The organism is Caballeronia sp. LZ033 (assembly GCF_031451265.1).
GTDB lineage: Bacteria > Pseudomonadota > Gammaproteobacteria > Burkholderiales > Burkholderiaceae > Caballeronia.
The window spans coordinates 891,616-946,772 of the sequence record NZ_JARUXQ010000004.1 but is presented as its reverse complement, the minus strand read 5'-3'; the positions used below and the strand labels follow the sequence as shown (position 1 = coordinate 946,772).

General features: G+C 64.4%; 58 protein-coding genes (1 of these 58 running past the window's edge). 31 read left to right on the top strand and 27 right to left on the bottom strand.

From position 1 onward, the window contains the following. Positions 1-491: the 5' portion of a DMT family transporter gene (locus QCE62_RS31600; RefSeq protein WP_309926679.1), read on the bottom strand. It extends 451 nt beyond the left edge of the window; only the first 491 of its 942 coding nucleotides appear in the window; its start codon is at positions 489-491; its stop codon lies beyond the left edge, outside the window. Positions 492-917: 426 nt separating this feature from the next. Between QCE62_RS31600 and QCE62_RS31595 the strand changes: the two genes are divergently transcribed. The 7 genes from QCE62_RS31595 (at position 918) to QCE62_RS31565 (ending at position 7,371) form a co-directional block, all read left to right on the top strand. Then, positions 918-1,487, top strand: a complete 570-nt coding sequence (locus tag QCE62_RS31595; RefSeq protein ID WP_309926675.1) for a fimbrial protein — start codon at positions 918-920, stop codon at positions 1,485-1,487. Between the two features lie 89 nt (positions 1,488-1,576). Then, complete coding sequence (locus tag QCE62_RS31590) at positions 1,577-2,326, top strand: fimbria/pilus periplasmic chaperone (protein WP_309926672.1); 750 nt, start codon at positions 1,577-1,579, stop codon at positions 2,324-2,326. Between the two features lie 166 nt (positions 2,327-2,492). Further along, positions 2,493-5,078 carry a fimbria/pilus outer membrane usher protein gene (locus QCE62_RS31585; protein WP_309926670.1) on the top strand — a complete coding sequence of 862 codons (2,586 nt, stop codon included), beginning with the start codon at positions 2,493-2,495 and terminating at the stop codon, positions 5,076-5,078. Next, a complete protein-coding gene (locus QCE62_RS31580) occupies positions 5,075-6,055 on the top strand; it encodes a fimbrial protein (protein ID WP_309926666.1) in 981 nt (326 codons plus the stop codon). The genes QCE62_RS31585 and QCE62_RS31580 overlap by 4 nt, the downstream gene beginning before the upstream one ends. Before the next feature lie 74 nt (positions 6,056-6,129). Beyond that, positions 6,130-6,726 carry a hypothetical protein gene (locus tag QCE62_RS31575; RefSeq protein ID WP_309926664.1) on the top strand — a complete coding sequence of 199 codons (597 nt, stop codon included), beginning with the start codon at positions 6,130-6,132 and terminating at the stop codon, positions 6,724-6,726. Continuing rightward, on the top strand, positions 6,716-7,129 hold the full coding sequence (locus tag QCE62_RS31570; RefSeq protein ID WP_309926662.1) for a hypothetical protein: 414 nt from the start codon (positions 6,716-6,718) through the stop codon (positions 7,127-7,129). Before QCE62_RS31575 ends, QCE62_RS31570 begins: the two co-directional genes overlap by 11 nt. Positions 7,130-7,170: 41 nt before the next feature. Then, positions 7,171-7,371 (top strand): hypothetical protein, encoded by a 201-nt coding sequence (locus tag QCE62_RS31565; protein WP_309926660.1) that lies wholly within the window; start codon positions 7,171-7,173, stop codon positions 7,369-7,371. A 5-nt stretch (positions 7,372-7,376) separates the two neighbouring features. Here QCE62_RS31565 and QCE62_RS31560 read toward each other — a convergent pair whose 3' ends face one another. Continuing rightward, positions 7,377-7,811: a hypothetical protein gene (locus tag QCE62_RS31560; protein ID WP_309926659.1), complete on the bottom strand. Its 435-nt coding sequence runs from the start codon at positions 7,809-7,811 to the stop codon at positions 7,377-7,379. Between the two features lie 274 nt (positions 7,812-8,085). Here QCE62_RS31560 and QCE62_RS31555 point away from each other — a divergent pair, with 274 nt between their 5' ends. Beyond that, positions 8,086-8,463 (top strand): hypothetical protein, encoded by a 378-nt coding sequence (locus tag QCE62_RS31555; RefSeq protein ID WP_309926656.1) that lies wholly within the window; start codon positions 8,086-8,088, stop codon positions 8,461-8,463. A 40-nt stretch (positions 8,464-8,503) separates the two neighbouring features. Here QCE62_RS31555 and QCE62_RS31550 read toward each other — a convergent pair whose 3' ends face one another. Beyond that, positions 8,504-8,725, bottom strand: coding sequence for a hypothetical protein (locus QCE62_RS31550; RefSeq protein WP_309926653.1), 222 nt, complete (start codon positions 8,723-8,725; stop codon positions 8,504-8,506). A gap of 205 nt (positions 8,726-8,930) precedes the next feature. Between QCE62_RS31550 and QCE62_RS31545 the strand changes: the two genes are divergently transcribed. Then, positions 8,931-9,227, top strand: a complete 297-nt coding sequence (locus QCE62_RS31545; RefSeq protein ID WP_309926651.1) for a hypothetical protein — start codon at positions 8,931-8,933, stop codon at positions 9,225-9,227. A 52-nt stretch (positions 9,228-9,279) separates the two neighbouring features. Here the strand turns inward: QCE62_RS31545 and QCE62_RS31540 are convergent, their stop codons facing one another. Together QCE62_RS31540 and QCE62_RS31535 are read right to left on the bottom strand one after the other, a co-directional pair. Then, the gene (locus QCE62_RS31540; protein WP_309926648.1) at positions 9,280-10,326 is read right to left on the bottom strand and encodes a trypsin-like peptidase domain-containing protein; all 1,047 of its coding nucleotides are present in this window, start codon (positions 10,324-10,326) and stop codon (positions 9,280-9,282) included. A gap of 54 nt (positions 10,327-10,380) precedes the next feature. Then, positions 10,381-11,265 (bottom strand): phosphorylase, encoded by an 885-nt coding sequence (locus tag QCE62_RS31535; protein WP_309926646.1) that lies wholly within the window; start codon positions 11,263-11,265, stop codon positions 10,381-10,383. A gap of 157 nt (positions 11,266-11,422) precedes the next feature. Here QCE62_RS31535 and QCE62_RS31530 point away from each other — a divergent pair, with 157 nt between their 5' ends. Next, entirely contained in the window at positions 11,423-12,187 is a 765-nt protein-coding gene (locus QCE62_RS31530) for a ParA family protein (RefSeq protein ID WP_309926644.1), read from the top strand. A 178-nt stretch (positions 12,188-12,365) separates the two neighbouring features. Beyond that, the gene (locus QCE62_RS31525; protein ID WP_309927535.1) at positions 12,366-13,268 is read left to right on the top strand and encodes a LysR family transcriptional regulator; all 903 of its coding nucleotides are present in this window, start codon (positions 12,366-12,368) and stop codon (positions 13,266-13,268) included. Positions 13,269-13,286: 18 nt separating this feature from the next. Here the strand turns inward: QCE62_RS31525 and QCE62_RS31520 are convergent, their stop codons facing one another. Both QCE62_RS31520 and QCE62_RS31515 read right to left on the bottom strand, forming a co-directional pair. Continuing rightward, complete coding sequence (locus QCE62_RS31520) at positions 13,287-14,099, bottom strand: mechanosensitive ion channel family protein (protein ID WP_309926641.1); 813 nt, start codon at positions 14,097-14,099, stop codon at positions 13,287-13,289. Positions 14,100-14,252: 153 nt separating this feature from the next. Beyond that, positions 14,253-14,783, bottom strand: a complete 531-nt coding sequence (locus tag QCE62_RS31515) for an Lrp/AsnC family transcriptional regulator (RefSeq protein ID WP_309926639.1) — start codon at positions 14,781-14,783, stop codon at positions 14,253-14,255. 158 nt (positions 14,784-14,941) lie between these two features. On the opposite strand from QCE62_RS31515, the gene mdeB reads away from it, so the two are divergent. After that, positions 14,942-17,656: an alpha-ketoglutarate dehydrogenase gene (mdeB, locus tag QCE62_RS31510; protein WP_309926637.1), complete on the top strand. Its 2,715-nt coding sequence runs from the start codon at positions 14,942-14,944 to the stop codon at positions 17,654-17,656. Here the strand turns inward: mdeB and QCE62_RS31505 are convergent. Continuing rightward, entirely contained in the window at positions 17,653-18,303 is a 651-nt protein-coding gene (locus QCE62_RS31505; protein WP_309926635.1) for a phosphoribosyltransferase, read from the bottom strand. The two genes, mdeB and QCE62_RS31505, sit on opposite strands and share 4 nt — an antisense overlap. A gap of 314 nt (positions 18,304-18,617) precedes the next feature. Between QCE62_RS31505 and QCE62_RS31500 the strand changes: the two genes are divergently transcribed. Continuing rightward, a complete protein-coding gene (locus QCE62_RS31500) occupies positions 18,618-19,820 on the top strand; it encodes an ammonium transporter (RefSeq protein WP_309926634.1) in 1,203 nt (400 codons plus the stop codon). Positions 19,821-19,998: 178 nt separating this feature from the next. Continuing rightward, positions 19,999-22,212 carry an ATP-binding protein gene (locus tag QCE62_RS31495; RefSeq protein WP_309926632.1) on the top strand — a complete coding sequence of 738 codons (2,214 nt, stop codon included), beginning with the start codon at positions 19,999-20,001 and terminating at the stop codon, positions 22,210-22,212. Positions 22,213-22,218: 6 nt separating this feature from the next. Here the strand turns inward: QCE62_RS31495 and QCE62_RS31490 are convergent, their stop codons facing one another. From QCE62_RS31490 to QCE62_RS31480, 3 genes are all read right to left on the bottom strand, one after another. Continuing rightward, on the bottom strand, positions 22,219-22,689 hold the full coding sequence (locus QCE62_RS31490; RefSeq protein WP_309926630.1) for a hypothetical protein: 471 nt from the start codon (positions 22,687-22,689) through the stop codon (positions 22,219-22,221). Then, positions 22,690-23,967, bottom strand: coding sequence for a sorbosone dehydrogenase family protein (locus QCE62_RS31485; protein ID WP_309927534.1), 1,278 nt, complete (start codon positions 23,965-23,967; stop codon positions 22,690-22,692). It abuts the gene before it with no gap. A gap of 92 nt (positions 23,968-24,059) precedes the next feature. Next, positions 24,060-24,227: a hypothetical protein gene (locus tag QCE62_RS31480; RefSeq protein WP_309820549.1), complete on the bottom strand. Its 168-nt coding sequence runs from the start codon at positions 24,225-24,227 to the stop codon at positions 24,060-24,062. 159 nt (positions 24,228-24,386) lie between these two features. On the opposite strand from QCE62_RS31480, the gene QCE62_RS31475 reads away from it, so the two are divergent. After that, complete coding sequence (locus tag QCE62_RS31475) at positions 24,387-24,554, top strand: hypothetical protein (protein ID WP_309926628.1); 168 nt, start codon at positions 24,387-24,389, stop codon at positions 24,552-24,554. 42 nt (positions 24,555-24,596) lie between these two features. Here the strand turns inward: QCE62_RS31475 and QCE62_RS31470 are convergent, their stop codons facing one another. From QCE62_RS31470 to ehuB, 6 genes are all read right to left on the bottom strand, one after another. Next, the gene (locus tag QCE62_RS31470) at positions 24,597-24,989 is read right to left on the bottom strand and encodes a DUF3175 domain-containing protein (RefSeq protein WP_309926626.1); all 393 of its coding nucleotides are present in this window, start codon (positions 24,987-24,989) and stop codon (positions 24,597-24,599) included. Positions 24,990-25,012: 23 nt separating this feature from the next. Next, positions 25,013-26,575: an FAD-dependent oxidoreductase gene (locus QCE62_RS31465; RefSeq protein WP_309926625.1), complete on the bottom strand. Its 1,563-nt coding sequence runs from the start codon at positions 26,573-26,575 to the stop codon at positions 25,013-25,015. Between the two features lie 81 nt (positions 26,576-26,656). Further along, complete coding sequence (gene ehuA / locus QCE62_RS31460) at positions 26,657-27,511, bottom strand: ectoine/hydroxyectoine ABC transporter ATP-binding protein EhuA (RefSeq protein ID WP_409017949.1); 855 nt, start codon at positions 27,509-27,511, stop codon at positions 26,657-26,659. Next, positions 27,508-28,176: an ectoine/hydroxyectoine ABC transporter permease subunit EhuD gene (ehuD, locus tag QCE62_RS31455; protein WP_309926624.1), complete on the bottom strand. Its 669-nt coding sequence runs from the start codon at positions 28,174-28,176 to the stop codon at positions 27,508-27,510. Before ehuD ends, ehuA begins: the two co-directional genes overlap by 4 nt. Beyond that, entirely contained in the window at positions 28,173-28,865 is a 693-nt protein-coding gene (ehuC, locus tag QCE62_RS31450; RefSeq protein ID WP_309926623.1) for an ectoine/hydroxyectoine ABC transporter permease subunit EhuC, read from the bottom strand. The genes ehuD and ehuC overlap by 4 nt, the downstream gene beginning before the upstream one ends. Positions 28,866-28,926: 61 nt before the next feature. Then, positions 28,927-29,781: an ectoine/hydroxyectoine ABC transporter substrate-binding protein EhuB gene (gene ehuB, locus QCE62_RS31445; protein ID WP_309926621.1), complete on the bottom strand. Its 855-nt coding sequence runs from the start codon at positions 29,779-29,781 to the stop codon at positions 28,927-28,929. A gap of 232 nt (positions 29,782-30,013) precedes the next feature. Between ehuB and QCE62_RS31440 the strand changes: the two genes are divergently transcribed. The 9 genes from QCE62_RS31440 to QCE62_RS31400 all read left to right on the top strand — a co-directional run bounded on the left by QCE62_RS31440 (position 30,014) and on the right by QCE62_RS31400 (position 39,629). After that, positions 30,014-31,411, top strand: coding sequence for a PLP-dependent aminotransferase family protein (locus tag QCE62_RS31440; RefSeq protein ID WP_309926620.1), 1,398 nt, complete (start codon positions 30,014-30,016; stop codon positions 31,409-31,411). A gap of 80 nt (positions 31,412-31,491) precedes the next feature. Beyond that, complete coding sequence (gene eutB / locus QCE62_RS31435; RefSeq protein WP_309926619.1) at positions 31,492-32,457, top strand: hydroxyectoine utilization dehydratase EutB; 966 nt, start codon at positions 31,492-31,494, stop codon at positions 32,455-32,457. Positions 32,458-32,469: 12 nt separating this feature from the next. After that, positions 32,470-33,465, top strand: a complete 996-nt coding sequence (locus QCE62_RS31430) for a cyclodeaminase (protein WP_409017960.1) — start codon at positions 32,470-32,472, stop codon at positions 33,463-33,465. Positions 33,466-33,476: 11 nt separating this feature from the next. Further along, positions 33,477-34,694, top strand: a complete 1,218-nt coding sequence (gene doeA / locus QCE62_RS31425; RefSeq protein ID WP_309926616.1) for an ectoine hydrolase DoeA — start codon at positions 33,477-33,479, stop codon at positions 34,692-34,694. 3 nt (positions 34,695-34,697) lie between these two features. After that, complete coding sequence (gene doeB, locus QCE62_RS31420; RefSeq protein WP_309926614.1) at positions 34,698-35,723, top strand: N(2)-acetyl-L-2,4-diaminobutanoate deacetylase DoeB; 1,026 nt, start codon at positions 34,698-34,700, stop codon at positions 35,721-35,723. A gap of 4 nt (positions 35,724-35,727) precedes the next feature. Further along, positions 35,728-36,207 (top strand): Lrp/AsnC family transcriptional regulator, encoded by a 480-nt coding sequence (locus QCE62_RS31415; RefSeq protein ID WP_309927530.1) that lies wholly within the window; start codon positions 35,728-35,730, stop codon positions 36,205-36,207. A 164-nt stretch (positions 36,208-36,371) separates the two neighbouring features. Then, entirely contained in the window at positions 36,372-37,850 is a 1,479-nt protein-coding gene (locus tag QCE62_RS31410; protein WP_309926613.1) for an NAD-dependent succinate-semialdehyde dehydrogenase, read from the top strand. 37 nt (positions 37,851-37,887) lie between these two features. Continuing rightward, complete coding sequence (locus QCE62_RS31405; protein WP_309926611.1) at positions 37,888-39,306, top strand: aspartate aminotransferase family protein; 1,419 nt, start codon at positions 37,888-37,890, stop codon at positions 39,304-39,306. An 89-nt stretch (positions 39,307-39,395) separates the two neighbouring features. Continuing rightward, positions 39,396-39,629: a hypothetical protein gene (locus QCE62_RS31400; RefSeq protein ID WP_309926608.1), complete on the top strand. Its 234-nt coding sequence runs from the start codon at positions 39,396-39,398 to the stop codon at positions 39,627-39,629. A 69-nt stretch (positions 39,630-39,698) separates the two neighbouring features. Here QCE62_RS31400 and pqqA read toward each other — a convergent pair whose 3' ends face one another. Further along, positions 39,699-39,773, bottom strand: a complete 75-nt coding sequence (gene pqqA / locus QCE62_RS31395; RefSeq protein WP_008353049.1) for a pyrroloquinoline quinone precursor peptide PqqA — start codon at positions 39,771-39,773, stop codon at positions 39,699-39,701. Between the two features lie 376 nt (positions 39,774-40,149). Further along, positions 40,150-40,383, bottom strand: coding sequence for a DUF2795 domain-containing protein (locus QCE62_RS31390; protein WP_309926606.1), 234 nt, complete (start codon positions 40,381-40,383; stop codon positions 40,150-40,152). A 120-nt stretch (positions 40,384-40,503) separates the two neighbouring features. Here QCE62_RS31390 and QCE62_RS31385 point away from each other — a divergent pair, with 120 nt between their 5' ends. Further along, the gene (locus tag QCE62_RS31385) at positions 40,504-40,740 is read left to right on the top strand and encodes a hypothetical protein (protein WP_309926604.1); all 237 of its coding nucleotides are present in this window, start codon (positions 40,504-40,506) and stop codon (positions 40,738-40,740) included. Here the strand turns inward: QCE62_RS31385 and QCE62_RS31380 are convergent. Then, positions 40,737-43,658, bottom strand: coding sequence for an EAL domain-containing protein (locus QCE62_RS31380; RefSeq protein WP_309926602.1), 2,922 nt, complete (start codon positions 43,656-43,658; stop codon positions 40,737-40,739). The genes QCE62_RS31385 and QCE62_RS31380 overlap by 4 nt on opposite strands. A 171-nt stretch (positions 43,659-43,829) precedes the next feature. Next, complete coding sequence (locus QCE62_RS31375) at positions 43,830-44,828, bottom strand: helix-turn-helix domain-containing protein (RefSeq protein WP_309926600.1); 999 nt, start codon at positions 44,826-44,828, stop codon at positions 43,830-43,832. A gap of 132 nt (positions 44,829-44,960) precedes the next feature. Here QCE62_RS31375 and QCE62_RS31370 point away from each other — a divergent pair, with 132 nt between their 5' ends. Next, complete coding sequence (locus QCE62_RS31370) at positions 44,961-45,650, top strand: DJ-1/PfpI family protein (RefSeq protein WP_309926598.1); 690 nt, start codon at positions 44,961-44,963, stop codon at positions 45,648-45,650. Positions 45,651-45,915: 265 nt separating this feature from the next. On the opposite strand, the gene QCE62_RS31365 is transcribed toward QCE62_RS31370, so the two are convergent. Continuing rightward, complete coding sequence (locus tag QCE62_RS31365; RefSeq protein ID WP_309926596.1) at positions 45,916-46,368, bottom strand: GNAT family N-acetyltransferase; 453 nt, start codon at positions 46,366-46,368, stop codon at positions 45,916-45,918. Between the two features lie 23 nt (positions 46,369-46,391). Next, positions 46,392-47,123: an ABC transporter substrate-binding protein gene (locus QCE62_RS31360; RefSeq protein ID WP_309926594.1), complete on the bottom strand. Its 732-nt coding sequence runs from the start codon at positions 47,121-47,123 to the stop codon at positions 46,392-46,394. A 192-nt stretch (positions 47,124-47,315) separates the two neighbouring features. On the opposite strand from QCE62_RS31360, the gene QCE62_RS31355 reads away from it, so the two are divergent. Together QCE62_RS31355 and QCE62_RS31350 are read left to right on the top strand one after the other, a co-directional pair. Then, positions 47,316-47,825: a cupin domain-containing protein gene (locus QCE62_RS31355; protein ID WP_309926592.1), complete on the top strand. Its 510-nt coding sequence runs from the start codon at positions 47,316-47,318 to the stop codon at positions 47,823-47,825. Positions 47,826-47,893: 68 nt separating this feature from the next. Beyond that, positions 47,894-48,676: an IclR family transcriptional regulator gene (locus QCE62_RS31350; protein ID WP_309926591.1), complete on the top strand. Its 783-nt coding sequence runs from the start codon at positions 47,894-47,896 to the stop codon at positions 48,674-48,676. Between the two features lie 31 nt (positions 48,677-48,707). Here the strand turns inward: QCE62_RS31350 and QCE62_RS31345 are convergent, their stop codons facing one another. Beyond that, a complete protein-coding gene (locus QCE62_RS31345) occupies positions 48,708-48,923 on the bottom strand; it encodes a hypothetical protein (protein ID WP_309926589.1) in 216 nt (71 codons plus the stop codon). Positions 48,924-49,207: 284 nt separating this feature from the next. Between QCE62_RS31345 and QCE62_RS31340 the strand changes: the two genes are divergently transcribed. Together QCE62_RS31340 and QCE62_RS31335 are read left to right on the top strand one after the other, a co-directional pair. Continuing rightward, positions 49,208-50,887, top strand: coding sequence for an FAD-dependent oxidoreductase (locus QCE62_RS31340; RefSeq protein ID WP_309926587.1), 1,680 nt, complete (start codon positions 49,208-49,210; stop codon positions 50,885-50,887). Positions 50,888-50,895: 8 nt separating this feature from the next. Continuing rightward, positions 50,896-51,096, top strand: a complete 201-nt coding sequence (locus QCE62_RS31335) for a DUF2783 domain-containing protein (RefSeq protein WP_309926585.1) — start codon at positions 50,896-50,898, stop codon at positions 51,094-51,096. Here QCE62_RS31335 and mobB read toward each other — a convergent pair. Continuing rightward, entirely contained in the window at positions 51,093-51,617 is a 525-nt protein-coding gene (gene mobB / locus QCE62_RS31330; RefSeq protein WP_309927528.1) for a molybdopterin-guanine dinucleotide biosynthesis protein B, read from the bottom strand. The two genes, QCE62_RS31335 and mobB, sit on opposite strands and share 4 nt — an antisense overlap. 162 nt (positions 51,618-51,779) lie before the next feature. Here mobB and QCE62_RS31325 point away from each other — a divergent pair, with 162 nt between their 5' ends. Beyond that, positions 51,780-54,302, top strand: a complete 2,523-nt coding sequence (locus tag QCE62_RS31325) for an adenosylcobalamin-dependent ribonucleoside-diphosphate reductase (RefSeq protein ID WP_309926583.1) — start codon at positions 51,780-51,782, stop codon at positions 54,300-54,302. 52 nt (positions 54,303-54,354) lie between these two features. Here the strand turns inward: QCE62_RS31325 and QCE62_RS31320 are convergent, their stop codons facing one another. Together QCE62_RS31320 and QCE62_RS31315 are read right to left on the bottom strand one after the other, a co-directional pair. After that, entirely contained in the window at positions 54,355-54,504 is a 150-nt protein-coding gene (locus QCE62_RS31320; protein WP_309926581.1) for a hypothetical protein, read from the bottom strand. Positions 54,505-54,535: 31 nt separating this feature from the next. Then, a complete protein-coding gene (locus QCE62_RS31315) occupies positions 54,536-54,886 on the bottom strand; it encodes a DUF4148 domain-containing protein (protein WP_309926579.1) in 351 nt (116 codons plus the stop codon). Positions 54,887-55,157: the final 271 nt, after the last annotated feature.

The following is a 55,157-nucleotide window of genomic DNA, read 5'->3' as shown; positions in this document are numbered from 1 at the left end:
TAGGCGATATTCCAGTTGAACTGGCTGCCGCCCGGACGCACCACCAGCAGCATGCCGATGAAGCCGAGCACGACCATCGCCCATTTGCTGCGCGGGACATGATCCTTCAGCACGAGCGCGGCGAGCAGCGTGGAGATCAGCGGCGCCAGCATGGCGAGCGACGTGGTCACCGGCAGCGGCAGATGCCGCAGGGCCGCGAAGGTACACGCCGAATTGGTCAGCAGCAGCACGGCGCGCACGATCTGCAGCTTCACGCTGCCCGTTCGAAACAGGCCGAACGCGCCACGCCGCACCTGCCAGACGCCCAGCACGACCATCTGGAACAAGTACCGGACCCACAGGAGCGCAAGCAGCGGAACCGCCGTGCCGATCAGCTTCACTGTCGAGTCGCTGGCGGCGAAGGTCGCCGTGGTCAGGATCATGATGGCGATGCCGGCGCCGGTGTTATCGGTATCAATGCGGTAACGCGCCTTGCTCTCCAAGCTTGCCATCGAATGTCCGTGGTTGGTTTGACCGGTTGCCGCGGAACCGCGGATCGTGGAACGGGATTCTGAAGATGAACGGCCTTTCGAGCCTTGCATCATTTTCCAGTCATCGTCAGGTTGCTGCAAGAACGCAGTCATGTCGTGTGCTGTCTTGTTGCGTCACCGTCACGGACTCAAAAAATTAACTAGACGGTTCGGATACAGATGCGATGCGGTTCGATGTCTCATGATGTTTTCGTCATTTTTCAGACTTCGACTAGATCATTCCTAGTGCGCTGTCTCTACGATTCGCTGGATGTCGGATGTCATGCAACCTGTCGACCCTTAACAAAGGTGCTCGGCAAACATCTGGCGTCAGAAGCAGCGATACGGCACGCGGGCCGCGCGTCCCGATCGCACAGGAACTCACCCGTCCCAGTTGTGGAGCACACCATGCAGAAGCGCTTTTCGGTCGCAGCAGCGATCCTGTCCGGAGCGTTCATCGCTCTTTCGTCGACGATCGCACAGGCCGCCGACGGCACCATCACCATCAACGGCGTCATCACCGACACCACTTGCTCGATCAATGGCAAGGCCAGCGGCACGCAGGCCGACATCAGCGTGCTCTTGCCGACCGTGACGGCGGGCTCGCTGGCGTCGGCGGGCACGACGGCCGGCACGTCCAATCTCGGCGACATCAAGCTGACGCTGAGCGGCTGCACGGGCGCTGCGACCAAGGCAGTCGCGCGCTTCGAGAACGGCCCGACGGTGGACCAGGCAAGCGGCAATCTGGTGAACAAGGCCGTGACGACGCCGGCGACCAATGTCCAGGTCCGCCTGCTGAACGTGAACATGCAGCCGATCAACATCCTGACGAACGCGAACAACGACCTGGCCACCAACGGCGCGACGATCGCCAGCGGCGCGGCCACGCTGAACTACTTCGCGCAGTACTACGCGACCGGCAAGGCCGCGGTGGGCAACGTGACGACCTCGGCGCAGTACACGATGACCTATCAGTAACCGCGTCGCGGCAAGCAGGTTCCGGGCGCGCGCGTGGGCGCGCCCGGCATGGGTGAGTCATAGCGTGGTCATTGAAACAGGCACTCGACATGAACAGCAACAGGCGGCTGATCGCAGCGGCCGCATGCCTCGGCATCTGCTTCGCGAGCGTAGCGGGCACGGCGGGCGCGAGCGTGACGATCGGCGGCACGCGGGTCGTCTATCCGCTGGATCAGCGTGAAGTCACGGTCAAGCTGAACAACGACAGCCGCAGCCCTTCGCTGGTCCAGGTGTGGATCGACGACGGCCGGGCCGATGCCGCGCCCGACGACGTCAAGACGCCCTTCGTGATTACTCCGCCGATCTTCCGCATGGACGCGGGCAAGTCGCAGACGCTGCGGGTGATGTACGGCGGCGACGCGCTGCCGCAGGACCACGAATCGGTGTACTGGCTGAACGTGCTCGACGTTCCGCCGAAAGTGCAGCCCAAGGCCGATCAGAACACGCTGCAACTTGCCTACCGGACGCGCATCAAGGTGTTCGTGCGGCCGGTGAAGCTGCCGGGCGTGCCCGAGGATGCGCCGCGCGCGCTGACCTGGAAGATCGTGCCCGCGCCGCAGGGCGGCGGCGACGCGCTCGCCGTCTCGAACCCGACCGCCTACTACGTGTCGTTCAGCGAGATCGGGGTGGAGGCGCAAGGCAAGCACTACAAGAACGAGATGGGCGGCATGGTCGCGCCGCGGGGCACCGAAATCATCGCGGTGCCGAAGATGAGCGGGGTGCATGCCGGCAAGGTCCATTACATGGCGATCAGCGATCTCGGCAGTCCCATCGAGGGCGATGCCGACGCAGCCGATTAGTCATCCTCCGCGCTCCGGCTGAGCGCATCCCCGTCCGTCAACCGGATCGAATCCCGACACACGAGTTCGACGCGCTGCGCCGCGGGCGCGCGGCGGGCGCTCGCGTGCGCGTCGGACTTCGAGCCGACAACCATGGATTTGAAATTCGATGCAGGAGACATGCAGTGTGAAGCGAGGCACCTTGCGCCGGAAGCTTCGTTTGCACGCCCGGTGCGGCGTGTTCACGCTGACGCCGGCGACGGCGCTCGCGCTGTCGTCATTCGCGGCCGCGGCAACGAGTCCGGCGGCGGCGCCGGAGCCGGGCGTCGAGTTCGACACGACTTATCTGCGCGTCGATCCCCAGCGTGTCGATATCGCGCGTCTTGCCCGCAGCAACTATGTGTCGCCGGGCGCGTATCCGGTGGAGGTCTGGATGAACGGCAACCGCGTCCTGCGCGATACGGTGCGCTTCCTCGAGCAGGGCAAGGACGCGAGCGCCGTGCCATGCCTGACGCGCGGCATGCTGGAGCGGGCCGGCGTCGACTTCACGAAGCTGGCCGGCGCACGCGAGACGCAGGCCGACGCGTGTATCGACCTGCGCGCGCTCGTGCCCGAGGCCGCCGTCGATTTCGACTTCGGCGAGCAGAAGCTCACGCTCTCGGTGCCGCAGAAATACATGCGCAACCAGGCGCGCGGCTACGTGCCGCCCGAGCTATGGGACAAGGGCGTGAACGCGGCCTTCGTGAGCTATGGCGCGAACGTCTATCAGACCTCGAACGACGGCGCGCATTCCACCCAGAGCTATCTGGGCCTGAATGCGGGCGTGAATCTCGGCGGCTGGCATCTGCGGCATCAATCGTCGCTGACCTCATCGACCGGTCAGCCGACCCAGTTCGACGACATCGCCACCTACGCCCAGCACGACGTGCCGCGTCTCCAGGCCCAGGTGACGCTGGGCGAGAGCCAGACGACGGGCGACGTGTTCGACAGCGTCGCGTTTCGCGGCGCGCAGATCGCGACCGACGACCGCATGCTGCCGGAGTCGCTGCGCGGCTATGCGCCGGTGGTGCGCGGCATGGCTGCATCGAACGCGCGCGTGACGGTGCGCCAGAACGGCCAGGTGATCTACGAGACGAGCGTGCCGCCCGGACCGTTCGAAGTGCGCGACCTGTACCCGACGGGTTACGGCGGCAATCTGGATGTGACCGTCACGGAAGCCGACGGACGCACCAGGTCGTTCAGCGTGCCTTACGCGGCGGTGGCGCAGTCGCTGCGTCCAGGCACCACGCGCTTCGCGTTCACCGCGGGCCAGTTGCGCGACGACTCGCTGCATTCGCGGCCCACCTTCACGCAGTTCACGCTGCAGCGCGGCCTGACGAATCTCGTCACGGCGTATGGCGGCGCGATTGCGGCGAGCGGCTATATGGCGGCGAACCTCGGCGTCGCGTTGAACACGACGTTGGGCGCGTTCGCCGCCGACGTGACCGCCGCGCGCACGGACATTCCCGGCTCCGGGACGATGAGCGGGCAGAGCATGCACATTGCCTACAGCAAGCTGATCGACTACTCGAACACCAACTTCACGCTCGGTGCGTACCGCTATTCGAGTTCGGGCTATCTGGGGTTCGCCGACGCAGCCCGCGCACGCGACTACGCGATGAACGGCGGCGCCGTGAGCGACCGTCAGCGCGGGCGTCTGCAATTGACGGTCAATCAGCCTCTGAAGAACTACGGCACGGTCTTCGGCACGCTGACCTCGCAGAACTACTGGAATCGTTCGGGACACGACACCTTCTATCAGCTCGGCTACTCGAACAGCTTTCGCTACGGCAGCTACAGCGTGACGGCGGGCCGCACGATTTCGGCGGACGGCGAGGCTTCGGATGAAATCATGGTGAGCGTGACGTTGCCGCTCGGACGCTCGCCACATGCGCCGCTAATGAGCGTCAACCTGAACACCGGCGACGACGTCACGAGTCTCCAGGAAAGCGTGAGCGGCTCGGCGGGCGAGGGCAACGAGATGTCCTACAACCTCTACGCCGCGCAGACACGCGCGAATGGCTCGAGCATCAGCGGCAACGGCGGCGCGAGCGGCGTCTATCGCGCGCCGTATGCGCAGATCACGGCCTCCGCCAGCGGCAGCGCGCACACGTCGCAGTTGTCGGCGGGCGTGAGCGGCTCGATCGTCGCGCATCCGGGCGGCGTGACCTTGTCGCAGACGGTCGGCGAGACCTTCGGGATCGTCGAGGCGCACGGCGCAGAAGGCGCGACGGTGGCGGGCACGTCGGGCACGAAGATCGACGGACGCGGCTATGCGATCGTGCCGTTCCTGACGCCGTACGACATGAACACCATCGACATCGATCCGAAGGGCACGTCGCCGGATGTGGAATTCAAATCGACTTCGGATCAGGCTGCGCCGCATCTCGGCTCCATCGTGATGCTCAAGTACCGCACGATGACGGGCCGCGCGGTGCTGATCCGCGCGCCGCGCATCGACGGCGAGTCGCTGCCGTTCGGCGCGGAAGTATCGGACGGCAAGGGGCAGGTGGTGGGCGTCGTGGCGCAGGACAGCCGCATTTTCGCGCGGGGTGTCGAGGATCAGGGGAGCCTTGTGGTGAGGTGGGGCGAGCAGGCGTCCGAGCAATGCATCGTGAGCTATGCGCTGCCGGCGCGGACGACGCAGAAGAACGCGCTGTATGCGTCGGTGGAGACGCATTGCGTGGATGCGCCTGTGGCGGTGAGCACGGGAACGGATCAGGTGAGCAAATGAAGGATGTGGGAATGGCCCGCGTTCGGTCGAACTGTTTGGCTGGCTTGCTGGCGATCATGTTGCCGATGTTGCACGCGGAAGCCGGGACGCTTACTTATCCCAGCCATGGGATACAGGTACTGAATGTCCCCGCGAGCCTCTCGGTTGGTCGGGACATCCCTGTTGGAACCACGCTGTGGCAGCAGATGAACAACGCAGGTGTCGCGACCAACGATGTGACCTGCCTGGTCCAGAAAGATGTCACGGTAACCGGAACACTCGTGCCAGGCTATACGAACATCTATCAGTCAGGGGTGCAGGGCATTGGCGTACGCTTCTACGTAACCAGTAATTTCTTGGGACAACTCGTGGCGGTGCCGGTGTCCCAATCATTCACGAGTCCTCCCAACAGCTCGATGGAGTACGACGTCCGCGCGGACTACATCGTGACCGGGCCCATCAAGAGCGGGACCACGCTGAACCTGCCCTCCATGCAGATTACGTTTTCCGGCAGCTGTTTCAACACGGTGACCGCCACACAGACGCTGACCGGAAACACGGCCGTAACCGGCAACACCTGCAGCGTCACGACGCCCACGCTGACTTTCCAACTGCCGCGCGCGTTTTCGAAAGACCTCGCGAGCGCCGGGGCGACAACCGGCGACACGGTCGTCCCGCTCGATCTCAATTGCCCGGCGGGCGTCAAGGTCGGCATCACGATCACCGATGCCGTGAATCCCGCGAATCGTTCGTCCACCTTGAGTCTTGCGGCGAATTCTTCGGCGGCGGGCGTCGGCGTGCAGATCCTGAACGGAACAACGGCCGTGTCCTTCGGTCCGGATTCGGCTGCGGCGGGGACGGTCAATCAATGGATTGCGGGGACATCGGCGGGCGGTGCGATGCGCATTCCGCTCACGGCGCGCTATGTCCGCACTTCGAGCACGCTGGTGCCGGGCAGCGTCAACGGCAAGGCCACTTTCACGATGTCGTATCAATGATCCGTTCGAGACATGCAAAGCGTGCAAGGACGTTTCTCCTCATCGCGCTCGCAAGGCGTCTGTGCGCGTCCTGTATGAAGCGCAATCGCAACACGTTCGGTCTGCACGCATTGCTCCTTCCCGCCTGGCAGGCCATCGCGGGCACGCTCACGTTCCCGAACGGGGGCAGCATGCCCTTGCTGAGCTTTCCCGCAAACGTGTCGATCGGACGCGATACCGCAGTCGGCACCAATCTGGCGAGCGTGAGCGGCAATGCGGGCATTGCCACGAGCGGCGTCGACTGCACGATCCAGAAGGACGTCACGGTTAATGGAACGCTCGTGCCCGGTTACACGAACGCGTATCAAAGCGGCGTGCCGGGCCTCGGCGTGCGCTTCTACATCACGAGCAACTTCTCCGGCGGCCTGGCGGAGGCGCCGCTGTCGCAGTCGTTCTCGCGGCCCGATGGCCGCGCCGTTCACGACACCAAGGCCGAGCTCGTAGTCACCGGCCCCCGTCAGCAGCGGCGTCACGAGCAACTTGCCGAGCATGAAGATCAATTTCTCGGGCAGTTGTTTCGCGACGGTCACGGCCACCCAGACCTTGACCGGCTCGACGACGGTCAGCGGCAACCCCTGCCGGCTGCTGACGCTCGCGCTGTACTTCCCGCTGCCCAACGCATTGACGACTGACCTGTGGAGCGAAGGCGACAGCACCGGCGACACGCTGGTCCCGATGGGACCGGACTGCCAGCCGGGCATCAAGGTCTGCATCACGATGACCGACGCCGTCGACCCGGGAAACCGCTCCACCGATATGGCGCTCGCGCCGGGTTCGACGGCAGCGGGCGTGAGCATCGAGATCCTGAACGGCGCGGATCCGATTGCGTTCGGACCGGATTCGCAGGCGGCGGGCACGCTGAATCAGTGGTCGGCGGGGCACGTCGGCGCGCTACGTGCGCACGGCCGGCGCGCTGGTGCCCGGCAGCGTTCGCGCCAGGGCGACCTTCACCCTGTCGTACCAGTAGCGAACGCACCGGTCTTTGCGGGACATTGTTTCACGCTTGCTCCTTGCCATCATCGTCCGGGCGCCTAAACTTAAAGTAGTTTCTGAACATTATCGAGATGGAGACGTCGATGAGAACCAGACCGCGTGAAGTCGTGCGAATGCTCGCCACGCTCAGGCATTCCGCTCATTGCAGACGGTTGCGGGCGGCATCGGCCGCGCAGGCCGCCCGTGATCTCGCGAACGAGGCGGCATCGGCGGACGCGCCCGAAGACGACGACCAGGCCGATGCCGCCACGGATACCGAAGGACCCCGGTCAGGCATCCATTGATGGGTTCAGACGCGGGCGGCGTTCCGGTACGGTGAAAAGCGCCAGTGTCCGCTGGCGTCCTTCACGGCAATCGCGCCATGTTCGTGCATCAATTCGCCAATGGCCGCGGGTTTGATATCGCCGGTGATGCGAATCACGAGCAGCGTGCGCTGCAGCAGAGCGGCATCGGCTTCCGTCGGCGGCGAAGCCGCGGGCTTCGGCAAGGGCTCGTCAGGCACAAAGCGATTGCGCGCGATCACGCCTTGATGCTCGCCGTGTGCAACATATTCGGCTTCGTCTTCGTCGTGCGCGGGTTGCCATGGCATATCGATATCGACTTCGCCGCGGCGTGCCTGGTAAAGATGAGCGTCGTCGCGTCGCAAGCCCGCAAGCTGCAATGCGCGAAGCGCCTCGTGTCCGTCGCGATAGGAGCCGAACACACCTACTATGACCTGATTCATCGTCGCCCCCTCTGTGGAATCGTCTTTACGCGATCCAAGCCTCGGATGTTGTTGCGCGTTGCTCGAGTTACTCAATCCGGGTAAGCAATCAGCGCTGGTGTAATCCTCATATGATCCGCAGCAACGCCCGTTCCCGCATGACAGGTCTGAAAGGTGTCGGCAGTGAAGGGGCCGCGCGCTTTCACCGGGTTGCGACCCCACGGCCGATACCCTAAAGTGACAATGCTTCCTGCCAACATGGCGCGTCTGCCGACGCGTTTTCCGCGAGGTCCGAATGATTGCGAAAGCCTGCGCATTGACGATCTTGCTGGTGGTGGCGCGTGCGGCATCGGCGGCGCCGTGCTACAGCGATGGCGATGTCGTGACGCTCGAAGGCACCGCCACGCGGCAGGCGCCGCATGAGGCGGCAGGATCGGCCAAGCCCGCATGGGTGCTGTCGCTGGCAAGTCCGGTATGCGTCCTGAGTGCAGGCGCGGGACAGAATGCCCGACAGCAATCGAATGTATCGGCGGTGCAGATCATCGACGCCACGCCTACCGAGAACGCCCGCATCCAGTTGACGGGCAAGCTCGTCACCGGCAATGTCAGCGGCTACTACGCGGTGCCTACCGCGATCTGGGTGCTCAAGGAGCGCGTGCTGTCGAATCAGTGATGACAGCGCGCTGCATCACCGCATGACGCATGTCGTTGCTTCAGGCGGCTTTCGCATGCGCATGGAAGCGCCAGAAGGCCTCGACCACCACATGCAGCGGCTGTTGATCGAGCCTGCGCTCCTCGGCGAAGCGCATGATGGCGTCCAGCTGCTGGCCTGTGCAACGGAAAGCTGCGCGTCGCGGCGCAGCCTGATTTTTCTTGTACGTGTTCATGGCAATCCTTTTTCCAGGACCTTCCCCCGACAGGGCAGGATCGTTCAACGGGGCGACCCGTGAGCGCGCTGCCTTCTGCCTTCGCATTGAACCGTAGCGGCGGCGCGCCTACCGGCTGTTGCCGCACATAGCCGCCAGGATGTGTTCGTTAGCGCAATGAGCGGGCCTGACCCGTCCGCGTAATTCCTTTCGGATTGGAATAAATCTTTCGGGTCGTGCGTTCAGCAAGAGGGAAACGCGGAGGACACACGCCGTGAGCGCCGATCACTACGCGCACGAGGAACTCGTGCATATCGGGCGAATGATTGCCGAGCTGGCGCGCGTCGCGACCAGCGGGCGCCGTGCGCCGGCGCACCATGCGGTGCTGCGGCCGGAATACTGGCGGCGGCGTATCGATGCCTTGATCGACGCCACCGCCAACGAGCCCTTGCGGCGCGATGCCGCCGCATTGCGCGAGCGCCTGGCGAAAGTCTTCGCTGTTTCGACAAGACCGGTCACCGGGGACGGGGCTCAAGCCGCGCGTGAGACCAGCCGGGGAAGAATGAAGTGAACAGGCGTACGGCGGCGCGTGCCGTCGTACGCTGCCTATGCGGCTCGAGCCATCAAACGGTCTGCTCGACCGGCGTGAGATCGATCTCGACCTTCTGCGTGCCGCGCAGCACGGCCACCTTCACGGGCTTGTCGATGCGCGACGCATCCAGCGTGCGTTGCAGGCCGTCGACGCTGTCCACGGCGACTCCATCCACTTCGACGATGCGATCGCCCGTCCGCAATCCGCCGATCGCAGCCGGGCTGCCCTTGACGATTTCCATCACATGCACGCCGCTCGCCGACGCCAGCCCGAAGTATCGCTGCACGCGCCGCGAGATGGGCGTGGTCGTGCCCGCCACGCCGATATACGCGCGCCGCACGCGCCCGTGCGTGAAGATCTGCATGATGACCCACTTGGCCGAATCGATCGCCGTGGCGAAGGAAATGGCCTGCGCGCCGGAGATGATCGCCGTATTGACGCCGATCACCTGTCCCGCCGAATTGATGAGCGGTCCGCCTGAATTGCCCGGATTGAGCGCGGCGTCGGTCTGGATCACGTCGTGAATCAGGCGGCCCGAGGTGGAGCGCAACGAGCGCCCGAGCGCGGACACGACACCGGTGGTGACCGTCTGCGCGAGGCCCAGCGGATTGCCCACGGCAATGGCGATCTGCCCGACGCGCAAGCTGCCCGATTCGCCCAGTTGCACATGCGGCAGCGGCTCGGGCGAACCGATGCGCAGCACCGCGAGATCGCTGGCGGGATCGTCGCCGACGAGATCGGCGTCGAAGCGCGTGCCGTCGGCGAGCGTGACGGCGAGTTGCGTGGCGCCGTGTACGACGTGGCTATTGGTCAGCAGATAACCGTCCGGCGTGAAGATGAAACCCGATCCCGTGCCGCCCGCCTGACGGCGCGACCCGCGCGCGTCGGCAAGTTCACGCTCCACCGAGATGAACACAACAGCTTGCTGCACGCGTTCGAGTGCGCCGATCACCGTGCGCGAATAGGCGTCGAGCAGGGCGGTGTCGTCAAGCGGCGCGGCGTGTGTGGATGACGCTGACGACGCGGCGGCGTGCGGCGCGCGCCCGAGGTCATCGATGAATTGTGGCCGGCTTCCCATGTTGGCATGACTCCAGATGTCTGGATGCGGACATGCGGGGCACGCCGGCCGATTTCAAGAGATAGTTGCGTTCGCAAGTAATTGCATCGGACCGAGTGTTTCGACGATGCGCCGCTGGGCGTCGTCGCGTACGAACAGCGAGCCCGCGAAGCCGAGCGCGTTCACCGCCACGCCTTGCACGTCGGGCACGCTGCGCGGCACGGCCAGCATCCAGCGGCGCGTGACCAGCAGGTTGTATGGCGCACTCTGCCGCGCGACGCCTGCAATTTCGACCCGCTCGACGCCGATGGCCTTCAGCAATTGCAGATACACGGTGTGGGCGCGGACGGGATCGTCGTCGGCGAGCCAGGCGGCCGCGTGCCTGAACGCAAGCTGCGGCGCTTGAAAAAGCGCGTCCGTGCGCGCGGCTTCGATGCACGGCTCGATGGGCAGGACGTGGCCGTCGAGCGGCAGCGGCACCAGTTGCAGATGCTTGTGCGGCTGGCTCGAACCGGCGATCGTGCCGCCGTTGTAGAAGCCCAGCGCCTCGACGCGCGCGAGACACGCGAACAAGGCGGCGAAATCGCTTTCGTCGATCAGCGACTCCTGCGTCTCGAAGTCGTTCGTCACGATGAGCAGATGATGCGCGAGCACGTTGAACTTGTTGAGCAACAGGAAGTGCCGCGCGCCGATATCGCCGACACGCAGCGCCGCCTCGCACGGCGAGAACGGATCGCGCCATGCACTGGCCGATCGGGCCGCGAGCGTCGCTGCTTCCTCCTTGCGTCGAAGATTCGCTGCCTGCCGGATCAGGAAGCGCACGCCGCCGTCGTCGATCACGCTCTGCGTGGTGTCGAAGGAGCGCAGTGCGCCGCACGCAAGCGCGCGTTCTGTCTGCGTGACAACGTCCTGCCATGAAGGGGCGTCAGGATGCACCAGGTTGCGTGGGTAGGCGGGCATGCGAAACATCGTCGCACAGGCGCGCGCGGCGTGCAGCGTCGAAGAGCGGTCATTTTGATGCGCTAAGATTTGCCACCGGGCACCGGTCGACCCCGTGAAAAGCCACCGAAAGCAACATGAACAAACGACCGTTCACAAACCGAGGAAGAATAAGCCGATGCGCCGAGTGGTCTTCAATCAAAAGGGTGGGGTGGGCAAGTCCACCATCGTCTGCAATCTGGCGGCCATCAGCGCGTCGCGCGGCCTGCGCACGCTCGTCATCGATCTCGATCCGCAAGGCAACGCCAGCCAGTATCTGCTCGGCGCACAGGCCGCCGAGGCCCAGCCGAATCTCGCGAGCTTCTTCGAGTCCGCGCTGAGCTACAGCTTTCGCGAACCCGCCTTCGAGTCCTTCATTCACCAGACGCCGTTCGAGCATCTCGACATCGTGCCGTCGCACCCGAATCTCGAAGCGCTGCAAGGCAAGCTCGAATCGCGCTACAAGATCTACAAGCTGCGTGACGCGCTCAGGAATCTCGAACACTACGACGCCGTGTACATCGACACGCCGCCCGCGCTCAATTTCTTCACGCGTTCCGCGCTGATCGCGGTGGAGCGCTGCCTGATTCCCTTCGATTGCGACGACTTCTCGCGTCGCGCGCTCTATTCGGTGCTCGATAACGTGCAGGAGATCCGTCACGATCACAACCCGGACCTGAGCGTGGAAGGCATCGTCATCAACCAGTTCCAGCCGCGCGCGAGCCTGCCGCAGCAACTCGTCGATGAACTGCGTGGCGAGGACCTGCCGGTGCTCAACTCACATCTGTCCTCGTCGGTGAAGATTCGCGAGAGCCATCAGCACGCGCGGCCGATGATCTACCTCGAACCGCGTCACAAGCTCGCGCAGGAATATGTGGCCCTGCATGAGGAACTGAACGGCTGAAGCGCCGCCGTCGGTCATGACGGCGCCGGGGAATAAAAGCCGTGCGTGCACGTTCATGCAGAGAACAGGGCGCAATCGTTGCGCCCCTTCTTCTCGCTGGATCACGCACATGACTCAGGTTCCCGCCGCGGCCGCATCCGTCACGCACGGTTCTCTTTCCACCGAAAGCCTGTCCGGCATGGTGGCTTTCGTGCGGGCGGCCGAAACCGGCAGCTTCGTGGCGGCGGGCCGCGCGCTGGGGCTGTCGGCGTCGGCGGTGGGCAAGAGCGTGATGCGGCTGGAGGCGAAGCTCGGCGTGCAACTGCTGAACCGCACGACACGGCGCATCGGCCTCACGCACGAAGGCGCCCGCTTCTTCGCGCGCTGCAAGCACATGCTTGCCGATCTCGAAGACGCCGAGAACGAGTTGTTCCATTCCACTTCCTCGCCGCGCGGACGCCTGCGCATCAGCGCGCCGTCGCTCGGCGGCCGGCTGTTGTTGCCGCTCGTGCCGGAGTTCAGGCGGCGTTATCCGGACATCGAACTGGAGATCGACTTCAGCGACCGTCTGGTCGACGTCACGCAGGAAGGCTATGACGCGGTCATCCGCACCGGGCGTCTCGCCGATTCGCAATTGCTCGCGCGTCCGCTCGCGCAATATGGCCCGGTGATCGTGGCGGCGCCGGCTTATCTTGCGGCACGCGGCGATCCGGCGACACCCGAGGAACTCGCGAGCCACGCCTGCATCCGTTTCCGCTCGCCGGCAAGCGGCCGGCCCGAGCCGTGGCGCTTCGCCCGCGGCGATCACAGCTATGCGCTCGATCCTCACGCCATCCTCGCCTTCAACGACATGGAAGCGGTGCTGGCCGCCTGCGTCGCGGGGCTCGGTCTCGCCTGCGTGCCGGATTTCGTCGCGAAGCATGCGCTGGAGGCGGGTCTGTTGCGGACGGTGCTCGGCGCGCACGTGAGCACGGAGGGGACGTTCCAGATCGTGTGGCCGCAGAGCCGTCATGAAGCGCCGCGGCTGCGTGCCTTCATCGATCACGTTGCGGCGCGCCTCGGGGGCTTGCCGTCGCACGACGCGCGCGTCCGTGCGGCTTGAGCAACGGACGCGGCGCGTCTAGCTGATGACGCGCCGTGCGAGCGGCGTTTCCGGCGTCGGATAGCCGGCTTGCTTGAAGGTCTCGATGATTGCGCGATTGGTGTCGAAGTAGACCTGCCAGTAATCGCTCGTGTTGGTGTAAGGGCGCACGCACAGCAACGGGCCTTCGGGCGTGAACGACAGCACTTCGACGTCCGGCGGCGGCGTCGTCGCGACGTTCGGAATCCGGGCGATGGCTTCCTTCAGCCGCGCAATGGCGTCGAGCGGATCGACGCCGTTCGCGATCTTCGCCGTCAGCTCCACGCGGCGGTGCGGCAGCAGGCTGAAGTTCCAGATCGTGTCGGAGAAGATCTTGTTGTTGCCGATGATGGCCGCGACGTTGTCGGGCGTCGTGATGGTGGTGCCGAACAGCCCGAGTTCGGTGACGGTGCCGGTGACGCCGCCCGCCGTCACGAAATCGCCGACCTTGAAGGGCCGCAGCACCTGCATGAAGATGCCGGCGGCGAAGTGCGCGAGCAGCCCGCCCCACGCCGTGCCGATGGCGAGACCCAGGCCCGCGAGCAGCGCCGCGAAAGAGGTGGTCTGGACGCCGAAGATCTGCAGGATCGCGAGGACCAGCAGCAGGTTGAGAATGACGCCGACGATGGAGCCGAGGTAATGGGCGAGCGTCGGATCGACGCGGCCGTTGCGCGCCAGCAGCTTGCGCATGCCGCCGGTGACGAGACTGATGAGCCAGCGTCCGATGATCCACAGCGCGATGGCGCCGACGACCATGATCGCCAGATCGACGCCACGCGTCATGATGAAAACACGTACCGTCTCGAGGTTCATTTTGTTGTTCTCGCGTGGCGCTTCGTGGTAGGAACGCGGATTCGCGGGTGGCAGGCCGCGTGGCACACGAGTTATAGATGACACTCCGAGTCATGGCAAGAGTTACTCTTGCTGTTGATTTGATCGGAAGAATTGACCTTTTTGGCGAAACAATCAAGTCCATTCCGTTTCGGCGGCATCCGGATCGCGCAGGGTCATACCAGAGGCGGGCAAGGGCAGCGCCGTCTTGTAGCGCACCTGTTTCAGCGCAAAGCTGGAGCGGATGTTCGACACGCCCGGCAGCGTGGTCAGGCGCTCCAGGATGAAGCGCTCCAGCGCGGCGATGTCCGGCAGCACCACGCGCAGCAGATAGTCCGCGTCGCCCGTCATCAGATAGCACTCCATCACCTCGGGACGTTCGCTGATCGCGTGCTCGAAGTGCGCCAGTGCGTCCTTGACCTGCTTCTCCAGGCTCACCTGGATGAACACGTTGATCGACAGGCCGAGTGCCTCCGGATCGAGCAGCGTGACGTGCTGGCGGAACAGGCCGGCCTTCTCCAGCGCGCGCACGCGGTTGAAGCAGGGCGTAGCCGAGAGATTCACCGCCCGCGCCAGCTCGGCATTGGTGATGCGCGCGTTGTGCTGCAACTGGTTGAGGATGCCGATGTCGATGCGGTCGAGGCGTTGCCGGGTCGTCGTGCTCATGGTCGAGAAATTCCGGTTTCGGGCGGTTTGAAAGAATAAATACACTATCGCAAAGCGCAGAAACAGCCAAATGAGACGCACATTTTGCGCAAGCATGGATATGCTTGTGTGATCCATCAGTCACCATCAGCCACCATCAGCCAGCGCGCGGAGTCGCCATGACCGATTTGTCGAGCGGAACCACCCAGCTTCTTTCCATCGCGAAAGGCCGCGAGGACGTCGATCCCGCGGAAACCGCCGAATGGCTGGAGGCGCTCGACGCCGTCGTGGAGCACGTAGGCCGGGAGCGCGCGCAGTATCTGTTCGACCGGCTTGCGGAACACGCGCTGTCCGTCGGCGTGGAATCGGCGCGAGCGCGCGCGACGCCTTACACCAACACCATTCCCGTCGCGCAGCAGCCGCCGTATCCGGGCAAGCTCGACGTCGAAGAGCGGCTCGCCGCCGTGCTGCGCTGGAACGCGCTCGCGATGGTCGTGCGCGCGAACCGCGCCTATGGCGAGCTGGGCGGTCATATCGCCAGCTATGCCTCGGCGGCGGATCTGTTCGAAGTGGGCTTCAATCACTTCTTCCGCGCGGCCGGCGCGAATCATGGCGGCGACCTCGTGTACTTCCAGCCGCATTCGTCGCCGGGCGTGTATGCGCGCGCCTTTCTCGAAGGCTTCCTCGACGAGCAACACCTGAAGCACTATCGGCGCGAGATCGCGGGACCGGGACTCTGCTCCTATCCGCATCCGTGGCTGATGCCCGACTTCTGGCAGTTCCCGACCGGTTCCATGGGCATCGGGCCGATCAACTCGATCTACCAGGCCAGGTTCATGCGTTATCTGCAGAACCGCAACCTGCAGGTCACCGAAGGCCGCAAGGTGTGGGGCTTCTTCGGCGACGGCGAGATGGACGAGCCGGAATCGATCGGCGCGCTGTCGCTCGCGGCGCGCGAGCAGCTGGACAACCTGGTGTTTGTCATCAACTGCAACCTGCAGCGGCTCGACGGTCCCGTGCGCAGCAACGGCCGGATCGTCGATGAACTCGAAGCGCAGTTCACCGGCGCGGGCTGGAACGTCATCAAGGTGCTGTGGGGCTCGGACTGGGACGGGCTGTTCGCGCGCGACCGCAACAACGCGTTGCTGCGCGCCTTTGCGCATACCGTCGACGGCCAGTTCCAGACCTTCTCGGCCAACGACGGCCGCTACAACCGCGAACGCTTCTTCGGCCAGAACGCGGAACTGGCGGCGCTGGCCGCGCATCTGTCGGACGAGGACATCGACCGTCTGCGCCGCGGCGGCCACGACGTGCGCAAGCTGCACGCGGCGTACGCGAAGGCGCTCGCGCACAAGGGCCAACCGACCGTGATCCTCGCCAAGACCATGAAGGGTTTCGGCATGGGCACGGTGGGACAGGGCCGCATGACGACGCATCAGCAGAAGAAGCTCGATCTCGACGACCTCAAGGCGTTTCGCGATCGTTTCCGCCTGCCGCTCTCGGATGAAGACGTCGAGCAGGTGAAGTTCTACAAACCGGCCGACGACGCCCCGGAGATGCGCTATCTGCACGAGCGGCGTGCGGCGCTGGGCGGCTATCTGCCGCGCCGCCGGGCGAAGGCGACACAGGGCGTCACGCCGCCCGCGCTCGCCAGTTGGGGACAATTCGCGCTGACTGCCGCCGGCAAGGAAATGTCCACGACGATGGCCTTCGTGCGGATGCTTGGCAGCCTGCTGAAAGATCCGACGCTCGGACCGCGCGTGGTGCCGGTGGTCGCCGACGAGGCCCGCACCTTCGGCATGGCGAACCTCTTCAGGCAGGTGGGCATCTATTCGCCGCTCGGCCAGTTGTACGAGCCGGAGGACATGGGCTCGATGCTCTATTACCGCGAGGACACGCGCGGCCAGATTCTCGAAGAAGGCATTTCGGAGGCGGGCGCGGTGTCGTCGTGGATCGCGGCGGCGACGTCCTACAGCGTGCACGACCTGCCGATGCTGCCGTTCTACATCTACTACTCGATGTTCGGCTTCCAGCGCATCGGCGACCTGATTTTTGCGGCGGCGGACCAGCGTTCGCGCGGCTTCCTGATCGGCGCGACGGCAGGGCGCACGACGCTCGGCGGCGAGGGTTTGCAGCATCAGGACGGCACGAGCCATCTGAGCGCATCGACGATCCCGAATTGCCGCGCCTACGATCCCGCGTTCGCGTACGAAGTGGCGGCCATCGTCGATGAAGGCATGCAGGAGATGATGGAGCGTCAGAACGACGTGTTCTATTACGTCACGGTGACCAACGAGAACTATGCCCAGCCTTCCGCGCCGGGCGGCACGCTGAGCGATGCCACGCGCGACGGCATCCTGTGCGGCATGCATCGGCTCGGCGACGCTGCGGAGAGCGCGGCGCAGGTGCAGTTGCTGGGATCAGGCGCGATCCTGAATGAAACGCTCGCGGCGCGCACGATGCTCGCGGAAGACTGGAACATCGACGCCGCCGTGTGGAGCGTGACGAGCTACACCGAGCTGCATCGCGACGGCGCGGCCTGCGAACGTCTCGCGCGCCTGAGCGACGATGACGCCCCCGAGCCGTTCGTCACGCGCGCGCTGCAAGGCACGCACGGACCGGTGATCGCGGCGACGGACTATGTGCGCGCGCTGCCCGAACTCATTCGCGCCAGCGTGCCGCGCCGCTATGTGACGCTGGGTGCCGACGGCTTCGGCCGCAGCGATACGCGGCAGGCGCTGCGTGCGTTCTTCGAGGTGGACCGCGTGTCGATCGTGCTGGCCGCGTTGAAGGCGCTCGTGGATGACGGCGTGATCGAGCGCTCTGTGCTGAAGGAGGCGCGCTCGCGTTACGGCCGCAGCAACGAGGAATCCGGCGCACCCTGGACGCGCTAGGCGTCGCGCCGCGCGGCGTCGAGCAGGTCGCGGACTTCGTCGTCGCTGGTCTGGTCGAAATCGGCGTAGAACTGGCCTACGCCGAAGAAGGCACGCGGCCGAAGGACGCACACGAACTCGTCCACGACGTGTTCCACGCGCGCATCCGAATCGAGCGGCGCGACCGGCAGCGCCGCAACGATCCTCGCGGGATGCGCGTGCCGCAGCGACATTGCGGCGGCCTTGAGCGTCGCGCCGGTTGCCATGCCGTCGTCGACGAGAATCGCCACGCGGCCGCTCACGTCGAGCGGCGGACGCGCTCCCCGATACAGCCGGTCGCGCCGTAGCAGCTCCGCACGTTCCCCGGCGATTACGCGTTCGAGTTGATCCTTCGACACGCCTGCGTAATCCACGATGCTCCGGTCCAGAAAGAACGCTTCTCCCGAGGCGATCGCGCCCATGGCGAGTTCGGGCTGCGCCGGGACGCCGAGCTTGCGGACGACGAGGATGTCGAGCGGCGCGTCGAGCGCGCGGGCCACTTCGAACGCAACAGGGACGCCGCCGCGCGGCAGCGCGAGGACGATGACGTCTTCACGATGGGCGTAGTGACCGAGATGAGTCGCGAGGTCGCGGCCTGCGTGCCTTCGGTTGTCGAATGTGGAGTCCATGCCGGATGCCTCCCGAACGTTGCCGCGCGGTTTCAGGATACTCGCGGGTCAAGTCAGGGGGACGCCTTGTTGCAACGCTTGCAATGTCCCTTCATCAGCCTTCACGATGAAAACTAAAGCACGAAATCGGTGCGTTTCATGCGACATGAAAGAGCATTGCACCAAGTTCGATAACACCCGTTGATCGTTCGCGGCGCACGCCGCACCACCTTGTTCGCCTGTGGGCCAAACGTACGCACCGCTTCGATGCCTCATGCGCCAACTTGGCCCGGAACTTGCAAATTGAGCGCCTTTCGTCAATCGACCGCTCGACCATGCAGGCACTTCAGTCCGGAACCAACACACTTTTTCTGCTGCTTGGCGCCGCGATGGTGCTTGCGATGCATGCGGGCTTCGCGTTCCTCGAACTCGGCACGGTCCGCCGCGAGAATCAGGTCAACGCGCTGGTCAAGATCCTGGTGGACTTCGCCGTCTCGACGCTCGCTTACTTCTTCATCGGCTACAACATCGCGTACGGCGTGCAGTTCATGCATGGCGCCGATATCCTCGCCGAGCACAACGGCTATGCGCTCGTGCGCTTCTTCTTCCTGCTGACCTTCGCAGCGGCGATTCCGGCGATCGTCTCCGGCGGCATCGCCGAGCGCTCCAAGTTCAATCCGCAGCTTTTCGCGACCTGCGTGATCGTCGGCTTCCTGTATCCGCTGCTCGAGGGCATGGCGTGGAACGAGCGCTTTGGCATCCAGGCCTGGCTCACGCAGGCCTTCGGCGCACCGTTTCACGACTTCGCGGGTTCCGTGGTCGTGCATGCGTTCGGCGGCTGGGTGGCCTTGCCTGCGGTCGTGCTGCTCGGGCCGCGTCATGGGCGTTATCACAAGGACGGGCGCATCGCCGCGCATCCGCCCTCGTCGATTCCCTTCCTGGCACTGGGCGCATGGGTGCTGGCGGTCGGCTGGTTCGGCTTCAACGTGATGAGCGCGCAGACGGTCGACAAGATCAGCGGCCTCGTCGCGGTCAACTCGCTGATGGCGATGGTCGGCGGCACGCTCGCCGCCTGGTTCGCAGGCCGCAACGATCCGGGCTTCACCTATAACGGACCGCTCGCGGGCCTGGTCGCGGTGTGCGCGGGCTCGGACCTGATGCATCCCCTCGGCGCGCTGATCGTGGGCGCGGTCGCGGGCGTGCTGTTCGTGCAGATGTTCACCTGCGTGCAGAACCGCTGGCGCATCGACGACGTGCTCGGCGTGTGGCCGCTGCATGGCATGTGCGGCGCGTGGGGCGGCATCGCGGCGGGCATTTTCGGGCAGAAGGTGTTCGGCGGCATTGGCGGCGTGTCGATCTTCTCGCAGGTGATCGGCACGGTGGGCGCGGTGGCGCTCGCGCTGGCCGGCGGCACGGCCGTCTATGGGGCGATCAAGCTGACCGTGGGCCTGCGGCTGGATCGCGAGGAAGAGTTCAATGGCGCCGATCTGGCCATCCATCGCATCTCGGCGACGCCGGAGCGGGATCTGGCGGGCTGACTGGCCGTTCCAGCCGTTGCGGTCTTTGCGCCTGTGACGCGACTCAACACAGGCGCGCCGATTGACGGGTCTCGGGCATTGACAGAGAATGCCCCGCCCGGCGTCTTTCAGGATCTTGTGCCGTCCCGAGCGCGCGCCGGTTACGATATACCGGTCGACATCCCCGGAGGCGCAACGCTTGGACTCCACCGAGACCGCGACATACGATCTGCCGCTGCCCGCACGCAATTTCGCTTCGACGCGAAAGATGCTGCTGCGCGTGCTGGCTGCGTCGATCGTCATTCCGCTGGCATGCCTGGCCCTGTATGGTTACTACGACCTGCAGCGCCGCTTTTCCGACGCGGAAGACTTCACCGAGCGCCTGACGCGCGTGGCGGACGAGCATGCGCTGAAGGTCATCGACCTGAACCAGCAACTCGAAACCCGTATCGTCGATCTGCTCGGCGACAGCAACGACGACGCCATTCGCGGCCGCGAGGCCTCGCTTCATCACACGCTCGACGAGATGGACAGCACGCTCGCGCAGATCGCGGCCATCTCCGTGTTCGGCGAGCATGGCAATCTGCTCGCGAACAGCCGCTATTTCCCGGCGCCGCCCGTCTCGATCGCCGAGCGCGACGACTTCCAGTCCGCGCGTTCCGTCGCGCCGGTCACGTACTTCTCCTTGCCCCTGCGCGGCAAGGTGGCGCGTTCGGATGTCTTCACAACCACGATGGGCCGCATTGCCAGCAATGGGCGCTTCCTTGGCGTGGTGTCGATCGCGGTGAAGCGGGGCTACTTCGTCGACTTCTATCACGAGCTGGTCGGCGGCGATCAGGCAGTTGTGGTGGGCCTGTACCGGCGCGACGGCGGCATTCTCGCGCGCTATCCCGCCAAGCCCGACGACGCCGAGCCCGCCGCCAACACGCCCTTTACGAACGCCTTCCGCAATAACGAGCTGTATGGCCGCATGCGCGTGGAGTCGAGCGTCGATCACGTCGAACGGCTGTTGGCCTTCCGGCGCGTGGGCGATTATCCGCTCTATGTCGCGGTGGGCTACGCGGTCTCCGCGATCTACGGGAACTGGCTTCACGGCCTCGCGCTCGCGGCGGCGGCCGCGCTGGGGCCGTGCATCGCCGTCTGGCTGCTGATCCTGTTCTCCATTCGCCGGCTGAACGCCGAACAGGCCGCGTGGGAACGCTGGCGCGCGGAGGTGGCGACGCGACTGTCCATCGAGGCGTCGAGCCGACAGCTGCGGCGCATGGGGGCGCTCGGCAACCTCGTCGCCAATGTCGCGCACGACTTCAATAACCTGCTGATGGTGGTGGCGTCGAACATGGAGCTGGCGCGGCGCAAGCACTTCAACGGCGTCGAGCCGGAGGTGCTGGCGGTGGAGCGCGCGACTTCCGGGGCCGAATCGCTGGCGCGGCGCCTGATGAGCGTTGCGCGCAAGCAGCCGCTCAAGCAGGAACTGATCGAGCCGGCGGCGTGGTTGCGCAATCTGCTCGGGCTTGTGAAGACCTCCGTGCATCCGTCGGTGTCGGTGACGCTGGAACTGTCGCCCGACTTGTGGTGCGTGACGGCCGATCCGGTGGAACTGGAACTGGCGCTCGTGAACGTCGCGGTCAACGCCAGCGAGGCGATGCCGCACGGCGGGCGCGTGCTGATCCGCTGCCAGAACGCGCGCGTGCGGGGTGCCGAAACCGATATCCCCGATGGCGAGTATCTGCTCATCTCGATCACGGACAACGGCGAAGGCATGAACGAGCAGACGCTGCGGCGCGCCTTCGAGCCCCTCTTCACGACGAAAGTCCGCGGCATGGGCACGGGCCTCGGCCTGGTGCAGGTGCTGGCGGCCTGCGAGCAGGCCGGGGGCACCGCGCGCATCACCAGCGTGGCGGGATCGGGGACGACGGTCCGGCTGTATCTGCCGCGGCATCATGGGCCGGCGCCGGTGACGTCGAAGGCCTACATGCCGCCGGAGACCGAGATCGAACCGCTGCTGCCCGCGGCCCGCTCGACCACTGACGCCAACGACGAAGCGCATCCGCTGCGCGGCACGTCGGTGCTGCTGGTCGAGGACAACCAGGATGTGGCGGCGGGCGTGTTGGCCGTACTCGAAGTGTTCGGCTGCGCGGTGCATCACGAGGACAGCGCCGATGGCGCCTTCGCGCTGCTGGGCGAAGGCTACGCTTTCGATCTCGTGCTGACCGACGTGCAGATGCCGGGCCGCATGAACGGCATCGACCTGGCCGAGCAGATCACGAAGCGGCTGCCGGCGCAGAAGCTGATCCTGATGACCGGCTACGCCGACGAACTTGAACGCGCGAAGCATCTCGGCGTGCCGATTCTCGCGAAGCCGTTCGACATGGACGATCTGCTCGAACTGATTGCGCCGGGCGTGGCGCATTGAATGGGCTTACTTGTTATGACTCGGCACCGAGCGCGCGCCGACTAGCGGATTGAAGCCGGCTCGCTTCGGAGAAGGCTCGGTTTTCTTCGCTGCACGGGTTGACGAACGCGTGCCGTCGCCGCCCAATTGGCTCAACAGGTCTTCGTCGTCGGGCGCGTCTTCGGCTGGGTCCGTAGGTGATGACGCGCCCGCGAGATGCTCGACCACCGAGATGAAGTCCTTGCGCGCCGTCTTCAGCGCGCGTCCCGGCATCATCACGATGACCACTGCTTCGTGCACGCCATGGCCGTCCACGGTGCGCAGCGTGCCGTTCTCGTTCCAGTCGATACCGCTCTCCGCGTAAGCCGCGACGAGATGATGCAGCACGGCGGGCGACATCACGCCGGCATCGTAGAGCCCGACGATCTGCCGCTCCGCAAGCGCGAACAGGCTGCCCGGCCCGCGCGCGGGTTTGGTCTTTGGCTTGCGCGCGGCCACTTACTGCGGCTTCCCGGCGGGCGCGACGCGCCACACGGCGTTGCCGACATCGTCGGCGACGAGGAGGCCGCCCGCATGATCCACCGCCACGCCGACGGGCCGTCCGCGCGCATGGCCATCCGACGAAAGAAAGCCGGTGAGGATGTCTTCCGGCGGTCCCGAGGGCTTGCCGTCCTGGAAGGGCACGAAGACGACCTTGTAGCCGCTGCGGGGCTTGCGGTTCCACGAGCCATGCTGGCCGATGAACGCGCCATTGCGATAGCGCTCGGGGAAGGCGCTGCCGTCGTAGAACGTCAGGCCGAGCGACGCGGTGTGCGCGCCGAGCGCGTAGTCGGGGAGGATCGCGGACTGCACGAGGTCCACGCGCTGCGGCTTCACGCGGTCGTCGACATGCTGGCCGTAATAGCTGTAGGGCCAGCCATAGAACGCGCCGTCCTTCACCGAGGTGAGATAGTCGGGCACGAGTTCGTTGCCCAGTTCGTCGCGCTCGTTTACGACCGTCCACAGCGCGCCGCTTTGCGGCTGCCATGACATGCCGTTAGGGTTGCGCAAACCGGTGGCGAACGGCCGCGCCTGCTTCGTCGCGATGTCCACTTCCATGATCTGCGCCCGGCCGTTCTCGGCATCGATGCCGTTTTCCGCCGCGTTGCTGTTCGAGCCGACGGTCACATAGAGCTTCTTGCCGTCGCGGCTTGCAATGATGTTCTTGGTCCAGTGATGATTGATCTCGCCGGCGGGCAGATCCATGAACTTCTCGCCCGGCGTGGTGATCTGCGTCATGCCGGGCTCGTACTTGAAGCGCATGATCGCGTCGGTGTCCGCGACGTACAGTTCGTCGCCGATGAGCGCCATGCCGAACGGCGAATGCAGCTTGTCGATGAACACGGTCCGCGTGTCGGCGATGCCGTCGCCGTTGGTATCGCGCAGCAACACGATGCGGTCCGGGCTCGCGACGCCCGCGCCCGCGCGCTTCTGCACCTTCTTCATCACGAAGCCCTTGATGCCGGCGTTTTCGTCGTGTTGCGCGGGCGCATTGCTTTCCGCGACGAGCACGTCGCCATTGGGCAGCGTGGCGATCCAGCGCGGGTGATCGAGCTTGGTGGCGAACGGCGTCACCTGGAAACCCTGTGCGGCGTCCGGCTGCTCGCCGGCTTGCCACGGCTTCGCCGGAGCGATGTTCACGGTCGGCATCAAGCCCTTGTGCGGTGCGGGCAATTCGGGATCGGGACCGAAGCCGGCGGCGTAGCCTGCCGCGAAGGCGCTGCCGCAAGCGAGCATCGACAGGCTGGCTGCAACGCGCACGAGTTGTTTCGATGTTTTCTTCAAGCTTGACTCCTGTGGTGTGACGAGCGGAGGTTCCGCCGATCCGCTCAGCCGCCGCCGATGCCCTGTGTCACCTTGCCGGTGCCGCCGCAGGTAGCGCACTCCGAACCGTCGAGCTTGCCGGTGCCGTTGCAGTCCGGACACAGATCCTCGCCTGAGCCGGGCGCGCCGGCTTCGGCTTCATCGCCGGGATTGAGAGGAGGTTGCTGGGCCATCGCTGTCTCCTTGGCTGAATGCGTGCAGGCTGGATCGCCCGCGCATGCATGTGCACAGCGAGCAAGCGACGTTCCTCGTCGTGTCGGGTATGCGCGATGCTGACCCGTGGGCGGCCTTCGAGTCGCACCGGTGTTTCAGTTCAAAGCGGAGGAGGGAACATGAGCGACAAGCAGAAGCAAATGGGCAATCAGCCGTCGGACCCGTCACAGCAACAGCACGGCCAGCCTGAGCCGCCGCCCGCACAACCGCAGCAGGACAATCAGAGTGGCCAGCGTCAGCAGAACCAGCCATTGCCTCAGCATCAGGGCGGGCAGCGTCAACCTTGAGCCATTCAAGGCGCGCGGTTCCGTGTCACCCGGAATCGCGCCTCAAGGTTTGCGCCCGAACGCCTCGCGCAGCCGCTTTTTCGCACGTTCCAGCGTGCTCTTGCGCGACTTCGGCAGATTGCGTCCCGCGCGGTTGATATAAAAGTTAAGCATCGACATGGCCGACTGGAACGGCGACCCCTTGCGGCGTGTGCTGTGCGTGGAGGAGCGCTTCAGCGAATCGGCGATTTCCTGTGCATTGCCGGTCTTGAAGATGTCGCGCTGGATATCCATCGCGTCGCTTGTCTCCATGACGTGATGCGACCAGCGGTGTGTCGAGCGCGCGGGCTTCTTGCGGGCGGTGGCAAGGGAATGACGCTGGCGCGTGCTCGGACGCTTGCTGCTGCTGGATTTGCGCTTCGGCGACTTGGTGGATTTCCCGGCTGTAGTGGCCATGTCTCGTTCCTCGATTCCTCAAGTCAGCCGTGCGCGATGCGTCGCGCCTGTTCCAGCGTGAGCGGTTCGCGCATCGCTTCGGCGAGCCGGCAAACGGCGGCATCGTACTCGCAGGCCACCACCGCGCCCACTTGCGAATCCTTCATCAGGAAGGCGATGAAGTGCTGGGCGTCGAGGTCGCCGTCGATCTCGACGCTGTCCGGTTCCGACACGTGTCCGAGATAGTCGAAGGTCTTGTCGTAGTGGAAGGTCCAGAAATACGGCACGCCCGCATAGTCGCGCGGTTGTCCCGCCATGTTGTACGCGGCGACGCGCGCATGCTGCTGCGCGACACGCCAGTGCTCGATACGCACGGACTGCCCCGAGCGCGGCAGCGGAAACTGCGCGATATCGCCTGCGGCATAGAGGTGGGGCGCGGCGAGCATCGTGGTATTGACGGTAAGGCTGCCGTCCTCGTTGCGCGCGACGCCTGTCAGGAACTGCGTCGCGGGCGCGACGCCGGTTCCCGCGATGACGATGTCGGCGGCAATTTTCTCGCCGGAGTCGAGCATCACTTCGCGCACCGCATTGCCGCCCACGAGCGAACTCACGCGCGCGTTCATGTGAAACGCCACGCCGTTCTTCTCATGCAGTTTCCGGAACATGTCGCCGATGCGCTCGCCGAACTGCTTCGCGAAGGGCACCTTGCCGGGCGCGACCACGGTAACGTCCACGCCGCGCTTCCTCAGGCATGAAGCCGCTTCCAGTCCGATGAAGCTCGCTCCCACGATCACTGCACGCTTGTGTCCTTCGAGCGAGGCCAGGATGGCGCGTGCATCGTCACGTGTGCGCAGCAAGTGCACATGTCCGAGATTCGCGCCGGGCATGGTCAGCGGCTTGGGCGTGCCGCCTGTGCAGATGAGCGCGGTGTCGTAGTCGAGCTTCTTGCCGTCGACGAAATCCGCGTGCCGCGCGCGGGCGTCCAGATGCATGACGTCCGACTCGATGCGGTCGATGTCATGTTTCTCGAAGAAATCCGCGTCGAGCAGGGGCGGCACGTCGTCCGGCGGCATGTCGCCGGCGAGCGTGAACTTGCTCAGCGACGTGCGATCGTAGGGCTCGCGCGCGTCGCCGCCTGCCAGAACCACGCGGCCGTCGAAACCGGCTTCGCGAAGCGCGGCGCATGCAGCGGCGCCCGCCGCGCCCGCGCCGACGACCAGCATCGTCCTCGCATTCGTCTGCGCTTTCGATGCGAACTCTTCGCTATCGACGGCGGGCAGTGCAATATAAACGTCGCCGTCGTTGACGGTGGTCTCGTAGCGAGTCAGCGCCTTGAGCGCAGGCGGTTCGACGAGACTGCCGTCGCGTACCTCGAAGGTGCCCTTGTGCCATGGACAGACGATGCGCCCGTTGCAGATCGCGCCTTCATCGAGCGGCCCGCCCGCGTGCGGACATTCGGCCGTATAGGCGCGAATGTCGTCGCCGTCGCGCACGAGCAGAATGGGCGTTTCCTTCGCGTCCGGCTCATTGCCCTTGATGCACACGCGCTTGCCGCGTTCGGCGGAGACCTCTGCGGCACGCGCAACCTTATGCTGAATGGGGGACATCGCACTCTCCAGTAGCTTCGAACATCAAAGCACGTTTTGCGTCTGGAGAGCGCGAAGCAATTCGCGGACCGCGCGGCCTTGTCAAAGCGCTTCGGTCACCGCACGCAGGAACTGCCGTGTGCGCTCATGCTGGGGCGCTGAGAAGAACTGCTGCGGCGGCGCCTGTTCGATGATCTTGCCTTGCGAGAAAAAGCACACGCGATCGGCGAATTCCTTGGCGAAGCCCATCTGGTGCGTGACCATCAGCATGGTCAGGTTGTGCTCCTCGCCGAGGCGGCGGATGACGTTGAGCACTTCGCCGCACAGTTCGGGATCGAGCGCCGACGTCACTTCATCGAACAACATGACTTGCGGGCGCATGGCGAGCGCGCGTGCAATCGCCACGCGCTGTTGCTGACCGCCCGACAACTGCGACGGATAGTGATCGTTCTTGTCCGCGAGTCCGACCAGCGAGAGCAGTTCGCGGGCGCGTTCGGTGGCTTCCTTCTTCGAGAGGCCAAGCACGCTCATCGGCGCTTCGATGGTGTTCGCGAGCGCCGTCATGTGCGGGAACAGGTTGAAGCTCTGGAACACCATGCCGATCTTGCTGCGCACCTGCCGCACATGGCGCGGCGATGCAGCGACGAGCGCGCCGCCGCGCCGTTCATGCGTGAGCGGCTCGCCGTCCACTTCGATGACGCCGTCGGTGAGCGGATCGAGCGTCATCAGCACGCGCAGCAGCGTGGACTTGCCCGAGCCGCTCGGCCCGATGATCGCTACTTTCTCGTTGCGCGCGACATCGAGATCGAGACCGTCCAGCACGGTCAGCGCGCCATAGCGTTTGGTCACGTTGCGAAAGCGCACCATCGGTGCGTTCGCGCGGGCATCGGCGGCGGCGCCGAGCGCGGGATCGAGATCGCGTTTCATCTGCTGCTCCTGAAGGTGGGTTGCGGTCATGGCAGCCTCACGCGCCGTTCCAGATGACGCACGCCCGAGGCGAACGTCACGCTGATGATGAGGAAGAAGATCCCGGTCATCGTGATCGGTTCGAGATAGCGGAACGTTTCGGAGCCAAGGTTCTTGGCCTGCTGCATCAGTTCGACCACCGTGATGGCCGACAGCACCGGCGTGTCCTTGAACATGGCGACCAGGTAGTTGCCGAGCGCGGGAATCACCGGGCGAATCGCCTGCGGCAGGATCACGCCGGTATAGGTGCGCCACGGCGAAAGCGACAGCGCGCACGAGGCTTCCCATTGACCGCGCGCCACGCCGTTGAGACCCGCGCGATAGACCTCGGACACATAGCACGCGTAATGCACCGCGATGCCGATGGTGCCCGCCGTCAGCGCGGACATCGTGAGCCCGTAGAGCGGCGCGACGTAGAACAGCACGTACACCTGGATCAGCAGCGGCGTGCTGCGGATGAATTCGATGAACAGCGCCGTGGGCCGCGACACGGCGGCGATCTCGCTGCGCCGCAGGATCGCGAGCACGAGACCCAGCACGAGGGCGATGGCGAAGCCAACCAGCGTGATGCCGATGGTGTAGGTGGCCGCGCGCGCCAGTTCGGGCAGGATCTGCAGCGCGTACTTGACATCGAAGAGCTGTCCGAGCGCATTCATGATGCCGCTCCCGGAAGCGCACGCGCCGGCTTGCGAACGGCCACATGACTGCTGACGCGGCGCTCGAAGCCGCGCATCACGGAGACGATGATCTGTGCGAGCACGAAGTAGATGAGCAGCGTGAGGCCGAAGATCTCGGCTGTCTTGAAGGTTGCTTCGTCGAGCTGGCGCGCGCGGAACGTCAGGTCCGAGAGCGTGATCAGCGAGACGAGTGAGGTGCCCTTGAGCAATTCGATCATCAGGTTGGTCGCGGGCGGTAGGGCATTGATCATCGCCTGCGGGAGGATGATGCGACGCAGCCGCGCCGTTGCCGGCATGTTCAGCGCGAGCGCCGCTTCATACTGGCCGCCGGGCACCGAGCGCAGCGCGCCGCGCAGGATCTCCGAGCCATACGCGCCGTAGTGCAGCCCCAGCCCGACGATGGCCACCGTGAACGGCGACAGCTTCAGGTCGAAGGGCGGCAGCGGCAACACGAAGAACAGCCAGAACAGCTGCACCAGCAGCGAGGTGCCGCGAAACACTTCCACATAGGCATTGCCGGCCCAGCGCACGAGGCGATAGGGCGCGGCGCGCAACGCAGTAGCGACGCTCGCCATGAAGATGGCCAGGAGGATGCTGATCACGGCAATCTGCATCGTGACGAGCGTGCCCTTCCACAACAGGGGCAGGAGCTCATTGAGGTCACTCATGACGATGGTCCTCGCGAGTGGATGAAACGCTGTGAATTGCCGTAACGAGACGCGAAGCGCTTCAGCCCGCGCACAGCTCCGGTGCTTTCTTCGTCGTCAGGTTGGACTTGTCGAAACCGAACGGCCCCACGGTCTTCAGATGATCGTCCGTGCCGAGCCATTGATGCAGTTCCTTGTTGACCGCATCGCGCAGGTCCGTGTCTTCCGGACGGAACGCGAGCGCGCCATAGCCCGTGTGCTTCGGATCGTCGTTGAACTGGCTCACCGCTTCGACTTGCGGCCCGCCTTTCGATGCCAGGCCTTTCATGGTCAGCGACGTGCCCACGGCGGCATCGGCGCGGCGTGCCCGCACCGCCTGCAATTGCGCGGTGGTGTCCGGAACCTGGAGGATCTGATCGTCCTTGATGCCGGCCTGACGCGCGTAGCCGAGTTCGGCGGTGCCGGCCATGATTGCGAGCTTCGTATCGGGTTGCTTCGCGACATCGGCATAGCTGTGCAGCTTCTTCGGGTTGTCCTTCATCGTCAGCAGCGTGTCGGGGATCTGGTATTGCGGATCGGCGAACGCAACCTGCTTGCAGCGCTCCGGCGTGATGTACATGCCTGCCGCGATGACGTCGAAGCGGCCGGCCTTGAGGCCCGGAATCAAGGCGCCCCATTCGGTCAGGACCGCATCGACCTTGTTCACGCCGAGCTTGGCGAAGACCTTCTTCGCGATCTCCGGCGACTCCCCGGTCACGGTGCCGTCAGCCGTCGTGTAGGCAAAGGGCGTTTCGTTGGCGTAGCCGATGCGCACCTCGCCGGTGCGCTGAATGCGCTGCAAGGTGGTTTCCGCGCTCGCGCTCGTGGCAAAGGAGGCCAGGCATGCCGCTGTGACACACGCCGCTGCCAGCAATCCAGACAGTCGCTTCGTCTTCATATCGTTCCCGTAGTGGTGGTTCTTCAAGCGTGGTCGGAGAAGGGCGTTCATGTGGAAGTTCGTGGAAACCCTTGCTGCAGAGGTCTCAAAGGCATTCGCCGCGCAGCCACGAACGCAGAATACAAAGCCATATATTTGTTCCGATTGCTCTAGGACAATTATTTTCGGGTGCGCTTTTGCGCCACTATTGCGCATGACGATGCTTGGGCAACCTGGATAAAAGGAACAGCGTGTGAACCAACGATGGCGCGACGCCGTGCGTACCGTGCAGGGCGTGCAGTCCAAGTACAAGCGGCTGGTGAAGGCGATGGCCGCGGACATCGAAAGCGGTGCGCTGGCATCGGGCGAACGTCTGCCGCCGCAGCGCGAGGTCGCCGCTGATCTTTCAATCAGCGTGCAGACCGTGACCAACGCCTACAAGGAACTGGAGCGCCAAGGCCTGATCCGCTGCGAAGTGGGGCGCGGCAGCTTCGTCGCGGCGCGCGTGACCGAGACCATGTCCAACTACATGCTCGACACCGCCGAACGCTCGGTCGTCGACTTCTCGATTGCGCGCATCGTGCATACGCCCGAGCACGATGCGATGTGGCGCAAGGTCTGCGCAACGCTCTCGACCATCGAGGACCAGCCGTGGATACGCGCGTTCCGGCCTATCGCGGGCTTCGAGAATCATCGCCAGGCGGGGGTGGAATGGCTTGCCTCGCTCAACATGCCGGCGCACGTGGATACCTTGCTGGTCACGAACGGCGTGGCGCACAGCATCTTTCTGGCGCTGGCGTCGATTGTCGGACCCGGCGACACGGTCCTGTGCGAAAGCCTCACAGATCACGGCGTGATCGGCTCGGCGAACGTGCTGGGATTCACGCTCAAGGGTCTGGAACTCGATGAACACGGCATCCGTCCGGAGCACTTCGAGGAGATGTGCGACAGCGAGCGCGTGAGCGCGCTGGTCTGCACGCCGACGCTCAACAACCCCACCGTCGCGATGATGCCGGACTCGCGCCGCCGCGCCATTGCGCGGATTGCCGAGCGCTATGGCGTGTATGTGATCGAGGACGATGTCTACGGCGCGTTGCCCGCGAAGACGCAAACGCCCATCGCGAGCCTGATTCCGGAGCTGGCGTTCTACTGCACGAGCATGACGAAGTCGGTGCTGAGCGGGCTGCGCACGGGCTTCATGACGGTGCCGCGGCGGCTTGCGTTGCGCGCCGAAAGCGTGTTGCGTGTGAGCTGCTGGATGGCGACTTCGCCGATTGCCGAAGTCACCGCGCGCTGGATCACGGACGGCACCGCGGCGCGGCTCGTGCAGATCCAGCGCGAACGTCTGGCGGCGCGGCAGGGCGTGGTGCGCGAAGTTCTCGGCGACTATGTGCTGGGCAGTCATCCGAATGCGCTGTCCGTGTGGTTGCGCGTGCCCGACGAATGGGAAGCGGAGCGCATTACGCGTGAACTGCGCAATCGCAATATCGCGGTGACTTCGCCCGATCCGTTCCTCGTGCGCGGCGCGGTGCGGCCCAATGCCGTGCGTCTGTGCGTGGGCGCGGAAGTCGGCGAGAGCACGTTCCGCACGGCCATCGAGACGATGCGCGAGGTGTTCGGCCAGTTCCCGCACGTGCATGACTTCAACTAAATGAACTAGGACAATCGAAAAGGATTTTTTAGGACATTAGACTGGTTTGCATCGAAGCTCGCCATGCAAGCCGGATTCACATGTCCTCACTCACGCTCGCCGATATCTACCGCGCCCGTCAGCGCATCGAAGGACGCGCGATCGCTACGCCGCTGGTTCATTCGATCAGCTTGTCGCGTATCGCGGGCGTGCCGGTTCATCTGAAGCTCGAAACGCTGCAACCCACCGGCAGCTTCAAGCTGCGCGGCGCGACCAACGCGCTGGCCCAGGTGGCCGAAGCAGGCGGCACGCGCGTGGTGACGGCATCGACGGGCAATCATGGGCGTGCCGTCGCGCATGCCGCACGCGAACTCGGCATGGAAGCCGCCGTCTGCATGTCATCGCTCGTGCCGAAGAACAAGGTCGAAGCGGTGGCCGCACTCGGTGCGCGCGTCGTGATCTCGGGCAAGAGCCAGGACGATGCGCAACGCGAAGCGCAACGTCTGGTGCGCGAGGAAGGCTATGTGTTCGTGCCGCCTTTCGATGACCCGCGAGTGATTGCCGGGCAAGCCACCATCGGCCTTGAAATTCTCGAAACCTTGCCCGACGCGGCGAGCATCGTCGTGCCGCTGTCAGGCGGCGGGCTGTTCAGCGGCGTGGCCTTCGCGGCAAAGAACATTCGACCTGAAACAAAGCTGATCGGCGTCTCGATGGAACGCGGCGCGGCCATGCATGCGAGCCTCGCGGCGGGCGAACCGGTCTTCGTCGATGAACTCGAAACGCTCGCCGATTCGCTCGGCGGCGGCATCGGCCTCGATAACCGGCATACCTTCGCGATGACGCGCGCATTGATCGATGACGTCGTGCTGCTCGATGAAATGTCGATTGCGCGCGGCATCGTCCATGCATATCGCGAAGAACGGCTCGTCGTGGAGGGCGCGGCGGCGGTCGGCATCGCGGCGTTGCTCGACGGCGTCGTGCCGGTGCGGGGCGGGCCGATTGTCATCGTCGTCAGCGGCAGCAACATCGATATCGAAACGCATCGCCGTCTGATTGGAGCCGCCTGAATCATGTCTGCCATTGATCGATCCACCGTGCTGCTCGGGCAGGCGCAATTGCGAAAGCTCGTGCCGCTCGATCTCGACGCCATCGGGCAGGTCGAAGCCGCGTTCCGTTCGCTTGCGACGGAAGCCGTTGCGATGCCGCCCATCCTGCGCCTCGACATTCCCGAACATGCCGGCGAAGTCGATGTGAAGACTGCTTATCTGCCGCGCTTTTCGAGCTTTGCGATCAAGGTGAGTCCGGGCTTCTTCAACAATCCGTCGCTCGGGCTGGCGAGTCTCAACGGCCTGATGCTGGTGTTGTCGGCGCAGACGGGTCTTACCGAGGCGGTGCTGCTCGACAACGGTTATCTCACTGCCGTGCGCACTGCGGCGGCCGGCGCGGTGGCCGCGCGCTGGCTTGCGCGCCGCGATGCGAAGCGCGTGGCGATCATCGGCGCGGGCGAGCAGGCGCGTCTGCAATTACAGGCCTTGCGGATGGTGCGTGAGATCGAACACGTCACCGTGTGGGCACGCGATACGGAGAACGCCAGGCGTTTCGCACGCGATTGCGCGGACCTGCCGTGCGAGGTCGCGGCCAGCGTGCATGACGCGCTGAAACACGCGGATATCGCTGTCACCACGACGCCGTCGCGCGAGCCACTGATCCATGCGTGCGATCTTCATCCGGGCCTGCATATCACCGCGATGGGCTCGGACGCCGAGCACAAGAACGAACTCGCGCCGGACGTATTCAGGCACGCGCGCTATGTGTGCGACCGCTTGCAGCAGGTGCGCGTGCTGGGCGAACTGCAACACGCGATCCAGGCGGGCGTGATCGGCGCCGATGCAAGCTTCGCGGAACTGGGGCAGGTGATCGCGCAACAGGCGCCCGGCCGCACGAACGACGACGAAGTGACCGTGTGCGACCTGACCGGCACGGGCGCGCAGGACACGGCGATTGCGACGCTTGCGCTGCAGCGTGCGCGTGCATCGCAGGCAGGGACCATTTTCCACAACGATGTGACCGCTTGACAGAGGGGACGATGTCCGAGATCACGCAAGAGAAACAAGGCATGACGCCCGTGGTACGCCTGCCGTTCGAGCGCAGCGAGTATGACGCGCGCATCGCGAAGACGCGGCGCGCCATGGAGCAGGCGGGCATCGATCTGCTGATCGTGACCGATCCGACCAACATGAGCTGGCTCACCGGCTATGACGGCTGGTCGTTCTACGTGCATCAGTGCGTGCTGCTGGCGATGGACGGCGAACCCGTGTGGTATGGGCGCGGCCAGGATGCGAACGGCGCGAAACGCACGGTGTTCATGGCGCATGACAATATCGTCGGCTACCCGGATCACTACGTGCAGTCGACCGTGCGCCATCCGATGGACTACCTGTGCGCCGAAGTCATCGCCGCGCGCGGCTGGGATGGCAAGCGCATCGGCGTGGAGATGGACAACTACTACTTCAGCGCGAAGGCCTATGCGTCGCTGACGCAGCACTTGCCGAAGGCGCGCCTCGTCGATGCCACCGCGCTCGTCAACTGGCAGCGCGCGGTGAAGTCGGCGCGCGAGATCGAATACATGCGGGTGGCGGCGCGCATCGTCGAGAAGATGCATGCGCGCATTCTCGATGCGGTCGAGCCCGGCATGAAGAAGAGCGATCTCGTCGCGCAGATCTATGAAGCGGGCATCACGGGGGTCGAAGGGTATGGCGGCGACTATCCGGCTATCGTGCCGCTGCTGCCCACGGGATCGGACGCAGCGGCGCCGCATCTGACGTGGGACGACTCGGTCTTCACCGCGAACGCCGGCACCTTCTTCGAGATCGCCGGCTGCTTCAGGCGCTATCACTGCCCGCTGTCGCGCACGGTATATCTGGGCCGTCCGCCGCAGCATTTCATCGAAGGCGAGAAGGCGGTGGTCGAAGGGATCGAAGCGGGCCTTGCGATGGCGAAGCCGGGCAACCGCACGGAGGACATTGCGAACGCGTTCTTCGCGGTGTTGAAGCGCTTCGGCATCGAGAAGGACAGCCGCTGCGGCTATCCGATCGGCGCGAGCTATCCGCCCGACTGGGGCGAGCGCACCATGAGCCTGCGTCCCGGGGACAAGACCGTCCTCGAACCCGGCATGACGTTTCACTTCATGCCGGGGCTGTGGCTCGACGACTGGGGCCTCGAAATCACGGAGAGCATCCTGATTACGGACACCGGCGTCGAGACCTTCTGCAATACGCCTCGCAAACTGTTCGTGAAGGAGTAGCGAATGCGCGCGTCACCGATCAGCCCGACCGTCGATTTCGACGCCGACGGCGTTCAGCACGGCTTCCTCAAGCTGCCGTATTCGCGCGACGATTCCGCATGGGGCGCGGTGATGATTCCCATCACCGTGATTCGTCGCGGCGACGGACCCACGGCGCTGCTCACGGGCGGCAATCACGGCGATGAATACGAAGGGCCGATCGCGCTGGCGAAACTGGCTTCGACGCTGCGCGCAGAGGACGTGAACGGCCGCGTGATCATCGTGCCGTTCATGAACTACCCGGCGTTCCGAGCAGGCACGCGCACCTCGCCGGTCGATGCAGGCAACCTGAACCGCAGCTTTCCCGGCAAGCCCGACGGCACGGTGACGGAGAAGATCGCGGACTACTTCCAGCGTCATCTGCTGCCGCTCGCCGATTTCGTGCTCGACATTCATGCGGGCGGCCGCACGCTCGACTTCCTGCCGTTCGCGGCCATTCACGTGCTGAACGACGCAACCCAGCAGTCGCGTTGCGAAGCCGCGATGCGTGCGTTTTGCGCGCCGTATTCGATGCGCATGCTCGAACTCGACAGCATCGGTCTCTATGACAGCGCCGCCGAGGATGCGGGCAAGGTGTTCGTGTCCACCGAACTGGGCGGCGGCGGGACCTCCACGGCGCAGAGCGTGGCGATCGCCGAGCGTGGCGTGCATGGCTTTCTTGCGTATGCGGGCATCGTGGAGAAAGCGCCGGCACAGGCGGGCGAGGTGCGTACCACGACGCTGCTCGACATGCCCGATGGCTCCTGCTATACGACGAGCGAGCACAGCGGCCTGCTCGAAATGTGCCGTGATCTCGGCGAACCGGTGAAGGCGGGCGACGTGCTCGCGCGCGTGCATGACATCGCGCGGACCGGCGCGGCGCCGTTCGAATACCGGGCGAAGCGCGACGGCCTGCTCGCGGCGCGTCATTTCCCGGGCCTCGTGCAGACCGGCGACACCGTGGCGGTGCTCGCGGATGTGATCGAGCGCAACCTTCCTGCGGGTGTGTGACTTGATCAAGATCGACCGCTACGACCTCGCCATCCTGCGCATTCTTGCGCGGGATGGGCGCATTACCAAGTCGCGTCTGGCGGAAGAGGTCAACCTGTCGATATCTCCCGCATGGGAACGCGTGAAGAAGCTCGAAGAGAGCAGGCTCGTGCGCGGCTATCGCGCGGACATCGACTGGGCGGCGGCGTTCAAGGGCAGCCGGATTGTCGTTGAAGTGACGCTGTCGCGGCACACGGCGCAGGACATGCGGCGCTTCGAAGAGCGCGTCAATGCGGCGCCGGAGATCGTGCAGTGCTATGCGACCGGCGGCGGTGTGGACTATGTGCTGCATGTCGTGTCGCGCGACATCGATCACTATCAGCGCTTCATTGATTCGCTGCTGGTCGAGGAGCTCGGGATTGAACGGTACTTCACGTATATCGTCACCAAGGTCGTCAAGAACAGCGCGGAAGGTCCGCCGGAATGGGCCGACGATGCGCTTTGAATCGAATACACGCGGCACGCGAAAAACCTCATGCAGCGGTTCCCGTGAACAGAAAAAACACCACGCGTGCCGCGCCATAACGAAAAATTCACGACGCGCATGAAGCTTAAAGTGAATGCATCGGATCACTTCAACCAATGCACGCTTTGAGCAAGGAGACAACCATGCTGCTCGGTCATCCCGTTCTCTTCAAATCGCTTTGCTATATCGACGGCCGCTGGGTTCACAGTGACAGCGCCGCGTCGATCGCGGTGAACAATCCCGCGGATCAAAAGGTCATCGGCCATGTGCCGATGCTCGACCGGGCGCAGATCACCGGCGCAGTCGATGCCGCCGATCGCGCGTTTCAGTCGTGGCGCTGGATGCCGCAACAGAAGCGTAGCGCGCTGTTGCTGCGCTGGCATGAACTCATTGTGCGTCATCTGCCGGATCTCGCCGGCATTCTTTCGCTGGAACAGGGCAAGCCGCTCGCGGAAGCGAAGGGCGAGATCGCCTATGCCGCGAGTTTCATCGAATGGTTCGCCAACGAAGCGAAGCGGCTTGCAGGCCGCACGATTCCAACGCATATCGACGGCGCGCATCTCGGCACGGTCATGGAGCCGGTCGGCGTTGCCGCGCTCATCACGCCGTGGAATTTCCCGGCCGCGATGATCACGCGCAAGGCCGCCGCCGCGCTCGCGGCAGGTTGCACGGTCGTGGTCAAGCCCGCGCACGAGACGCCTTTCTCGGCCATCGCACTGGCGCAACTCGCGGAAGAAGCGGGCTTTCCGCCGGGCGTGTTCAACGTCGTGCTCGGCGAGCCGCAGATGGGCATGGAAGCGCTCGTCGGCGACAAGCGCGTGCGGACCGTCAGCTTCACCGGCTCGACGCGCGTCGGTGCGCTGGTGGCGCAGACGGCGGCTGCATCGGGCATCAAGAAGCTCGCGCTCGAACTGGGCGGCAACGCGCCGTTCATCGTGACGGAAGACGCCGACCTGGATCAGGCGGTGCGGGTCGCAGTGGGTGCGAAGTTCCAGACCTCCGGACAGGATTGCTGCGCGGCGAACCGCATGCTCGTGGCGCGGCCGCTTTACGAGGCATTCGTCGAACGTTACTCGGCGGCGGTGCGGGCGCTCAGAGTGGGCAGCGCATTCGAAGCGGACGTGGATGTCGGCCCGTTGATGCATCAGGCCGCGTTCGACGCCACGGTGGCACGCGTGGAAGACGCGAAAGCGCGAGGCGCACGCGTGACGGCGGGCGGTCGGCCGCATGCGCTCGGTGGCTGGTTCTACGAACCGACCGTGGTCGCGGATGCCCAACCGGGCATGCGCATCTATGACGAAGAGAACTTCGCGCCGATCTCCGCAATTTCCCCGTTCGATACGCTCGATGAAGCCGTCTCACGCGCCAACGATACCGAGTACGGCCTCGCCGCCTACGTCTGCGCGACGCGCATCGACACCATCTTCCAGCTCGTGCGACGGCTCGACTTCGCGATGGTCTCGGTCAACGGCGTGAAGTTCACCGGCGCGCCGATTCCCTTCGGCGGGATGAAGTCATCGGGACTCGGCCGGGAAGGCGGGGCGGAAGGCTTCGAGCCTTTCGTCGAAACGAAATACTTTTGCCTCGGCAATCTCGGCCTGCCGCTTACGACCGCGGCCTGAAGCATTACCCGGATAACTTCGAATCAAGGAGAAGCACATGACCCAGCAGAATCAATCGCTCGACCAGCTGTTCGCGGAAGACCGCGCTCACTTCATGCACCCGTCCACGCATGCGCACGATCACGCGAGCGGCGCGCTGCCCGGCAAGATCGTCACCGGCGCGAAGGGCATTCGCATCCAGGATCATCAGGGAAAAAGCTATATCGATGCGTTCGCAGGTCTCTATTGCGTGAACATCGGCTATGGTCGCACCGAGGTGGCCGAGGCCATCTATGAGCAGGCGAAGAAGCTCGCGTATTACCACACCTATGTCGGTCATTCGACCGATGCGATCATCGAACTGTCGTCGCGCATCATCGACTGGTCGCCCGAGGGCATGAAGAAGGTGTATTACGGCATGTCCGGATCGGATGCCAACGAAACGCAGATCAAGATCGTCTGGTATTACAACAATGTGCTCGGGCGTCCGAACAAGAAGAAGATCATCTCGCGCGAGCGCGGTTATCACGGCTCCGGCATCGTGACCGGGAGCCTGACGGGTCTCGCGAGCTTTCATCAGAACTTCGACCTGCCCATCGAGCGGGTCAAGCACACGGTCTGTCCGCACTGGTATCGCAAGGCGCCGGCCGGCATGAGCGAAGCGCAGTTCACGGGGTACTGTGTCGAGGAACTCGAAAAGCTGATTGCGAAGGAGGGCGCGGACACCATCGCCGCCTTCATCGCCGAACCGGTGATGGGCACGGGCGGCATCATCGCGCCGCCGCAAGGCTACTGGGAGGCCATTCAGGACGTGCTGCGCAAGCACGACATCCTGTTGATCTCCGACGAAGTCGTGTGCGGTTTTGGCCGCCTGGGCTCGAAGATGGGCGCGCAGCACTTCGGCATCAAGCCGGACCTGATCACGGTCGCGAAGGGGCTGACGAGCGCGTATGCGCCGTTGTCGGGCGTGATCGTCGGCGAGAAGGTGTGGGATGTGATCGAGAAGGGCTCGCGCGAATTCGGCCCGATGGGTCATGGCTGGACCTATTCGGGACATCCGATCTGCGCCGCCGCCGCGATTGCCAATCTGGACATCCTGCAGCGCGAAAACCTCACGCAGAATGCCGCCGATGTCGGCGCATATCTTCAGCAGCAATTGCATGCGGCGTTCGATGCGCATCCGCTGGTCGGGGAAGTGCGCGGCGCGGGCATGCTGGCGGCACTGGAGTTCATGGCCGACAAGGAAGAGCGCAAGCCCTTCGATGCGAGCTTGAAGGTAGGGCCGAAAGTGTCGGCTGCGGCGCTCGAGCGTGGCGTGATTGCGCGGGCGATGCCGCATGGCGACATCCTCGGCTTTGCGCCGCCGCTTGTGACGACGCGCGACGAGGTGGACGAGATCGTCGGCATCGTGAAACAGGCGGTGGATGCTGTTTCGAACGAGGTGATTGGTTCGGCGTTGTCTACGCAGGCGATCTGAGATCTGAGGCTTGCTTTGGTGGTATGAGTTTGTATGGGAACGCGGGTTGCTCGCTTCGTCCTCCATCAGACTTTGAAAGGAGAATGAAGATGAGCGAGAACGAAGAGAAGCGGCATCAGCAGCCGACTTCCGCACCGCATCCGAACGCGGCGGAAATTGAGCCGGAAAACAGGCGTCTGGATCAACATCCGCATCAGACGGCGGAAGTGCCTTATGGATCTGGCAATCAACCGGAGATCGCGGGTCATGGCGGGCTGGATCCGGAACCCGCCGCGAAGCCTGGGTCCGCTGAGCGGCATACTGAATCCATACCGCGTAAATAAGCCCGTCATCTCGACGGCATCAAAGCAAAACGGCCACTTGCGTGGCCGTTTTGTCATTCAGGTTCCGACTTAACGCGTGGCAATGTACATCGTAATTTCAAAGCCGAAGCGCATATCGGTGAAACTCGGCGTTTCCCACTTCATAGAGCCTCCTTGTGCAACTGGTCTGGCCTGGCGGTTGCCGGGGCCATTGCGCGGTTCCACTCTTGCCAGGCGCCGTGCATGCCGCGCACCCCAGGTCGACGCACTTTTGATGCTAACGCGACTTTGAGGCTGAAACGATTGGAATTTGCGCAGGCATCCATTTAAATTTTTTATAGAGGGCGAGGCGGATTTCCAGCGTCGTCAGGGATTGCGTCTGTTTTGTCAGGATTCTTTTCGAGCGCTTCACCGGGCTTCGGGATTACCCTATCTACATCTTGCTTGTCGATATTGCTTAGATTATTGCCGCCTGGTGTGCGCGGCGCTTCATGCGGACGATTTTCTGCCATTACGGTTTCCTCTATGCAGTCCGTGAAGATCACTCGACGCGCGTAGCTTCGCGCAACACTGCGTCCTCGCTGTCGAAGTTGCGGTCGTTCATCCGGTTGAGCACGGCCATGACTTCACCGTCGGCGCCATTGCTTGTCGCAAGCGCCAGTAGCTTCTCCTTGCCCAGCGGATAGGCTGCGCCTTTCAGGGCACGCGCGATTTCGTCGGGGCGCGGTTCATCGGGATGCCGATGATTTTGCGCATGCGCCGGATGTTGTGCCATGGTTCACCTCCAGGTTCATCTGCCGAAACCTCCTTGTCGCAGCAACGGTCGTTCCCGTCTTGCAGGAGCGCTTGATGCTTGTCGAAACAGGGAATCAACCTTGACAAAGGAATCGACAACATGACCATCACAGCAGAGCGCCTCTCGGACACCGAGGTCAAGGTGGAAAACACCATCTACTCGTTCGACGCGAAGATCAAGGCCGACGCTTTCCAGCAGTGCCTCGTGAACGATTCAGTCGAGACGTGCGCAACGAATCATGCGCCCGCGAAGACACGCGCGGCGCATGAAGCGAGCGGCGAACCACAGGGTGAACCGGGCAGCATCATTTCGCCGTCGCTGGGCGGGATGCCTTAAAGCGTGGCGCTGACCGTCGTCGAGCGGGGCGCCAGCGAGGCGCGCGTGAGCGCCTGAAGGGGCATGGGTTTGTCGAAGAAGTAGCCCTGGGCCTGCGCAGCGCCCATGTCGCGCAACACGGCGAGTGTCGCCGCGTCTTCGACGCCCTCGGCGACAAGGGTGAGATCGAGCGATTCCGCCATGCGCACGATGGCGCGAACAATCGCGCGGCTACGCGGACTCTCGGTCAGTTCAAGAATGAACGACTTGTCGATCTTGAGGCCGGTGAACTGATACTGGTGGACATAGCTTAGCGACGAGAAACCCGCGCCGAAGTCATCCAGCACCACGGACATGCCATTGTCCGCGAGCCGCTGCATGGTGCGTCGTGCGAGATCCGGCTCGGCAACGAGCGCACCTTCCGTCAGTTCGAGACATACGCGCGACGGCGACACGCGATAGCGCCGCAGCAGCGCAAGGACGTCGTCGGCGAATTCCGGACGCGTCATGCTGTAGCTGGAACAGTTCACATGCACCGGCGGCCAGTGCGCGAAGCTTGCATGGGACAGAATGGCCGCGACGCGTTCGAGCATGTAGAGATCGAGCCGTCCGATGAGCCTCAGGCCTTCCACCGATGGCAGGAACTCCCCCGGCGCCACAATGCGGCCGTCCGGCTGTTGCCAGCGGATCAGTGCTTCCAGCGCGACCACCTCGCCGCTCTTCACATCGACGATAGGCTGGAAATAGGGCAGCAATTCGTCATCGCGCTTGATCGCGTTGCGCAGTGCGCCTTCACGCTCCACCTGATCCGATACCTGCCGGCGCAATTCCTGATTGAACACCACAAAGCTGTCGCGGCCCGCGTTCTTGACGCGGTACATCGCGGTATCGGCGTCGCGCAGAAGGTCGGTGGGCTCGGTGTGAAACTCGCCGTCCGCACTCACGATGCCGATGCTGCACGACGAAAACACCACATGCTCTTCGATGTGAAACGGCAGGTCGAACGCGGCGAGAATGCGCTTGGCGATCGCGACGGCCTCGCGCACCGGTGCATCCGGCGAAAGCACGGCGAACTCGTCGCCGCCCAGCCGCGCGAGCAGATCGCCGGGGCGCAGACAATCGCGCAGACGGGCCGCCGCCTGCACCAGCAGCATGTCGCCGAAGTGATGGCCCAGGCTGTCGTTCACGACCTTGAAGCGGTCCAGGTCGATGAACATCACCGAGAGGTCATTGGCGTGGCTCTGGTACTCCGTCCATGCAAAACGCAGCTTGTGCATCAGATGGCTGCGGTTCGGCAGGCCCGTCAATGAATCGTGCGAGTTCTCATAAAGCAGGCGCGCGTTGACGTCATCGAGTTCGCGCGTGCGTGCCTGCACGCGTGCTTCCAGTTCGAGGTTGGCGGCGTGCAGCGCCTCGGCATCGCGACGGCGCGAGAGCGCGGTATCGATGTGGCGCGAGACGAAGGTGAGCAGTTCCTGATCGCGCAGCGAATAACGCACGAGCGGCGAGTAGCTTTGCACGGCCAGCACGCCGCGCACGACGTCGCCGTCGAAGAGGGGAATGCCGAGCCATGAACGCAGCCGCACTTCGCTGTGCTCGATCTCGAACGCGCCATCTTCGATGAGCCGCAACGCCTCCTGATGATCGATCAAACGCGCACGCCGCTCGCGGATCACGTATTCGGTCAAGCCACGCTGTCTGCGTCGCGGAGCAGGGCGCTCCTGCACGATCTCATCGACGTAATACGGAAACGACACTTCCTCCGTATCGGTTTCGAACAGGGCGATATAGAAGTTGCGGGCATAGAGCAGTTCGCCGACGATGCCGTGCAGACTGCGGAAGAACTCCATCGTGTCGCCGGGCCGGCTCGACAGCTCCGCGATCTGATAGAGCGCTGCCTGCAAGTGCTCGGAGCGCTCGCGCTCGGCGATGCCATGACGCAACGCGGCGTTGAGCTTGGAGAGTTCGGAGGTGCGTCGCGCGACCTGCTCTTCTAGATCGGCGCGATGCAGGATCCGGTCGAGCGCCATGGCGACGTGCCGTGCGACCACGAGGAACAGCGCGCGGTCTTCGGCGGTATAGATGCGCGAGACGTCGTAGACCTGCATCGCCAGCATGCCGAAGACTTCATCGGATGCATTCTTGAGCGGCGCGCCCATCCAGAACTCGGGACGGTCGCCGATGCAGTAGAAGCGGCCTTCGCGTTCCGCCGTGCAGATATCGTCGTTGGTGATGAACAAGGGCTGGGCGCTGGTCAGCACCTGGCCGGTCATCGACAGGCGCGCCGGATTCAGGATGTCGTAGTTCTCGGCGGCGACCACATCGGTGTCGATTACGTCGACGTAGTACGGATAGGTGATCTTGCCGGTCTTGCGGTCGTAGAGCGCGAGATAGAAGTTCTCGGCGTCGATCAGGGTGGCGAGCCGTTCATGCACGCCGCGCAGGAAGTCGGCGCGCTCGGGTACCGAGCTTGCCAGATTGGCGATGTCATAGAGCACGCGCTGAGTAAGCTGGGCGCGGGCGAGCACACCGGCCTGGACTCGTTCGCCGAGCGTGCGGGCGAGTTCGGCGAGATGCGGGTCATCACGTTGTCCAGCCGGGGCGAGCAGCCAGCCGAGCACGCTTTCGCCTCGTCCGGTGGGCCATGCGTGCCAGCCGTTTGTCGCGCACCATTCGGCGAGACAGTCCTCGGCGATGCTGTGCGGCCAGAGTTGGCCATTGGGTAATGAGGCGTCTCCGCGCCGCTCGAGATGCAGTTGCTCACCCGCGCGATACCACGCCCATTGCTGCGGGCAGCCCGACGCAGCAAAATGACGCAGCAGGTATTCGATCGACGGCGCGGCGCTTGCCAAATTGTTTTGTTCCATTGCTGTTGCGGTGGCTGCGGCGAAGGCGCTCGCGCAACCTTCCTGCACCTCGTACGCGGGTAACACGGTCATCGGCGCTCCAGGCCCTGTTGCCGCCCGCGACGGGCGGTTCTCGTTCAGTGACATGTGCCTGCGCGCCGCGCTCAGGGCGCGCGTATCAAGCAAACGTACTTTTAGTGCTAACGGCATCGAGCATACAGGCTTGAGTAGGCGGAGCAAAAAAAGCCGCGGGACAGGAATCCGTTACGGATGCGCGCCGGGCGTGTGCCCGGCGCCGGTAAATCTGTCCCGATACGTTTGCGGCGGTACCCCAAGTGCACGCAAAAAACCGCGCCTCATGGTCTCTTCCGAGCCGAAGCCGCAGCGGGCGGCGACGCGCTTGACGGACAGGCGCGTATCACCCAGCAAGCGGCGCGCTGCTTCGAGCCGCATGCGTTCGATGGCGCGCGCCGGCGTCATGCCGGTCTGGGCACGGTAGTGGCGGACGAAGCTGCGCTCGCTCATGCCCATGCGGTCCGCGAGCACGCTCACGCTCAGGTCGGACGCGAGATGTTCGGCGATCCAGGCGTGCAGTTCGCCGAAGCGCTCGCCGGCATGCTGGAGTGACAGTGCGGTGCTGAATTGCGCCTGTCCGCCGGGCCGCTTGAGAAACACCACCAGATGCCGGGCCACGTCGAGCGCGGGCGCCCGTCCAAGATCATCTTCGACGAGCGCAAGCGCCAGGTCGATGCCGGCCGTGATGCCCGCCGAGGTCCAGATGTCGCCGTCACGGATGAAGATCGGATCGGCTTCTACACGCACCGCAGGAAAGCGCGCGGCGAGTTCCGCGCAGCGGGTCCAGTGCGTGACGGCGCGGCGCGCGTCGAGCAGGCCGGCTGCGGCCAGCAGAAACGCGCCGGTACACACGGAAGCCGTGCGGCGCGCATGCACGGAGCGGCTTCGCACCCACTCGACCAGCTGCGGGTCACGCGCCGCCTCATGCACGCCCCAGCCGCCCGCGACGATCAGCGTGTCGCAGACTTGATCCGCTGCCGGAAGCGGGCAGGCGACCAGTCCAAGCCCCGCTGATGCGCTCACGGTGCCCTCCCGGGCGACCACGCGTGGCAGATAGGGTGGCGGCAAACCGGCTGCCCGGGCCAGATCGTTCGCGGTGGCGAAGACCTGGAGCGGTCCGGCGACATCCAGCAACTGGACGTCCGGGAACGCGAGGATGTCGACGGGGCGAGGCACGGTTTGATGCATTTTGAATTCGATGTACCAAGGGCCGAGCGTCAGTCTGGCGTGAAAAGTGGGGAATGTGTCATTTCCGCCAGTGTGAGGAAGCATACCATCGACTCATTCGATGCTCGATGGCTTGATCCCAGGGAGACGACGATGACGCTCAACATTGGCCTGCTGCTGTTTCCCCGCGTGCAGCAACTCGACATGACCGGCCCGTACGATGTGTTCGCGCAACTCGCGGACGCGCGGGTTCATCTCGTCGCGACGACGCGCGAGCCCGTCACGTCGAGCGCGGGGATGATCCTGACGCCTGACACCACCTTCGACGACTGCCCTTCGCTTGATGTGATCTGCATTCCGGGCGGGGCCGGCGTCGGCGACCTGATGGAGGACGACGCGACGCTCGCTTTCGTCCAGAGCCAGGCGGCGAACGCGCGCTATGTGACCTCGGTCTGCACGGGCTCGCTCGTGCTCGGTGCGGCGGGGTTGTTGCGCGGCAAACGAGCGACGACGCACTGGGCGTATCACGCGTTGCTAGCGGAGTTGGGAGCGGTTCCAGTGCAGGCGCGCGTGGTGCGCGACGGCAACCTGTTCACGGGCGGCGGTGTCACGGCAGGTATCGATTTCGCGTTGACGCTCGTTGCCGAACTGGTTGGAGAGAGCGAGGCGCAGGCCATTCAATTGCAACTGGAATACGCGCCGGCCCCGCCGTTCGACGCCGGCGATCCGGCGCTCGCGCCCGCTTCAGTGCTGGAGCGCGTGCAAGAGCGCTCTGCGCCGTCGCTGGCGGCCCGGAGCGCGATCGTGGCGCGGGTGGCTGAACGGCTCGGGTTGGATGCGTGATGCAGAATGCCAAATGGAGTTATGCGTGCGTAATGCAAGACGCAAAATTCCGGGTGGGGTGGGGGATGTGTAGTGTCAAGGGCGGGGTGGCGTTGTGCGTGCGTATTGCCTAATGCGCTGCGCTCAGCGCCAGAAAGGCATTCGGCATTTGCAATTCAAAACGCAAAATGCCAGTTTGCGTTATGCATGCGTAATGCAAAACGCCGGGTGCACACCGAGGGGCGGGCATGCGGTGATCATCCACGGTGTCTAAGTCAACTGCCCCTCACTCTCCGCTTTCGTGCTCAAAGCGCTTCTGCAGAAAGTACCGTGGCTGCCCTGCATGAAAATCGGCGATCTCGCCAAACGATTCGTAACCACAGCGTGCGTATAGCGCGCGCGCCGCGGGATTGATCGTGTCGAGCCAGGCGGCCCGGCAGCCTCGCTTCTGCGCCTCGTTTTCCGCGGTTTCGAGCGCGCGCCTCCCGCAGCCCAGGCCGCGCGCGTCATCGCGAATCCATAGCCATTTCACAAAGAGCCAGTCCCACGCGGTGTAGCCCGCGAGACCGCCGATGAAATCGTCGCCGCGATACACCGACACCGCGAGATCGCGATATCGGCTCGGCCCAAGCTGCGTGCGATTGAATGCCGCAAGTCCGCCGGAGACGTCCTCTTCGAACGTGGCGTCGATCCAGTCGGTCACGGCGAGCGTGATCTTTGCCGAATCATCCGGCTGCATGAGGGGCTCGCGCGGGAACGCGTTCAGGCGGCCGGCGCCACCGACGCGCCCTCGATGCCGTGCCGCTTCAGTGCCGCGGCAACGAACCCCGAACGCTTGATGTCCTCCACGAAGCCGCGCAGATAGGCCGCGGCTTCCTCGCCGTGGCGCTTCGGCAAGCCCATCGCCTGCTGAATGACCATGAAGCGGCCGTCCAGCAGACGCACGCCCGGGTGGCGCGCTGCATCGGCTTGCAGTTGCTGCTTGACGCCCGCCGCGACTTCGAGATCATCGCGCAGGAACTCTTCGACCACAGTCTGCGACAACGCCGTGCGCACCAGCTGCGCATGCTTGATTTCACGCGTGAGGAACAGGTCGTAGGCGCTGGCCTTGCCGACCAGGATCCGGTTGCCTTCGCGGTCCACCTGTTCGTTGCGCGTGATCGGCGAGTCCTCGCGCACCAGATAGCAGCCTTCGATCAATACGTAGGCCGCCGTGAACGCAATGCCCGCGCCGCGCAGCGGATCGATAGCGAAGAAGCCGATGTCGGCGGCTTCGTTCGTGACGGCCTCGACCGACTCCGCCGCCCGGTCGAACGACGTGAACGAAGCAGGCACGCCGAGGCGCGATGCGAGTTCGCGCGCGATGTCGACGGACACGCCGCCCGGCTCGCTGCCTTCCGTGCGATGCGCGAGGATCGGATTGCCGAGATTGATCGACGCACGCAGTGTGCCAGTCGGGGCGAGGGCGTTCAGCAGCGAAGAGGACAAGGTCATGGTGGCGTCAGCTGAAGGAAGTGAACGAAGAGAGGACTCGAACGATACGGTCGATTGCATGCAGAATACGCGAACCACGATCGCACTGGCAAAACGCAAAACGCAAAACGCAAAACGCAAAACGCAAAACGCAAAACGCAAAACGCAAAACGCAAAACGCAAAACGCAAAACGCAAGGAAAAAGGAACCGCCATGCAGCACGAACGCATCGCCCCGCGCGAATGGATTCAGCGTCTTCAACTCGCACCCCATCCCGAAGGCGGCTATTTCCGCGAGACCTATCGCGCGCCTGGCAACGTGACGCGCGAACGCGAGACGCACCCGCGTTCAGCATCCACCGCCATCTACTTCCTGCTTTGCGATGGCGCGCATTCCACATGGCATCGCATTCGTTCCGATGAAGTCTGGCATTTCTACGTAGGCGATCCCGTCGACGTCCACGTGCTCGATGCACACGGGGCGCTGAACACGCATCGTCTCGGCAATGCGGTGACGCATCCGGATGCGACGTTCCAGGCCGTGGTCACAGCCGGCGACTGGTTCGCAGCCGAATGCCGCGATACGGACGGTGCGGCGCTCGTCGGCTGCACCGTCGCACCGGGTTTCGAGTTCAGCGAGTTCGAACTGGCCGAGGCCGGCGCGCTCGAAGCCCGCTACCCGCACCACCGCGAACTGATCGCACGCCTCGGACCGAAGTCGTGAGCGTGCTTGACGCTGCGGCGCCTGCGGTTATCATCGCGCGCATCTCGACTAGGTGAACGAGGACGGGCATGAGCGGAGTGCGCCGCGGGATTCAATCGATTGAAGTAGGCGGCGCGCTGCTGCGTGCGCTGGTGGATCATGGCGGGCCCATGTTGCTGGGCGATCTCGCGAAAAAGGCGGGCATGTCTTCGGCGAAGGCACATCCTTACCTCGTGTCCTACGGCAATCTCGGCCTGATCCAGCAGGATCCCGCCACCGGCCGGTACGAACTGGGACCGTTCGCGTTGCAGATGGGACTGATCAGCCTGCAGCGCGTCGATCCGGTGCGCGTCGCGATCGCCGAAGTGGCGAACCTCCGGCCGCCCGTTGAACATACGGTCGCACTCGCCACCGCTGGCAGCTATGGACCGACAATCGTCCATATTCAGCAGGCCAGCGTGCCCATTCATGTGACCATGCGCACCGGCACCGTGATGTCGCTGTTGCAGACCGCAACCGGCCGCGTGTTCGCCGCTTGGCTGCCGCCCTCGACAGTGGAGGCGCTGGTGGCCATCGAGCGTGCCGGAGGCTTGCAAATCGGCGCACAGCGGCGCGACTACACGCACGGGCAAATCGACGCGATGCTCACTGAAGTACGCCACCGCGGCATCGCGCGGGCCCTCGATGAACCCGTCGCCGGCATCAGCGCGATGAGCGCGCCGGTGTTCGATCATGCCCGTCATATCGTGCTCGCGATCACGGCAATCGGGCCGAGTGGCTCGTTCGACGGCGCATGGGACGGCAACATCGCACACGCGCTGCGCGACTGCGCGCAACGCGTGTCGAAGATGCTGGGCTACGTCGCCGCCTGAAGGCTACAGAACGCAACCAAGGCAACACGCCTCAGACCGGACGCCAGTGTCCCGGCACCCGCTGCCAGTGGTTGCCTTCCCAGCGGTAATGCCCCTTCACCCATCGGTATCCCTGCGCCGGCGGTGGCGGCATGACTTCGGCCACCGGCGCGGGCTCAGGCGGCCGCGCCGGTTCGACCACGCAGCCCGAGACCAGCACCCCCGACGCGATCGCACCGGCCAGCAACATCGAAGCCTTCGTTTTCATTTCTTGTCTCCCTTGGTTCATGCATCGGAACCGGCCAGGCTGTGGCCGGTGTTCCTGTTGAACGTTCGAAAAGGACGAACCCGTCGCGCGAGGATGTAAATGAATGTAAGCGCAGGTTGAACACAGCCCGTGTGCGCCTTGTCCGGTCGTGCGGGAAACCGCGCGGCAAACCGTGCGGGTAAACGCAAATTCAATAATATAAAACCAGTTCTACAATAATGAATCGTCGAGAACACGCTCGACAGTGCGAAGAGGCCTCAGGTCCGCCGATGGAGACGATCTCAATGCCCACGAATTTCGGCACTTTGCGTTTTGAATACCAGCGCGCACCCGATCACGATGCGCCAGCGCCCATGCCCTATCCGGTGGTCGTGGTGGGTGCCGGTCCGGTCGGTCTGGCGACGGCGGTCGATCTCGCCCAGCAGGGCGTGCGTACCGTATTGATCGATAAAGACGACACCGTCTCGACAGGCTCGCGCGCCATCTGCTTCGCGAAGCGCACGCTGGAAATCTTCGACCGCCTGGGCTGTGGCGACCGGATGATGGAGAAGGGCGTGAGCTGGAATGTCGGCAAGGTGTTCCTGCACGAAGAGCTGGTCTACACCTTCAACCTGTTGCCCGAAACCGGTCATGCGCGCCCGGCCTTCATCAACCTGCAGCAGTACTACGTCGAAGGCTTTCTCGCCGAGCGCGCAAAGCAACTGGACAAGCTGGAGTTGCGCTGGAAGAGCAGCGTGTCCAGCGTGACGCAGCAAGACGACCATGTCGAGTTGCACATCGACACGCCGGATGGCGCCTACCTTCTTAAGGCTCAATACGTGGTCGCGGCGGACGGTTCGCGCAGCGCAATGCGTCATGCACTGAACCTCGACAGCCAGGGCCGCACCTTCAAGGATCGCTTCCTGATCGCCGATGTGAAGATGAAAGCGCCGTTCCCCACCGAGCGCTGGTTCTGGTTCGATCCGCCGTTTCATCGCAACCAGTCGGTGCTGCTGCACCGTCAGCCGGACGACATCTGGCGCATCGATTTCCAGCTGGGCTGGGATGCCGATCCGGTGGCGGAGAAAGCGCCGGAGCGCGTGATTCCCAGAGTGCGGGCGCTGCTTGGCGAAGACGCCGAGTTCGAGCTCGAGTGGGTCAGCGTCTACACATTTTCCTGCCTGAGGATGGAGCATTTCAGGCATGGCCGCGTGATCTTCGCGGGCGATGCGGCGCATGGCGTGTCGCCGTTCGGTGCACGCGGCGCGAACAGCGGCGTGCAGGACGCGGACAATCTTGCGTGGAAGCTCGCGCTCGTGCTGAAGGGCGATGCACCGCACAGCTTGCTCGACACCTACGCATCCGAGCGCGAGTACGCCGCCGACGAGAACATCCTCAACTCGACCCGCGCCACCGACTTCATCACGCCCAAGAGCGCGGTCTCGCGGCTGTTCCGCGATGCGACGCTGGAGCTTGCGAAAGACTGTCCGTTCGCGCGCCGCCTGGCGAACAGCGGGCGGCTGTCCGTGCCTGCCGTGCTGCGTGATTCGCCGCTGAACACGCCCGATGATGCCGACGATGCTTTCGACACCGCCATGGTGCCCGGCGCACCGTGCGCGGATGCGCCCGTACAGGTGGATGGCCAGACGGCATGGCTGCTTGCGCAGACCCACGGCGGCGCGTTTGCTGGCCTTTACTTCTGCGGCCTTAATCATGGCCCTGATGCTTGCTTGCAGAGCCTCGCGGCGCTTCAGGACGGAAAGCTGCCGGTGCGCCTGCTGCTCGTGGTGCCGCGGGGCATGGCGTGCAGCGTCGAAGGCGTGACAGTGGTGGAAGATGTCGAGGGCATGGTTGCACATCGTTTCGATGCACAACCGGGCACCTTCTATCTGCTGCGTCCCGACCAGCACGTATGTGCACGCTGGCGTCGCTTCGATGCCGCACGGGTCACGGCCGCGCTCGACCGCGCAACCTGCAACGGATGACGACGCGCATGAAGCTCAATCTCGAACTGAATATCGCGGACCACGATGCGTTCTACGAGCGCCTCATCGAAACACACGACGGGCTCTCGGACGAAGCAAGCCAGATGCTCAACGCACGGCTCATCCTGCTGCTGGCGAATCACATCGGCGATGGCGAAGTCCTGAAGGAAGCGCTCGCAATGGCGCGTCGCGGCATGGCAGGGCGCTAGCGCGCAAGGGGCAGGCCGATGGTCTCGCAGATGAATGCGCCAATGCTCGCGATGTCATTCAGATCGAGCATCGGCAGTGTTGAATCGATGGCCTCGGGTGCATCAGTGGCGATGGCCAGGATGTCCACTTCGGTCTTGTAGAGCGGTTCGCGGCCCGCGGAAGGCCGCACCACTTCGAGCCGTGGAATGGGCTCGCGCGCGAATCCTTCGACGATCACCAGGTCCGCATCCGAAAGCCGCATGGCGAGTTCGGCGAGCGGGGGTTCATCCGCGTCATGCAGTTCCCGCACGATGGCATAGCGAAACGGCGAGGCGATCAGCACTTCGCCCGCGCCCGCGCGTCGAAAGCGCGCGCTGTCCTTGCCGGGCGGCTCAAGTTCGATTGAATGATGACTGTGCTTGATGACGTTGACCACGAGACCTTGCGCGCGCATCCACGGCAACAGCCCTTCGATCAGCGTGGTCTTGCCCTGGCCCGAGCGGCCCGCGATGCCGAAGAGCGGGGGATGACGCGTAATCATGCGAAGTGTCTGGCTGGTGAGCATCATCGGAGTGTAACGGCTCGATGGCGGGCCGGGTGATTTCGCGCTATCGTCGGGCATCGCCTTTGCGGCACGTTCAGCCGACGCGCGTGACACCTGCCTCGCCCACGCGCGAATCGCCCAGCGCACACAGGATCCGACATGGCCGAAGACAATCCCAGCACCGCTCTCGCACCGCAGCAGTTTTCCATCGACGTGATGCTCGAGAAGTACGCAAAAGGCGACGAGACGCACGTGGACGATATTCACCGGCGCGTCGCGCGAGGCGTCGCGCTCGCCGAGCCGAAGGAGCTGCGCGCGAAGATCGAGGCGGAGTTCGTCGACAATTTCAAACGCGGCGCGCTCGGCGCAGGACGCATCATGAGCGCGGCCGGCGCGGGCATCGAAGCGACGCTGATCAATTGTTTCGTGCAGCCGGTGGGCGACGCGATCCAGGGCGTCGACAGCAATGGTCTGCCGGGCATCTATGTCGCCTTGTTGCAGGCCGCCGAGACGATGCGGCGCGGCGGCGGCGTCGGCTATAACTTCTCGGCCATTCGTCCGCGCGGGGCGCGCGTGCATTCCACTGGCTCGGCGGCGTCGGGACCGTGCAGCTATATCGATGTGTTCGACGCTTCGTGTCGCACCGTCGAAAGCGCGGGCGCGCGACGCGGTGCGCAGATGGGCATTCTCGACTGCTCGCATCCCGACCTGCTCGAATTCATCGCGGCCAAGCACACGAAAGGGCGCTGGAACAATTTCAACGTGTCGGTCGCGGTGACGGACGAATTCATGCAGGCCGTCGCCGACGACGCTGCATGGCAACTCGTGCACAAGGCCGAGCCATCGCCGGCGCAACGCACGGCGGAAGACATGCGGCAGCGTGATGACGGCCTGTGGGTGTATCGCGAGGTGCGCGCCCGCGAGGTGTGGAACACGATCATGCGTTCCACCTACGATGTCGCGGAACCCGGCGTCGTGTTCATGTCGCGCATGAACGATGACAACAACCTGCGCGCCATCGAAGCGATCCGCGCGACCAATCCCTGCGGCGAACAGCCCTTGCCCGCCTACGGCTGCTGCAATCTCGGCCCGCTCAATCTCACGCGCTTCGTGCGCGACCCGTTCGCACAGATGCGCGGCGGCACGCCCGCCTTCGATTGGGACGGACTTGCGCGCACAACCCGTACGCAAGTGCGTTTTCTCGACGACGTACTCGACGTAACGCTGTGGCCGCTCGACGAACAGGCGCGCGAAGCGGAGGCCAAACGGCGCATCGGCGTGGGCTTCACGGGCCTCGGCGACACGCTTGTCATGCTCGGCTTGCGCTACGACAGACAGGAAGGGCGCGACTTCGCGGAACGTGTTGCACGCACCATGCGCGACGAGGCGTATCGCGCTTCCGTGGAGCTTGCGCGCGAGCGGGGCGCGTTCCCGCTCTTCGACGCAAAGCGCTATCTGGAAGAGGGGACGTTTGCTTCGCGCCTGCCTGACGACATCAAGCGCGCGATTCGCGAGCACGGCATTCGCAACAGTCATCTGCTGTCGATCGCGCCGACCGGCACCGTTAGCCTCGCTTTTGCTGATAATGCGTCGAACGGCATCGAGCCCGCATTCTCGTGGACCTATCAGCGCACCAAGCGCATGGCCGATGGCTCACGGCAGAGCTTTGCCGTCGAGGATCATGCCTATCGGCTGTATCGCGAGATGGGCGGCGACGTGAACGCCTTGCCGGACTACTTCGTGAGCGCGCTTGAAATGTCGGCGCAGGAGCACATGGAAATGATGGCGGCGGTGCAGCCGTTCGTGGACACGTCGATTTCGAAGACCGTCAACGTGCCCGCCGACTATCCCTTCGACAAGTTCCAGGACCTCTACTTCGAGGCATGGCGGCGCGGCCTGAAAGGGCTGGCGACATATCGGCCGAACGAGACGCTCGGCGCCGTGCTCTCGATGACGCCGGCGGAGACCCCCAGCGATTCACCCGACCCCGAACTCGATCTCGACCCGTTGCGTATCGCAATCGATCATCGGCCCAAGGGCGCGTTGCCCGCGATCATCGAGAAGGTCGAGTACCTGACGCAGGCCGGCAAGAAGTCGCTCTATCTCGCGGTGTCGTTCATCGAGGTGACGGGGCGCGTCGGCGGCGAGGACGTGACCATCGAGCGTCCTATCGAATTCTTCATTCCAACCGGGCAGCGCGACGAGTCGCAGCAGTGGATCACTGCGACCATGCGTTCGCTGTCACTGGCCGCGCGCGGCGGCTTCGCGGCGCGCACCTTGCAGGACATGCGCAAGGTGTCGTGGGATCGCGGCCAGGTGCGTCTGGGCGACGTCGAACGGCTCGACGGTCATCGCAGTCCGCGCTGGCATGACTCGGAAGTGGCGGCGCTAGCGTATGCGATCCAGCAGATCCTTCATCGTCGCGGATTTCTCGACGCAGAAGGCGAGCAGGTACCGTCGCGCGTGCTTGCGCGCAAACGTCCCGATGACGCGCCGCATGCGGTAGCCATTCCCGATGAGCGCGAAGAAGTAACCGAGGCTGTCGCGCCAGGCGAGATCGATCCTCATGGTCTTCCCCAGATGCACGGCCGCAAATGCCCGACGTGCGGTGCCAATGCGGTGATTCGCAAGGACGGTTGCGACTTCTGCACGTCGTGCGGTGAAATCGGCGCGTGCGGTTAAGGAGCGGTTGAAAGAAGCGTGGTGCGATCTTCGCGCCACGCCTGACGGAAGCTCAATGCGCGCACTCGGCGGATTCTTGCCGGCTTTCCTGCGAGACAACGGGCACGCGTGCTGTCTGCTGCACGAAAGGACGCCACACCGGCGTCACGGCCGAGAGCTCTTCGAGAGCCGAGAATTGATCGAGCGATGTGTTTTCGAACATGATGACCTCGTGATTCCTTTTGCCGGTGCGCTCAGCGCGCCGTCACGGCGTTATGTGCCGACGACCCGTTGGCGTACTCGACGATCTCGCGGTTATGCGCTTCGGCTTGAGCGTTCTGCGCGGCGATGGCATCGCCCAGCATGCTGCGGTCCGGATAGCTATTGCGATTCAAGGCGGGGAGGGAGCCGTTCGAATAAGCGGCGACGAGTTCGGCTCGCACTTGTGCGCGGGTCTTGGGCGTTTCGCTCGTGCTTTCCTGAACTTGCGTGGACATCTGGTAGGTGCCTGCGCGCCCGATGCCCTGGCCGCCTTCCGCGAATGCGGTCGTCGTGACGACTGCGGAGATGGCGGCCAGGGAGAACCCCGTGATGAGCTGTTTCATGCTTGCGACTCCTTCGTTCCGATGCAGCGTGCGGGCAATTGCGGATTGCAATCTGCGCCTGAGGCACGTTGCGTTCAGGACAATTTAGTCGGACAGCGGGGCGGGGATAAATGCCGGATCGGCGAAAAGATTTATCGAATCCGGTGAACAATCGCGCAGAGGCTTGCGAGGCGGGCTTGAGCGGAGTTGTCGCGGGGGGGGGGGGGGGGGGGGGGGGGGGGGCCCCCCGCGGGCCCAGAGTGATTATTGAAAAAACCAAAAGAAAAACACC

What these genes read in the sequence shown, in the direction of transcription:
- mdeB (WP_309926637.1), top strand. Translation starts at nt 14,942, where the DNA reads ATGACCGATTTGTCGAGCGGAACCACCCAGCTTCTTTCCATCGCGAAA.
- QCE62_RS31350 (WP_309926591.1), top strand. Translation starts at nt 47,894, where the DNA reads ATGAGCGGAGTGCGCCGCGGGATTCAATCGATTGAAGTAGGCGGCGCG.
- QCE62_RS31560 (WP_309926659.1), bottom strand. Translation starts at nt 7,811, where the DNA reads ATGAATCAGGTCATAGTAGGTGTGTTCGGCTCCTATCGCGACGGACAC.
- QCE62_RS31410 (WP_309926613.1), top strand. Translation starts at nt 36,372, where the DNA reads ATGCTGCTCGGTCATCCCGTTCTCTTCAAATCGCTTTGCTATATCGAC.
- QCE62_RS31595 (WP_309926675.1), top strand. Translation starts at nt 918, where the DNA reads ATGCAGAAGCGCTTTTCGGTCGCAGCAGCGATCCTGTCCGGAGCGTTC.
- QCE62_RS31320 (WP_309926581.1), bottom strand. Translation starts at nt 54,504, where the DNA reads ATGTTCGAAAACACATCGCTCGATCAATTCTCGGCTCTCGAAGAGCTC.
- QCE62_RS31405 (WP_309926611.1), top strand. Translation starts at nt 37,888, where the DNA reads ATGACCCAGCAGAATCAATCGCTCGACCAGCTGTTCGCGGAAGACCGC.
- QCE62_RS31465 (WP_309926625.1), bottom strand. Translation starts at nt 26,575, where the DNA reads ATGTCCCCCATTCAGCATAAGGTTGCGCGTGCCGCAGAGGTCTCCGCC.
- QCE62_RS31370 (WP_309926598.1), top strand. Translation starts at nt 44,961, where the DNA reads ATGACGCTCAACATTGGCCTGCTGCTGTTTCCCCGCGTGCAGCAACTC.
- mobB (WP_309927528.1), bottom strand. Translation starts at nt 51,617, where the DNA reads ATGATTACGCGTCATCCCCCGCTCTTCGGCATCGCGGGCCGCTCGGGC.
- QCE62_RS31380 (WP_309926602.1), bottom strand. Translation starts at nt 43,658, where the DNA reads ATGACCGTGTTACCCGCGTACGAGGTGCAGGAAGGTTGCGCGAGCGCC.
- QCE62_RS31400 (WP_309926608.1), top strand. Translation starts at nt 39,396, where the DNA reads ATGAGCGAGAACGAAGAGAAGCGGCATCAGCAGCCGACTTCCGCACCG.
- QCE62_RS31555 (WP_309926656.1), top strand. Translation starts at nt 8,086, where the DNA reads ATGATTGCGAAAGCCTGCGCATTGACGATCTTGCTGGTGGTGGCGCGT.
- QCE62_RS31565 (WP_309926660.1), top strand. Translation starts at nt 7,171, where the DNA reads ATGAGAACCAGACCGCGTGAAGTCGTGCGAATGCTCGCCACGCTCAGG.
- QCE62_RS31365 (WP_309926596.1), bottom strand. Translation starts at nt 46,368, where the DNA reads ATGCAGCCGGATGATTCGGCAAAGATCACGCTCGCCGTGACCGACTGG.
- QCE62_RS31375 (WP_309926600.1), bottom strand. Translation starts at nt 44,828, where the DNA reads ATGCATCAAACCGTGCCTCGCCCCGTCGACATCCTCGCGTTCCCGGAC.
- doeB (WP_309926614.1), top strand. Translation starts at nt 34,698, where the DNA reads ATGCGCGCGTCACCGATCAGCCCGACCGTCGATTTCGACGCCGACGGC.
- QCE62_RS31345 (WP_309926589.1), bottom strand. Translation starts at nt 48,923, where the DNA reads ATGAAAACGAAGGCTTCGATGTTGCTGGCCGGTGCGATCGCGTCGGGG.
- ehuA (WP_409017949.1), bottom strand. Translation starts at nt 27,511, where the DNA reads ATGACCGCAACCCACCTTCAGGAGCAGCAGATGAAACGCGATCTCGAT.
- QCE62_RS31525 (WP_309927535.1), top strand. Translation starts at nt 12,366, where the DNA reads ATGGTGGCTTTCGTGCGGGCGGCCGAAACCGGCAGCTTCGTGGCGGCG.
- QCE62_RS31470 (WP_309926626.1), bottom strand. Translation starts at nt 24,989, where the DNA reads ATGGCCACTACAGCCGGGAAATCCACCAAGTCGCCGAAGCGCAAATCC.
- QCE62_RS31340 (WP_309926587.1), top strand. Translation starts at nt 49,208, where the DNA reads ATGCCCACGAATTTCGGCACTTTGCGTTTTGAATACCAGCGCGCACCC.
- QCE62_RS31315 (WP_309926579.1), bottom strand. Translation starts at nt 54,886, where the DNA reads ATGAAACAGCTCATCACGGGGTTCTCCCTGGCCGCCATCTCCGCAGTC.
- QCE62_RS31485 (WP_309927534.1), bottom strand. Translation starts at nt 23,967, where the DNA reads ATGCTCGCTTGCGGCAGCGCCTTCGCGGCAGGCTACGCCGCCGGCTTC.
- QCE62_RS31530 (WP_309926644.1), top strand. Translation starts at nt 11,423, where the DNA reads ATGCGCCGAGTGGTCTTCAATCAAAAGGGTGGGGTGGGCAAGTCCACC.
- QCE62_RS31390 (WP_309926606.1), bottom strand. Translation starts at nt 40,383, where the DNA reads ATGGCACAACATCCGGCGCATGCGCAAAATCATCGGCATCCCGATGAA.
- QCE62_RS31360 (WP_309926594.1), bottom strand. Translation starts at nt 47,123, where the DNA reads ATGACCTTGTCCTCTTCGCTGCTGAACGCCCTCGCCCCGACTGGCACA.
- QCE62_RS31335 (WP_309926585.1), top strand. Translation starts at nt 50,896, where the DNA reads ATGAAGCTCAATCTCGAACTGAATATCGCGGACCACGATGCGTTCTAC.
- doeA (WP_309926616.1), top strand. Translation starts at nt 33,477, where the DNA reads ATGTCCGAGATCACGCAAGAGAAACAAGGCATGACGCCCGTGGTACGC.
- QCE62_RS31515 (WP_309926639.1), bottom strand. Translation starts at nt 14,783, where the DNA reads ATGAGCACGACGACCCGGCAACGCCTCGACCGCATCGACATCGGCATC.
- eutB (WP_309926619.1), top strand. Translation starts at nt 31,492, where the DNA reads ATGTCCTCACTCACGCTCGCCGATATCTACCGCGCCCGTCAGCGCATC.
- ehuC (WP_309926623.1), bottom strand. Translation starts at nt 28,865, where the DNA reads ATGAGTGACCTCAATGAGCTCCTGCCCCTGTTGTGGAAGGGCACGCTC.
- ehuB (WP_309926621.1), bottom strand. Translation starts at nt 29,781, where the DNA reads ATGAAGACGAAGCGACTGTCTGGATTGCTGGCAGCGGCGTGTGTCACA.
- QCE62_RS31575 (WP_309926664.1), top strand. Translation starts at nt 6,130, where the DNA reads ATGAAGCGCAATCGCAACACGTTCGGTCTGCACGCATTGCTCCTTCCC.
- QCE62_RS31505 (WP_309926635.1), bottom strand. Translation starts at nt 18,303, where the DNA reads ATGGACTCCACATTCGACAACCGAAGGCACGCAGGCCGCGACCTCGCG.
- ehuD (WP_309926624.1), bottom strand. Translation starts at nt 28,176, where the DNA reads ATGAATGCGCTCGGACAGCTCTTCGATGTCAAGTACGCGCTGCAGATC.
- QCE62_RS31580 (WP_309926666.1), top strand. Translation starts at nt 5,075, where the DNA reads ATGAAGGATGTGGGAATGGCCCGCGTTCGGTCGAACTGTTTGGCTGGC.
- QCE62_RS31590 (WP_309926672.1), top strand. Translation starts at nt 1,577, where the DNA reads ATGAACAGCAACAGGCGGCTGATCGCAGCGGCCGCATGCCTCGGCATC.
- QCE62_RS31325 (WP_309926583.1), top strand. Translation starts at nt 51,780, where the DNA reads ATGGCCGAAGACAATCCCAGCACCGCTCTCGCACCGCAGCAGTTTTCC.
- QCE62_RS31535 (WP_309926646.1), bottom strand. Translation starts at nt 11,265, where the DNA reads ATGCCCGCCTACCCACGCAACCTGGTGCATCCTGACGCCCCTTCATGG.
- QCE62_RS31385 (WP_309926604.1), top strand. Translation starts at nt 40,504, where the DNA reads ATGACCATCACAGCAGAGCGCCTCTCGGACACCGAGGTCAAGGTGGAA.
- QCE62_RS31475 (WP_309926628.1), top strand. Translation starts at nt 24,387, where the DNA reads ATGAGCGACAAGCAGAAGCAAATGGGCAATCAGCCGTCGGACCCGTCA.
- QCE62_RS31500 (WP_309926634.1), top strand. Translation starts at nt 18,618, where the DNA reads ATGCAGGCACTTCAGTCCGGAACCAACACACTTTTTCTGCTGCTTGGC.
- QCE62_RS31520 (WP_309926641.1), bottom strand. Translation starts at nt 14,099, where the DNA reads ATGAACCTCGAGACGGTACGTGTTTTCATCATGACGCGTGGCGTCGAT.
- QCE62_RS31480 (WP_309820549.1), bottom strand. Translation starts at nt 24,227, where the DNA reads ATGGCCCAGCAACCTCCTCTCAATCCCGGCGATGAAGCCGAAGCCGGC.
- QCE62_RS31540 (WP_309926648.1), bottom strand. Translation starts at nt 10,326, where the DNA reads ATGGGAAGCCGGCCACAATTCATCGATGACCTCGGGCGCGCGCCGCAC.
- QCE62_RS31355 (WP_309926592.1), top strand. Translation starts at nt 47,316, where the DNA reads ATGCAGCACGAACGCATCGCCCCGCGCGAATGGATTCAGCGTCTTCAA.